The 57,671-nt window shown below is 30.0% G+C and carries 54 protein-coding genes (1 of these 54 running past the window's edge); 9 read left to right on the forward strand and 45 right to left on the reverse strand.

From position 1 onward, the window contains the following. Nucleotides 1-327: 327 nt before the first annotated feature. A complete protein-coding gene (locus RSA29_RS02905; protein WP_346942130.1) occupies nucleotides 328-1,842 on the forward strand; it encodes a bifunctional UDP-sugar hydrolase/5'-nucleotidase in 1,515 nt (504 codons plus the stop codon). 45 nt (nucleotides 1,843-1,887) lie between these two features. On the opposite strand, the gene RSA29_RS02910 is transcribed toward RSA29_RS02905, so the two are convergent. The 6 genes from RSA29_RS02910 to RSA29_RS02935 form a co-directional block, all read right to left on the reverse strand. Next, entirely contained in the window at nucleotides 1,888-2,448 is a 561-nt protein-coding gene (locus RSA29_RS02910) for a VTT domain-containing protein (protein WP_346942131.1), read from the reverse strand. A gap of 166 nt (nucleotides 2,449-2,614) precedes the next feature. Next, nucleotides 2,615-2,755 carry a hypothetical protein gene (locus tag RSA29_RS02915; protein WP_346944345.1) on the reverse strand — a complete coding sequence of 47 codons (141 nt, stop codon included), beginning with the start codon at nucleotides 2,753-2,755 and terminating at the stop codon, nucleotides 2,615-2,617. Nucleotides 2,756-2,853: 98 nt separating this feature from the next. After that, nucleotides 2,854-3,660 carry a phosphonate ABC transporter, permease protein PhnE gene (gene phnE / locus RSA29_RS02920; RefSeq protein ID WP_346932065.1) on the reverse strand — a complete coding sequence of 269 codons (807 nt, stop codon included), beginning with the start codon at nucleotides 3,658-3,660 and terminating at the stop codon, nucleotides 2,854-2,856. Nucleotide 3,661: 1 nt separating this feature from the next. Further along, the gene (phnE, locus tag RSA29_RS02925; RefSeq protein WP_346932064.1) at nucleotides 3,662-4,486 is read right to left on the reverse strand and encodes a phosphonate ABC transporter, permease protein PhnE; all 825 of its coding nucleotides are present in this window, start codon (nucleotides 4,484-4,486) and stop codon (nucleotides 3,662-3,664) included. 2 nt (nucleotides 4,487-4,488) lie between these two features. Further along, nucleotides 4,489-5,259: a phosphonate ABC transporter ATP-binding protein gene (phnC, locus tag RSA29_RS02930; protein WP_346932118.1), complete on the reverse strand. Its 771-nt coding sequence runs from the start codon at nucleotides 5,257-5,259 to the stop codon at nucleotides 4,489-4,491. Nucleotides 5,260-5,402: 143 nt separating this feature from the next. Continuing rightward, entirely contained in the window at nucleotides 5,403-6,416 is a 1,014-nt protein-coding gene (locus RSA29_RS02935; protein ID WP_346932063.1) for a PhnD/SsuA/transferrin family substrate-binding protein, read from the reverse strand. Between the two features lie 413 nt (nucleotides 6,417-6,829). Here RSA29_RS02935 and RSA29_RS02940 point away from each other — a divergent pair, with 413 nt between their 5' ends. Continuing rightward, complete coding sequence (locus tag RSA29_RS02940) at nucleotides 6,830-7,039, forward strand: cold shock domain-containing protein (RefSeq protein ID WP_346932062.1); 210 nt, start codon at nucleotides 6,830-6,832, stop codon at nucleotides 7,037-7,039. A gap of 75 nt (nucleotides 7,040-7,114) precedes the next feature. After that, nucleotides 7,115-7,876 (forward strand): 3'-5' exonuclease, encoded by a 762-nt coding sequence (locus RSA29_RS02945; RefSeq protein WP_346942132.1) that lies wholly within the window; start codon nucleotides 7,115-7,117, stop codon nucleotides 7,874-7,876. Nucleotides 7,877-7,939: 63 nt separating this feature from the next. Here RSA29_RS02945 and RSA29_RS02950 read toward each other — a convergent pair whose 3' ends face one another. From RSA29_RS02950 to RSA29_RS02965, 4 genes are all read right to left on the reverse strand, one after another. After that, nucleotides 7,940-9,151 carry a PucR family transcriptional regulator ligand-binding domain-containing protein gene (locus RSA29_RS02950; protein ID WP_346942133.1) on the reverse strand — a complete coding sequence of 404 codons (1,212 nt, stop codon included), beginning with the start codon at nucleotides 9,149-9,151 and terminating at the stop codon, nucleotides 7,940-7,942. Nucleotides 9,152-9,218: 67 nt separating this feature from the next. After that, nucleotides 9,219-10,487, reverse strand: a complete 1,269-nt coding sequence (codA, locus tag RSA29_RS02955; RefSeq protein WP_346942134.1) for a cytosine deaminase — start codon at nucleotides 10,485-10,487, stop codon at nucleotides 9,219-9,221. A 221-nt stretch (nucleotides 10,488-10,708) separates the two neighbouring features. Further along, nucleotides 10,709-11,542 (reverse strand): deoxyribonuclease IV, encoded by an 834-nt coding sequence (locus RSA29_RS02960; RefSeq protein WP_346942135.1) that lies wholly within the window; start codon nucleotides 11,540-11,542, stop codon nucleotides 10,709-10,711. A 167-nt stretch (nucleotides 11,543-11,709) separates the two neighbouring features. Beyond that, the gene (locus RSA29_RS02965) at nucleotides 11,710-12,525 is read right to left on the reverse strand and encodes a nitroreductase family protein (protein WP_346942136.1); all 816 of its coding nucleotides are present in this window, start codon (nucleotides 12,523-12,525) and stop codon (nucleotides 11,710-11,712) included. 330 nt (nucleotides 12,526-12,855) lie between these two features. On the opposite strand from RSA29_RS02965, the gene RSA29_RS02970 reads away from it, so the two are divergent. From RSA29_RS02970 to RSA29_RS02980, 3 genes are all read left to right on the forward strand, one after another. Next, entirely contained in the window at nucleotides 12,856-13,095 is a 240-nt protein-coding gene (locus tag RSA29_RS02970) for a hypothetical protein (protein ID WP_346942137.1), read from the forward strand. Between the two features lie 34 nt (nucleotides 13,096-13,129). Next, a complete protein-coding gene (locus RSA29_RS02975; protein WP_346942138.1) occupies nucleotides 13,130-13,801 on the forward strand; it encodes an NAD(P)/FAD-dependent oxidoreductase in 672 nt (223 codons plus the stop codon). A gap of 248 nt (nucleotides 13,802-14,049) precedes the next feature. Next, nucleotides 14,050-14,787 (forward strand): DUF554 domain-containing protein, encoded by a 738-nt coding sequence (locus RSA29_RS02980; protein WP_346942139.1) that lies wholly within the window; start codon nucleotides 14,050-14,052, stop codon nucleotides 14,785-14,787. Nucleotides 14,788-15,003: 216 nt separating this feature from the next. Here the strand turns inward: RSA29_RS02980 and ptsP are convergent, their stop codons facing one another. The 9 genes from ptsP to RSA29_RS03025 form a co-directional block, all read right to left on the reverse strand. After that, entirely contained in the window at nucleotides 15,004-16,620 is a 1,617-nt protein-coding gene (gene ptsP / locus RSA29_RS02985) for a phosphoenolpyruvate--protein phosphotransferase (RefSeq protein WP_346942140.1), read from the reverse strand. A gap of 126 nt (nucleotides 16,621-16,746) precedes the next feature. Next, nucleotides 16,747-17,007 carry an HPr family phosphocarrier protein gene (locus RSA29_RS02990; RefSeq protein WP_346942141.1) on the reverse strand — a complete coding sequence of 87 codons (261 nt, stop codon included), beginning with the start codon at nucleotides 17,005-17,007 and terminating at the stop codon, nucleotides 16,747-16,749. Beyond that, the gene (locus RSA29_RS02995; protein WP_346942142.1) at nucleotides 17,004-18,350 is read right to left on the reverse strand and encodes a 6-phospho-beta-glucosidase; all 1,347 of its coding nucleotides are present in this window, start codon (nucleotides 18,348-18,350) and stop codon (nucleotides 17,004-17,006) included. The genes RSA29_RS02990 and RSA29_RS02995 overlap by 4 nt, the downstream gene beginning before the upstream one ends. A gap of 56 nt (nucleotides 18,351-18,406) precedes the next feature. Continuing rightward, nucleotides 18,407-18,715: a PTS lactose/cellobiose transporter subunit IIA gene (locus tag RSA29_RS03000; protein WP_346942143.1), complete on the reverse strand. Its 309-nt coding sequence runs from the start codon at nucleotides 18,713-18,715 to the stop codon at nucleotides 18,407-18,409. Between the two features lie 41 nt (nucleotides 18,716-18,756). Further along, nucleotides 18,757-19,494 carry a chitin disaccharide deacetylase gene (gene chbG / locus RSA29_RS03005; protein WP_346942407.1) on the reverse strand — a complete coding sequence of 246 codons (738 nt, stop codon included), beginning with the start codon at nucleotides 19,492-19,494 and terminating at the stop codon, nucleotides 18,757-18,759. Nucleotides 19,495-19,654: 160 nt separating this feature from the next. Then, nucleotides 19,655-20,971 (reverse strand): PTS cellobiose transporter subunit IIC, encoded by a 1,317-nt coding sequence (gene celB, locus RSA29_RS03010; RefSeq protein ID WP_346942144.1) that lies wholly within the window; start codon nucleotides 20,969-20,971, stop codon nucleotides 19,655-19,657. A 72-nt stretch (nucleotides 20,972-21,043) separates the two neighbouring features. After that, the gene (locus RSA29_RS03015; protein ID WP_346932048.1) at nucleotides 21,044-21,355 is read right to left on the reverse strand and encodes a PTS sugar transporter subunit IIB; all 312 of its coding nucleotides are present in this window, start codon (nucleotides 21,353-21,355) and stop codon (nucleotides 21,044-21,046) included. 347 nt (nucleotides 21,356-21,702) lie between these two features. Next, the gene (locus tag RSA29_RS03020; RefSeq protein WP_346942145.1) at nucleotides 21,703-24,384 is read right to left on the reverse strand and encodes a sigma 54-interacting transcriptional regulator; all 2,682 of its coding nucleotides are present in this window, start codon (nucleotides 24,382-24,384) and stop codon (nucleotides 21,703-21,705) included. Between the two features lie 236 nt (nucleotides 24,385-24,620). Continuing rightward, entirely contained in the window at nucleotides 24,621-25,463 is an 843-nt protein-coding gene (locus RSA29_RS03025; RefSeq protein ID WP_346942146.1) for a metallophosphoesterase, read from the reverse strand. Nucleotides 25,464-25,695: 232 nt separating this feature from the next. Between RSA29_RS03025 and RSA29_RS03030 the strand changes: the two genes are divergently transcribed. Then, nucleotides 25,696-26,331: a carbohydrate-binding family 9-like protein gene (locus RSA29_RS03030; protein WP_346942147.1), complete on the forward strand. Its 636-nt coding sequence runs from the start codon at nucleotides 25,696-25,698 to the stop codon at nucleotides 26,329-26,331. A 238-nt stretch (nucleotides 26,332-26,569) separates the two neighbouring features. Here RSA29_RS03030 and RSA29_RS03035 read toward each other — a convergent pair whose 3' ends face one another. The 13 genes from RSA29_RS03035 to RSA29_RS03095 form a co-directional block, all read right to left on the reverse strand. Next, nucleotides 26,570-27,577, reverse strand: a complete 1,008-nt coding sequence (locus RSA29_RS03035) for a serine hydrolase domain-containing protein (protein ID WP_346942148.1) — start codon at nucleotides 27,575-27,577, stop codon at nucleotides 26,570-26,572. 80 nt (nucleotides 27,578-27,657) lie between these two features. Beyond that, complete coding sequence (locus RSA29_RS03040) at nucleotides 27,658-28,260, reverse strand: TetR family transcriptional regulator (protein ID WP_346942149.1); 603 nt, start codon at nucleotides 28,258-28,260, stop codon at nucleotides 27,658-27,660. A 547-nt stretch (nucleotides 28,261-28,807) separates the two neighbouring features. Beyond that, a complete protein-coding gene (locus RSA29_RS03045) occupies nucleotides 28,808-30,451 on the reverse strand; it encodes an ABC transporter ATP-binding protein (RefSeq protein WP_346942408.1) in 1,644 nt (547 codons plus the stop codon). A gap of 31 nt (nucleotides 30,452-30,482) precedes the next feature. Then, nucleotides 30,483-32,252, reverse strand: a complete 1,770-nt coding sequence (locus RSA29_RS03050) for an ABC transporter ATP-binding protein/permease (protein ID WP_346942150.1) — start codon at nucleotides 32,250-32,252, stop codon at nucleotides 30,483-30,485. Nucleotides 32,253-32,270: 18 nt separating this feature from the next. Further along, entirely contained in the window at nucleotides 32,271-32,585 is a 315-nt protein-coding gene (locus RSA29_RS03055; protein ID WP_346942151.1) for a hypothetical protein, read from the reverse strand. A gap of 217 nt (nucleotides 32,586-32,802) precedes the next feature. Next, complete coding sequence (locus RSA29_RS03060; protein WP_346942152.1) at nucleotides 32,803-33,183, reverse strand: YbaN family protein; 381 nt, start codon at nucleotides 33,181-33,183, stop codon at nucleotides 32,803-32,805. A gap of 258 nt (nucleotides 33,184-33,441) precedes the next feature. Further along, a complete protein-coding gene (locus RSA29_RS03065; protein ID WP_346942153.1) occupies nucleotides 33,442-35,253 on the reverse strand; it encodes an ABC transporter ATP-binding protein in 1,812 nt (603 codons plus the stop codon). After that, nucleotides 35,250-37,040 (reverse strand): ABC transporter ATP-binding protein, encoded by a 1,791-nt coding sequence (locus RSA29_RS03070; RefSeq protein WP_346942154.1) that lies wholly within the window; start codon nucleotides 37,038-37,040, stop codon nucleotides 35,250-35,252. Before RSA29_RS03070 ends, RSA29_RS03065 begins: the two co-directional genes overlap by 4 nt. Before the next feature lie 174 nt (nucleotides 37,041-37,214). Continuing rightward, nucleotides 37,215-37,592 carry a PH domain-containing protein gene (locus RSA29_RS03075; RefSeq protein WP_346932034.1) on the reverse strand — a complete coding sequence of 126 codons (378 nt, stop codon included), beginning with the start codon at nucleotides 37,590-37,592 and terminating at the stop codon, nucleotides 37,215-37,217. Nucleotides 37,593-37,747: 155 nt separating this feature from the next. Continuing rightward, nucleotides 37,748-38,461, reverse strand: a complete 714-nt coding sequence (locus RSA29_RS03080) for a GNAT family N-acetyltransferase (protein WP_346942155.1) — start codon at nucleotides 38,459-38,461, stop codon at nucleotides 37,748-37,750. A gap of 72 nt (nucleotides 38,462-38,533) precedes the next feature. After that, entirely contained in the window at nucleotides 38,534-39,310 is a 777-nt protein-coding gene (locus tag RSA29_RS03085) for a molecular chaperone DnaJ (RefSeq protein ID WP_346942156.1), read from the reverse strand. A gap of 191 nt (nucleotides 39,311-39,501) precedes the next feature. Beyond that, nucleotides 39,502-39,822, reverse strand: a complete 321-nt coding sequence (locus RSA29_RS03090; protein ID WP_346942409.1) for a CD3324 family protein — start codon at nucleotides 39,820-39,822, stop codon at nucleotides 39,502-39,504. Between the two features lie 45 nt (nucleotides 39,823-39,867). After that, the gene (locus RSA29_RS03095; protein ID WP_346942157.1) at nucleotides 39,868-39,990 is read right to left on the reverse strand and encodes a hypothetical protein; all 123 of its coding nucleotides are present in this window, start codon (nucleotides 39,988-39,990) and stop codon (nucleotides 39,868-39,870) included. Between the two features lie 251 nt (nucleotides 39,991-40,241). Between RSA29_RS03095 and greA the strand changes: the two genes are divergently transcribed. Then, nucleotides 40,242-40,706, forward strand: coding sequence for a transcription elongation factor GreA (gene greA / locus RSA29_RS03100; RefSeq protein ID WP_346932030.1), 465 nt, complete (start codon nucleotides 40,242-40,244; stop codon nucleotides 40,704-40,706). 136 nt (nucleotides 40,707-40,842) lie between these two features. Here greA and RSA29_RS03105 read toward each other — a convergent pair whose 3' ends face one another. The 7 genes from RSA29_RS03105 to hypB form a co-directional block, all read right to left on the reverse strand. Then, on the reverse strand, nucleotides 40,843-41,679 hold the full coding sequence (locus tag RSA29_RS03105; protein ID WP_346942158.1) for an ABC transporter ATP-binding protein: 837 nt from the start codon (nucleotides 41,677-41,679) through the stop codon (nucleotides 40,843-40,845). After that, nucleotides 41,679-42,761: an iron ABC transporter permease gene (locus tag RSA29_RS03110; RefSeq protein ID WP_346942159.1), complete on the reverse strand. Its 1,083-nt coding sequence runs from the start codon at nucleotides 42,759-42,761 to the stop codon at nucleotides 41,679-41,681. The genes RSA29_RS03105 and RSA29_RS03110 overlap by 1 nt, the downstream gene beginning before the upstream one ends. Next, on the reverse strand, nucleotides 42,761-43,783 hold the full coding sequence (locus RSA29_RS03115; RefSeq protein WP_346942160.1) for an ABC transporter substrate-binding protein: 1,023 nt from the start codon (nucleotides 43,781-43,783) through the stop codon (nucleotides 42,761-42,763). The genes RSA29_RS03110 and RSA29_RS03115 overlap by 1 nt, the downstream gene beginning before the upstream one ends. Before the next feature lie 96 nt (nucleotides 43,784-43,879). Next, nucleotides 43,880-44,221 (reverse strand): hydrogenase maturation nickel metallochaperone HypA, encoded by a 342-nt coding sequence (locus RSA29_RS03120; protein WP_346942161.1) that lies wholly within the window; start codon nucleotides 44,219-44,221, stop codon nucleotides 43,880-43,882. Nucleotides 44,222-44,270: 49 nt separating this feature from the next. Further along, nucleotides 44,271-45,209, reverse strand: coding sequence for a DUF5692 family protein (locus tag RSA29_RS03125; protein WP_346942162.1), 939 nt, complete (start codon nucleotides 45,207-45,209; stop codon nucleotides 44,271-44,273). An 85-nt stretch (nucleotides 45,210-45,294) separates the two neighbouring features. After that, nucleotides 45,295-47,979: an FAD-dependent oxidoreductase gene (locus tag RSA29_RS03130; protein WP_346942163.1), complete on the reverse strand. Its 2,685-nt coding sequence runs from the start codon at nucleotides 47,977-47,979 to the stop codon at nucleotides 45,295-45,297. A 139-nt stretch (nucleotides 47,980-48,118) separates the two neighbouring features. Further along, nucleotides 48,119-48,790, reverse strand: coding sequence for a hydrogenase nickel incorporation protein HypB (gene hypB, locus RSA29_RS03135; protein WP_346942164.1), 672 nt, complete (start codon nucleotides 48,788-48,790; stop codon nucleotides 48,119-48,121). Between the two features lie 282 nt (nucleotides 48,791-49,072). Here hypB and RSA29_RS03140 point away from each other — a divergent pair, with 282 nt between their 5' ends. Then, nucleotides 49,073-49,663 carry a TetR/AcrR family transcriptional regulator gene (locus RSA29_RS03140; RefSeq protein WP_346942165.1) on the forward strand — a complete coding sequence of 197 codons (591 nt, stop codon included), beginning with the start codon at nucleotides 49,073-49,075 and terminating at the stop codon, nucleotides 49,661-49,663. 109 nt (nucleotides 49,664-49,772) lie between these two features. Here the strand turns inward: RSA29_RS03140 and RSA29_RS03145 are convergent, their stop codons facing one another. From RSA29_RS03145 to RSA29_RS03170, 6 genes are all read right to left on the reverse strand, one after another. Further along, the gene (locus RSA29_RS03145; protein WP_346942166.1) at nucleotides 49,773-50,312 is read right to left on the reverse strand and encodes a fasciclin domain-containing protein; all 540 of its coding nucleotides are present in this window, start codon (nucleotides 50,310-50,312) and stop codon (nucleotides 49,773-49,775) included. Between the two features lie 279 nt (nucleotides 50,313-50,591). Then, complete coding sequence (locus tag RSA29_RS03150; protein ID WP_346942167.1) at nucleotides 50,592-51,461, reverse strand: hypothetical protein; 870 nt, start codon at nucleotides 51,459-51,461, stop codon at nucleotides 50,592-50,594. Between the two features lie 304 nt (nucleotides 51,462-51,765). Continuing rightward, nucleotides 51,766-54,504 carry an InlB B-repeat-containing protein gene (locus RSA29_RS03155; protein WP_346944346.1) on the reverse strand — a complete coding sequence of 913 codons (2,739 nt, stop codon included), beginning with the start codon at nucleotides 54,502-54,504 and terminating at the stop codon, nucleotides 51,766-51,768. 287 nt (nucleotides 54,505-54,791) lie between these two features. After that, entirely contained in the window at nucleotides 54,792-56,048 is a 1,257-nt protein-coding gene (locus tag RSA29_RS03160; protein ID WP_346942169.1) for a GHKL domain-containing protein, read from the reverse strand. 1 nt (nucleotide 56,049) lies between these two features. Further along, the gene (locus RSA29_RS03165; protein WP_346942170.1) at nucleotides 56,050-56,760 is read right to left on the reverse strand and encodes a LytTR family DNA-binding domain-containing protein; all 711 of its coding nucleotides are present in this window, start codon (nucleotides 56,758-56,760) and stop codon (nucleotides 56,050-56,052) included. A gap of 267 nt (nucleotides 56,761-57,027) precedes the next feature. Continuing rightward, nucleotides 57,028-57,671, reverse strand: partial view of an ABC transporter substrate-binding protein gene (locus RSA29_RS03170; RefSeq protein WP_346942171.1) — the 3' portion only. It continues 310 nt past the right edge of the window; the window shows 644 of its 954 coding nt (coding positions 311-954); its start codon lies off the right edge, out of view; it ends in the stop codon at nucleotides 57,028-57,030.

Consider the following 57,671-nt stretch of genomic DNA (forward strand, 5'->3'; position numbering starts at 1 on the left):
AACCTACGACCTTTGGGTTATGAGCCCAACGAGCTGCCAACTGCTCCACCCCGCGTTATTGTTTTTCTTGTTTCACTTCTTATTTAGAATAACACACTTAATAAATAATAGCAACATTTTTTAAAATATATTTAAATTTAAGTAAAATATATTTTAAAAACTCTTTCTACTTCTTCAAATTATTACATTTTTTTCATATTCATTGTCATACTATATTCATATCATTAATCTAAAAATACTTTTTATAATTTTTCTCTATTCTTTCTTTTTATATGTAAATACTAGATATGTTATAATTACTTATAAACTATATAATGAGGTGCTAAAATGAAAAAACTAAAGATTTACTTTACATCCGATTTACATGGATATATATATCCAACAGATTATAGAGATGATAGTGAAAAAAACATGGGACTATTAAATATTATTAATGAGTTTAATAAAGATGGAAATACCTTGATAATCGATGCTGGTGACACCATTCAAGGTTCACCTTTTACTAATTACCTTAGTAATACAGATTTCACCCAACATCCAATAGCTACTATTATGAATCAAGGTAAATATGATTATGTAACCCTTGGTAATCATGACTTTAACTATGGATATGACTATTTAAAGAAATATATTAATAATCTAGATGCTAAATGTTTATGTACAAATGTAGTTGATAAAACAAATGATATCCCTATACTTCCTTGTGATATTAAAACCTTGGAAAACGGTTTGAAAGTGGGAGTAATAGGTTTTACAACTGATTTTATAAATAGGTGGGAACGACCTTCCAATCTAGAAAACTTTACTGTATCAGATACATTTACTTCTATACACTCGCATTATGATAAAATAAAGAACCAATGTGACATTCTTATTGGTATTTATCATGGTGGATTTGAATATGATTTAGATTCACATAAAGAATTAAGCAAAACCAAAGAAAATATAGCTTATAAACTCTGTAAAGAATTTGACTTTGATATATTACTCACCGGTCATCAGCACATGGAAATTCATGGTCATTCTTTACACGGCACTTATATAGCTCAAACTCCACCTAACGGAACTAAATTCTTAGAATTAAATTTAGAGCTTAATGAAAATTTGAGCAAAAATATAAGTTCATCATTAAAGAAGGTATCTATTAATCCTAATAAAGAAATGTATAATAAATACCTTGATGTTGAAAATGATGTTAAACAGTGGCTTGATACTCCAGTAGGATTTTTAGATATAGAACTTCAACCTACTACCCATATTGATATGGCGTTAAATGGCTCATATCTAGCTAACTTTATAAACCAAATACAATTAGCTGAGAGTGGAGCGGACATTTCTGTCACATCATTTGCTAACTCTATAAAAGGTTTTAATAAAAATGTAACAGTGAGAGATATAACCTCTACCTACATGTTTCCAAATACCTTAAGCATTTTAGAGGTAAGTGGAAAGGTCCTTAAATTAGCTTTGGAAAGATCCGCCAGTTACTTCGATAAGAAAAATGGAGAATTCTGTGTATCTGATTTGTTTTTAAAACCTAAGGTTGAGCACTATAATTATGATTATTTTGCAAACTTAAACTACTCCTTTGATTTAACCAAAGAAGTAGGTAATCGTGTAACTTCTATGAAGTTCAAAGACAAGGAAATTACTGAAAATGATAAACTTACTCTTGCTATGAACAACTATAGAGCAACAGGTGCAGGTGGTTATGACTTCTATACTGATTGTAAAATTGTAAAAGAAGTATTAAATGAAATGCCTGATATTATAATAGACTACTTCAAAACTCATAAAAATGTAGTAGTTGATAGAAGTAAATATCTTAATGTGATTTATTAACTAGCAGTGTACACACCATTTTAAACAATGAGTAACATTTAAATGTTACTCATTGTTTTTATATTTGTTATTTATAAAGCTTATAATTAATATTAATGATATTAATGTAATTACAAGTCTAATCCAATTATCTTGTATATTAATAAAATCATAGCTAACTAAAGCTTCTAATGTAATAGATGGTATTTTCCCAACGAATGTGGCTATTGTAAAATAGATTATATTTATATTGCTTATTGAAGCACCTATCGTCACAAATCCTGACGGTATAAATGGTAATAACCTAGTTAAACCCACCAAATAACAACTTTCTACCCCTTCACTTTGTACCAACCTTTTCAAGTACCTATTGTTAATCGAAAATTTTTCAGCTCTCCTTTTAAAACCCTTTCTATATAACGAAAATGCTACTACTGCACCAATCGTTTCTCCCATCAATGATATGAAAAATCCATTTACAGTACCAAAGAAAATGATATTTGCCCCAGTTACGAATATAGACGGTAACACACCTACTATCCCTATAATCACATTTGCAAATAAACTTATGAATACAGCCATGTTACCATAATTACTCAATATGTTAATAAAATTTTCTACATTCATCCTATACTCCTATCCATTCTAAAACCCAATATCATAAATTTGTTTCTATATGAAGATAATTTATATGCTTAATACAGAAAATGGTTATACTATTCAATCACAACCATTAATATATCTCAATCATATCATAATCTCTCTAACTTAAGTAAATTGTATATTCTACAAACTAAAAATCACACCTAAATTCAAGGTAAAGTTCACACCGATAAATTACGATCAGTGTAAATCTACTTATGACTTTAGGTGTGATTCCTACAAATATTATATTTTCTTCATTCGGTGGAGTAAGTTCCACTACCCAAATCATAGATTTGGACCTTCTCGCTTTGCTCGCAAGGACACTCCGCCTCATATACATTCGGTGGAGTAAGTTCCACTACCCAAATCATAGATTTGGAGTGTCACTTATCCCCGCGCTAGTTTGTTTCTTATTTTAGTTGATGTTATTTCTACTGCTAATACAAGAATTATCAATCCACATAGTATTGCCCCAACTTCACTCCAATTAAAGGCGTTCATAGCAAATACTAGGGGTGCACCTATACCACCAGCTCCAACAAGCCCTAGTGTAGATGCATCTTTTATATTTATCTCAAATCTATATATAGCCGTCGATACAAAATCTGTAAATAGTTGTGGTAATATACCATATCTTATTTTTTCAAATGTATTGCATCCAGCCGCATCTAAGGATTCTAATATCTTAGTATCTAAATCCTCTATAGCTTCTATAAACATCTTAGATAACATCCCTATAGATACCACAGACATAGTAAGCACTCCGGCAAATGGACCAGGACCAGTTACACGTATGAACATTAATCCATAAACAAAAGACGGAAAAGTTCTTATTGCCGCTATTACAAATAATGTTATTGTACTTAACCACTTTGGAACTATGTTGCTAGATGCCATAAATGAAAGTGGCACTGCAAGTATTGTTCCAATTATTGTACCTAACAATGCTATAGCCGCTGTTTCAAGTAGTAGGTATGGCACCCCTGTTTTGAAATCAAATAGCATTTCCATATCAGGATGTAATATTCCTGATAATACATTTTTAGCTATTTCTACTCCATTATCTTTAACACCACTAAAAGCAACTGATTTAGCAGCCCACATTATTATAAGTATAACAAATACCGCAGTTAGGGCTTTATTAATCCACAGTTTTGGCTCTTTTTCTAATTGCTTATTTACCGTCAATTCCATATTACCCCAACCTTTCTCTTGCATATTTACTTAGATTTTCTATAATCACAACCGTTACAAATAACATGATAAGTATCATACCAACCTTATCATACTGTCTCCAACCTATTTTTTCATTTAATATAAGACCTATTCCACCTGCTCCAACATACCCAAGTATTGCTGCATAACGCACATTTATTTCTAAACTATATAAACAACTTGAAATATATGTTGGTAGAATTTGTGGCATTATAGCTGCTATAAAAGCTTTTAACTTTGTTGCTCCAACAGCTTCCATAGCCTCAAATGGTCCCATATCTACAGTTTCAATTTTTTCATATAACATTTTAACTACTAACCCAAATGTAAATATTGTTATTGCAACTGTTCCAGCAAAAGTCCCAAGTCCAAATACATAGGTTGCAATTAGGGCTAGCACTAGAGTTGGTAAAGTTCTTGTTACACTTAATATTAATCTAACTATAGTTAATACAATCTTTGATTTATTTATATTAACTGATGATACAATTGCAAAAGGTATTGCAATAAAACTACCAATCATTGAACCAAGTAGAGACATCTTTATAGTTTCTACCAGTGGTGGTAATGCACTTTTTGCAAAGCTAAGATCTGGTGGGAACATAGACTTTAATATTACAAAGAACTCGTTTCCTCTTTTTACTATCTTTGAAAAATCAAATCCTGTTATCTGTGCAGATATAAATATAGCTACAACTAATCCAATTATCACATAAGGTACTACCGATTTTGGTGGCTGAATTTCTCTACCATCCTTCAATACGATTTTCTCTGGTTTGAAAATATTTTTAATAGCTTGTACCATAATTAGTCCCCCATTAATTCATCAGCAGCTAATTCACGTCCATATATCTGCTTTAATATTTCTCCATCAACCTTGTTAGATGGTCCATCGTATACTATTTGTCCAGCTTTTATGCCAACTACTCTATCAGCATATTTTAATGCTAAATCTACATGATGTATGTTTATAAGAATTGATATATTCATTTCCTTATTAACTTTTTTAAAATCATCCATAACTTGAGCTGCTGTTATTGGGTCAAGGGCTGCAACTGGCTCATCAGCTAATATAACTTCAGGATTTTGTGCTAAAGTCCTTGCTAATGCAACACGTTGTTGCTGTCCTCCTGATAGTTGATCTGCTCTAACATAAGCCTTGTCCAATATCCCAACCTTATCTAAAGCCTCTAACGCAATGATTTTATCTTCCTTTGAGTATATGCCTAGTATAGATTTCCATAGTGGCATATCTGGAACTCTAGATGTTAATACATTTCTTATAACCGTTGTTCTAGTAACCAAGTTGAAAGATTGGAATACCATTCCTAATTTACGTCTAAATTTACGTAAATCTTTTCCTTTTAAATCCTTAACTTCTTGTCCATCTACAGTTAATACACCATCACTTATATCGTGCATCTTATTTATTGTTCTAAGTAATGTAGATTTCCCTGCCCCAGATAGACCTATTATTGCAACGAATTCTCCCTGCTCAATGTCCAGTGATACATTTTTTAACGCATGTAACCCATTTGGATATATTTTATTTACTTTATCAAATTTTATCAAAAGTATCCCTCCATGTTATATATTTCAAATAGTATTTTCTATATTTTATCTTAATTAAGTTTAGATAACTGCAATTACATTTACTGTATTCTACCTTGATATGAATAAAATGAGTTCATGTAAATCATGAACCCATTTTATTACTTTAATTATTTCTGCATAGATTTTATTAATTCTTGTGCAGCTCTTTCCCCATCATAGTTTTTATTATCTCCTATTTCATAACCAGTGTGGCTATATATAGATATAATTTTTTTACCTTCTGGAGTGTTTCCTATGTTAATAAAAGCTTTTTGTATAGCTTCTTTTAATTCTGGCGTCATACTCTTATCTTTAGTTACAGATATAGTATCATTATATATAGGTTCAGTTACCCCTATAACATTAGTCTCTTCCCAAACTGAAGCTTTTCTACCAAATGTAGTAGTCCAGTCCTTTTCATAATCACGACGAGCATCAGCATAAGTTACCATTACATCTATCTGACCACTAGCAAGTTGTGATAATGAAGTAGCATAGTTATCTAACGCTACTTTATTTGGTAAATCAGTTAAAGATATGCCATAATTTTCTTGTAACCATAAACTTGGATATATATATCCTGCTGGAGACGTTGTATTACTTGATATTCCCCAAGTAGCACTTTCTACGTCTTCTTTAGTTAACTTTTCTCCACCATTTATCTTAGCAGCTAATTCTTTACCTTTTTCAGTTGGACCAGCTATTACTAATGAACGATAGTAAGTTACTTTGTCTTCTGTCGCTTCTGTTGGAGCTGTATTCCAATCTGCAGCATTATCTGAATCATGACTTAATCCGCTACGAGTAGCTGTTAGTGCAACATCTACACCATCATCATATAAAACATAAGTTCCACCTGGTATAAATCCAACGTGAGCTGTTCCTGCTGATAATGTTTCTCCTACTGCTTCGAAACTAGTACCAACCTCAACCTTTATGTTTTTGAATTCAAATCCCTGAGCAGTTAACTCAGTCTTTAGCATTTCTGCTAACGGAGCTGTAGCTGTTCTTATTTCATCTGGATTTCTTGACGGTACAAAGTATACCACTAAATCCTCGTTAGCTGTATTCTTTGAACCACAACCAACTAATATTCCCATTGTTAAAAGTACAAGTGAAAGTAATGCAATTATTTTCTTCATGTGTATCTCCCTTTCTCAATGTAAAACTAATTACTCTTTTAATGTGCTACACTATATATCCTGTAGCCAAAAGTATTATACCATATTTTTTTTATTTTGTTTATTCAAATTTAATTTTTTTCTTATTTTGTTCAATATTTCTCACCCTCATTATACTATTATTGTTTATTATGTAATAAAATGGCGAAATAACATTTTTCACATACATTCTACCCCTGTTTTACTTCTTTTTACATTGATATTCTGATTTTATTCCCCACCCAAGAGTTATCTTATAATCCTAACTTGCAAATTTCATCTTATACACATATATCCTTACCGTATAACCTACAATCACATTTTTTTTAAATAATGCGTAAAAATATATAATAATACAAATACTATTATTCATAAATCTAAAGGAGGCTTTATTAATGTCTAGTAGAACAGGTATAATTAAATGGTATGATCAAGAAAAGGGATATGGATTTATTTCTTGCGATGAAGGGGATGACGTTTTCGTACATCACTCACAAATTAAAGAAAAAGGACCCAATAAAGATTTACACGAGGGTGAAAGTGTTACCTTTGATGTTGAAAAAGGTGATAAAGGTCCAATGGCTGTAAATATTCAAAAAATATAATATTGAAAAGGTTGTTTTAAGGTTGAATTCTTTATCCTAAGACAACCTATTTCTCTATCTTAGGAAGGTGATAAAATGAACTATATAATATTTGATTTAGAATTTAATCAGGCTTTACCCACTACTACTAATATTAGATCTAATACTAACCCTGCTCTCACCTTTGAGATTATCCAAATCGGAGCAATAAAGCTAAATAAAAATTTCGAGATTCTTTCCACATTTAACAATTTAATCAAGCCAACAATTCACAAAACTATACATCCATATGTTGAAAATCTTACCAAAATAAGCAATCAACAATTAGATTCATCTAAAAGCCTTCCTCAACTTTATCAAGACTTTATAAAGTTCATAGGTGAAGATGAGTCTATACTTGTTGTTTGGGGAAATACTGATATTAAAGAGCTTCTACGTAATTTAATATTTCATAACCTTCCAACTTCCTATATTCCTAAAAAATATATTGATATTCAAGGTTATGCTTCAAAATACCTCAAAACTCCAAAGGGAAGTAAAATCGGATTAGGAAATGCTGTTGAACTTTTAAATATTAAATTTCAAGGTGAGTTTCACGATGCCTTCAACGATGCATACTATACTTCTGAAGTTTTCAAGAAAATTTATAATGATAATATATCCCCTATAATATATACTCCTGGGCATTCTAATCGAATTCAAGTTGTTAAAGAAAAAGTTGATGTGGACGGATTAATTAATCAATTTAAAAAGATGTATAATAGAGAGATGTCCGAGGAAGAAAAAGCCATGATAAAACTTGCCTACACTATGGGTAAAACTAGACAGTTTATTGTTAATCCAGCAGATAATCTTTAAACCTTACACCTATATTATTTATATCAAGTAAACTACACAACCACTTAGATTTATCTGCTTTTATTACTCCTGTGATTTTAAATAGTTGGCTATCATTATACAATTCATTAATTCTACTCTACATATAGAACTATCTAAATCTATATTTAAGATGTTTTTTATTTTATTTAGTCTATAAACTAATGTATTTCTATGTATAAACACATTTTGAGATGTCTTTATTAAATTGCAATTATTAAATAGATACGCCTTTAATGTATCAATTAAATTTGTGCCATTTTTCCTATCATACTCTAATAGGTTTCCTAATACCTCATTGTAATATTTCTTAATCTCCTCTATGTTTTCTACTTCAAATAATAACCGGTAAATCCCCAAATTAGAGTACTCTATTATGTCTTCTTTTATAGAACCTCTTATCTGTAATCTCAATCCATTAATTGCTTCCTCATAACTTTTTTTCATATCATATATATCTCTATAGGCTCTCCCTATACACAAGTAAATATCTAATATTTTATATCTTTCTTTAAGAAGTTTATATACTACTTTTATATATTTATCACTATCATTGGATGCCCCACATTCCTCTTCGCTTATTAAACATATAATGTTATCTCCATGGATTAGTGATATTACGGATACATTATTTTCCCTACACATACTATTAATAGTCTCCTGCACATAATCCGAGTCAATCATTACATTTTTATATTTGTAATTAACATCAATTTTTTTTGTACCTATATTGAAAATTGATATAAACCATTTTGGTTTTATACTTATCTCATAGGACTTAACTATATTATATATATTTTCTCTAGTATATTCTTCTGAAAATAATAATTTCCCTAAAAAATCCTTTCCTTTTCTTTCTTCAAATTGCTTTTCCATTATAAAACTAGAAATTTCTCTAGTTACATCTATAAGCTTTATATTCCATGGCATTTGGAAAATTGGAAAGTCATTTTCATTAGCTACATCTATAATTTCACAAGAAACTTCTTTAATATAATCATTCCCTATAAGTATAACTAAACCCGCTAAATTTTTATGTATAGACTCCTTCAAAAGCCCTACTAAACTTTTATCATCAATGTTTCTGCCCATTCCTGTTATGAAAAGCAACTCTCCACCATGAACCCATTGTGCCACTGACTCCGTTTGACCCACATATGGCCACGATACATTTCTATCTAGCCCATTTATTCCAGCTACAAGTTCTATATTCTTAAACGAACTAAGTTCCATCAATTCTCTACATTTAATCATCATAAAACCCTTTCATAATAAAAAGTCATCTCTTAAATTGTGTCCCAAGAGATGACTTACCATTTATTCCTTATTTTAATATCATTGTGTCTGTTTCTATTTTCTCTGTTATACGCTTAAATAAAAACTCACCATCTCTTATTGAATATAAAACTGAAACTCTATCACATATAGCCTCAAACTCATTTTTAGCATTTAATACAATAAAATTAGCTGGTTTCCCTTCTTCTATACCATATTGATCTAGTATATTAAGAGTTCTAGCACCATTTATAGTTATAAGATCTAACGCATTATTTATTTCCTCAAAACTCATCATCTGGCATATGTGAAGTCCCGCATCAAGAATATTCATAAGATTACCTGATCCCAGTGGATACCATGGATCTGACATCGAATCCTGAGCAAAGCATACGTTTATTCCATTTTGAACCATTTCCTTAACCCTTGTTACCCCTCTTCTCTTGGGATATCCATCAAATCTGCCCTGTAGGTGTATATTCTCAGTTGGGCATGAAATAAAGTTTAACTTAGATTGTTTAAGTAATTTGAAAAGCTTATAAGTATATGCATTATTATATGAATGCATAGCACAAGTATGACTTGCAGTTACCCTACTACCAATCCCTTCCAAGTATGAATGTGCTGCTAAAACCTCTAAAAATCTTGATTGCTCATCATCAGTTTCATCACAATGAATATCTATCAATTTACCATATTTACAAGCAAGTTCTATGGCTTTTTTTACAGACTTGTCACCAAACTCTCTAGTATATTCAAAATGAGGAATTGCACCAACTACATCTGCCCCCATCTTAAGAGCTTCCTCAACTAGCTCATCTCCACCTCTATATGCATACATTCCCTCTTGCGGAAAAGCAATTATCTGCATGGTTAGTAACTCATTAAATTCTTCCTTTAGTTCTAGCATTGCTTTTAAAGATGTTAGATTAGGATCCGTAACGTCCACATGTGTCCTAATATTTTGTATTCCACTTAATATTTGCTTCTTCATAGCTTTTCTAGCTCGTTCCTTAACATCATCTTCCTTCAAGCTACCCTTAGTCTCTGACCATCTTTGAATTCCTTCAAATAATGTTCCCGTTGAATTACCTGCACCAGAATTATGTGCAGTATATACATAGTCTAAATGAATGTGTGGTTCAACGTATGGTGGAACTGTTAAATTCCCCTCAATATCAACTATTTCCAAATTTCTCATATCATATTTTTTATTAAGATGTGAACCAATCTCTACAAATATGCCATCTTCAACTAAAATATCACATAAATCTTCTTGCCCTTTTAATCTAACATTTGTAAAAAGCTTTGCAGTCATATCGTATATCCCCCTAAGTTATTTTATTTAGTACAATTTATATATAATAATTATTCTAAAAAAAATCATATCATAAGGGGTTTTATAAATCATTGTGAGTAAGATACAATATTAAACCTAGCTTATAGTATACATTGCCTAAAAATCCAAATGGAGAATTTATTCTTAATAAAAACTTCTACATCTTAATTTTCATTCAATAAAATTATTACCTTATGTTACTAGTCATTATACAAGCTTTTCAATATTTCTATTTCCTTACCATAGCCATCTAGTTCATTAGGTGTCTCAAGGAAAAATGGTAAATGACGCAACTTAGGATGGTTAATAATTCTTGTAATTGCCTCAATTCCTATGGATCCTTCTCCAATTTTTTCATGTCTATCTTTATGACTCTCAAAAGGATTTTTACTATCATTTAAGTGTATTGCATATAGTTTTTCTAGTCCTATAATTTTATCGAATTCCTCTAATACTTTATCTAAATCATTTACAATATCATATCCAGCATCATACACATGACATGTATCCATACATACTCCCATATGATCTTTAAGCTCTACTCTACTTATAATTTCTGCTATCTCTTCAAAATTTCTTCCTATTTCTGACCCCTTTCCAGCCATAGTTTCTAGTAATATCTTAGTTGTCTGCTCAGGTTTAATAACTTTATTAAGCATTTCTACAATATAATTAATCCCAACCTCAACACCTTGTTTAACATGGCTTCCTGGATGAAAGTTATACAAATTATTTGGTACATATTCCATCCTAACTAAATCATCTATCATCATATCCATAGCAAAATTTCTAGTACTTTCATCTGCAGACGCAGCATTTAATGTATAAGGTGCATGGGCTAAAATCTTTGCAAAGTTATTATTCCTCAAGATTTCTAAAAGGGCTTCAACATCCTTTACATCTATAGCTTTAGCTTTTCCACCTCTTGGATTACGAGTGAAAAATTGAAAAGTATTAGCACCAATTCCAAGTGCCTCTTTCCCCATATTTTCAAACCCTTTAGTTGTTGACAAATGACATCCTATGTTTAACATTATATCTCCTCCACTTTCCTAACTTTACTTTTGTATATGCATTCTAATTAAAATGCACAATTCAGAATAAGTGATAACCGCCTAAAAAACTATAGCGTTAATTAATAAATATATACTATTCACTTAAACCTCTAAATCTATAATTCCTAATTCTAAGTTTTTAATTTTTAATTTAACTTCACTACCCAAGATATTATATATTTATACTTAATATCTATCTTTGGATCTATAATTTTAAATTCTCCACTTAGTTTTTGTTCTTTGGCCGTTAAATGAAAATGACAAAGGGCAATACCCATATCAATCCTATTCATTTCTAATTTACCATCCATATAAAAATGGAATTCATTATTTTGCTTTAATACCTTCCAAGGTTGCTTATTCATAGCAGATGGTGCTAGCCTTAACATCTCTAAAACTTCATAATACTCCCCCGATGATTCCTTATTTAGTTTTGTGTGAAAATCATCATTGAAGAATATTTCCCCATAAGATTTGCGTTTGTTTGTGTTACTTCCAAACATTGTTGCCAAAAGCGATTTCCTTCCACCTTCATATCCTAGCGGTGATACAATAGGAAGAACTTCATTTTCTTTTATCTCCATAGCACTTGCAAAATTACCTTTGTTAAATGTCCCACCAAGCCATACGGTTCCAAGACCTAAAGATGTGCAATATAAAACTACTTTCTCAAAAACATACCCAAGGGCCTCAAAATTATAGTTTTCTTTCGCACATGCAGCAACTAAGTAATAATTAGCTCCCTTTATAACCCCATAAGTTCCAAGTTTTAATTCCTTATTAGCAGAATCACTTTCTATTAACCTAATCCTTATTTTTATATCAAAAGGATTTTCTATGTTACTTATATATTCTTCTACTTGTTTAAGTACTTCCGTTGATAATGATTTATTCTCATAGCTTCTTACTGAATGCCTTAACTTTATTACTTCATGTATTGGTTTATTAAATATATTATCCATATATACTCCTCTCCAAAACTTATTATTCTCATATAAGTATATGCAAATTCATTCCCAATTTAAGTACTATAATTATATCATTTAAATCAATAAAAAGCCGTACAATTTATTATACAGTTTTTATGGTATTGTATGATTGCTATAAATTTCAGTTGGTTTATTAATTATTGTTTCACTATTCCAACATAGTTTATAACTACATAAAGTATCTCCAAATTTTATTTAATACTATTTTCTAACTTCAATATTCAATTCTGTACCTCTTGTTACGGAATATTTTTTTATCTTGTTGTAAAGTATAAATATAATATTAAAACGGAGGTATTAATTATGAGTTGTGGATGTTCATCTATAAAAAAAGATGGTAAAGGTATCGTTGATTTAGTTAGAAGTAAAGGAAAGGCCGATTTTCCCCTTTCAATCCCTCATGAAATAGAGTGTAGCTGTGGTAAAACTTTTACTATGTCAAAGCTTGTTGATAACTGTCCTCATTGCCATATGACATATGGAGTTACTCCATGTTCTTCTAGCAACAAGGAAAATGTTGCTTCAGCAGATATAAACTATTAGTAATAGACCATTTATTAAAGAAGGAGATGTTAGGTTGAGTACTCATTTTGGAAATCTTCAAAAAGTAAAGGATGGTAAAAGGACCTTTGCCATAACCCCTGATATTCCTGGTGGTTTCACTACACCCGAAGCTTTAGAAAGAATAGCATTAGTTGCTAAAAAATATGGTGGTGTGATTAAATTAACCTCTGGTCAAAGAATACTCATTACTAATCTAAAGTCTGAAGATTTACCTTCTGTTTGGGAAGCTTTAAATATGAAGCCAGCAGTTCTTACACAAAACTCAGTTAAAAATGTAGAAATGTGTCCTGCTGGTTTTTGTAAAAGAAGCAAGGCTAATACTATTAGTACTGGAATGAGGCTGTATAATAAATATATGAGAATGGAGATGCCTTGTAGAACTAAAATAGGTGTGTCCGGTTGTAGAAATGCCTGTGGTAGTGTTTATAGCAAGGATATAGGTATAATAGCAGATATTACTGGTTTCAGAGTTACCGCTGGTGGTTCTTCTGGATATACCCCTAGAATTGCAAATGTAATTTCTATAGATTTAACCGAAGCTGAAGCTCTAGGTATTGTAGATAATATCTTTGATTTTTATAAATCTGAGGCTTTAATGGGCGAAAAACTAGGTGACTTTATAGATAGAATAAGTATCGATGAATTTATACATAAAGTCACTAATAAAAATAAAGTTAGCAGATAAAAAATTTATCTGCTAACTTTATTTTTATGAATATTATACGTTTTGTAGTAGTATAAATAATAAAATTTATACTATCATGTTCAAAATTATTATGGTAGAACTTATTAGTTGTATGTAATTTTTTAACTCAGATTCAATATTCTAGACTTAGTTGTCTTCAAGCCTTATAATAAATTAAGGTCATAAAACTTTAATTTTCCCATACAAATAAATAATTTAATAAAACTATACAGATAGGAGTTGCTAAGATGTTAGGTACAATTGTAAATAGTTTAGCCATTATTTTAGGGTCTATATTGGGTCTCCTAATAAAGGGTGGAATAAACGAAAAAATTAGTAATACCATAATGAAAGGATTAGCTTTATGTGTTCTTTACATAGGCATAAACGGTTCCCTTGAGGGTCAAAATACCCTCATAACTATAGTCTGCATGGCATTAGGTGGACTTATTGGTGAATTTTTCGACTTAGATAAACAACTAAATAATTTAGGTGAATTTATTGAAAATAAGGTTAATAAAAAATTCATCAAAAATAAAAAATCAGAAATTTCTCAGGATATATCTAATAAAACTATTAAAACAGTTTCCATTTCTCAAGGCTTTATATATTCAAGTTTAATATTTTGCGTTGGTGCTATGGCTGTGGTAGGTTCCCTTGAAAGTGGTCTACAAGGAAATCACTCTACACTTTTCGCCAAATCTATAATAGATGGTATTGCAGCTATTATATTTACAGCTAGTCTCGGCATCGGAGTTATTTTTTCAGCAGTATCAGTTTTTATATATCAAGGTGTTATAACTATATCAGCAGTAGTTTTATCAAATATCTTAAGTGCTACTGTAATAAGTTCTATGACTTCTATTGGTAGTCTTCTAATTATAGGACTAGCCCTTAACATGTTAGATGCTACTAAAATAAAAGTAGCTAACCTTCTACCTGCAGTATTTTTGCCTATTATATTTGGTATTGTGGGAATATTGTAAAGTATTAAACGAGATTTATTGAGTTTATGGTTTAATCTCTAACTCAATTTAGCCGAACTGCTACAATGTCTTATGAGTTTTCAGATTGCACTTATAAGACTATTCTCCCCTTAGACCTCCGATAGTTTTCTACAGCTCCACTATAATTTAAGTAATAAAAAATAGCCTCCATATCTAAAATGAGGGCTATTTTTTATTACTTAAAGTTCTTACTATTCACCAATTTACTATTATCTTTTTCGCTCCTGAAATTGAATATGGACTCATAGAAAACTCATTCAATCCATACTCTAGGAGTGTTGGAATTGCAGTTTCATCGCCTGCCATTTCACCACACATCCCACACCACTTTCCTTCATTATGAGCAGCCTCAATGGTAATTTTAATAAGTTTTAATACAGCTGGATGCATTGGATTGTACATGTAAGATATTTTTTCATTCATTCGGTCTGCCGCTAAAGTATATTGGATTAAATCATTAGTTCCTATGCTGAAAAAATCCACATATTTCGCAAACTCATCTGCCATCACTGCAGCCGCTGGTATCTCCACCATAATACCGACTTCTAACCCTTCATTAAACTTCTTTCCTTCTCCCCTTAACTCCTCCATGCATTCCTGTAAAATCCCTTTTGCATCTAGGAATTCATTTAAGGATGAAATCATAGGGAACATAACTTTTATATTTCCAAATGCTGAAGCCCTCAGAACTGCTCTCAACTGAACTTTAAAAATATCTACTCTATCTAAACATATGCGAATAGCCCTATATCCTAAGAACGGATTCTCTTCTTTAGTCATTGGTAAACTTACTAAATTTTTATCGCCACCTATATCTAATGTTCTAATTACTACAGGTTTCTCTTCCATTTTTTCTGCTACATATTTATATGCCTCAAACTGCTCTTCCTCTGAAGGCATGTCTCCTCTATCCATATATAAAAATTCTGTTCTAAAAAGTCCAATCCCTTCCCCACCATTTTCTAGAACTTGATGCACTTCCTCTGGTTGTCCAATATTTCCACACAATTTTATTTGTTTTCCAGACTTTGTTACTGCTTTTACATTTATAAGCTTTTTAAGTTCATTTTTTTCTTTTTCGAAATCCTGATTTTTTTCTTCATATACTCTTATAGTTTCTTCATCAGGATTTATTATAACCATACCTTTAACTCCATCAACTATGATTTTATCTCCATTCTTTACACTATGAGTAATATCGCCTAACCCTACTACTGCTGGTATTCCTAAAATCCTTGCCATAATAGCACTATGGGATGTTCTCCCACCTATATCAGTTAAGAAAGCTACCACCTTATTCTTATCTAATTGAGCTGTATCTGAAGGTGTTAAATCATGGGCTATTATAACTGTATTCTCCTTTATATTTCCTATATTATAAGACTTTTTTCCCAAGAGATTTTGTAATATTCTTTGCCCCACATCTTTTATGTCAATTCCCCTACTCTTCATATATTCATCATCCATAGCTTCAAATATATCTGTATACATCACTACTACATCTTCTAAGGCCTTTTCTGCATTTACTTTATTAGTCTCTATTCCACTATCCACTGCTCCAATAAATTCAGGATCATCAAGTAACATTAAGTGACTCTCAAAAATTTCACACCTATGATGACCTAATTCCCTCTCCGACTTTTCCTTAATTCTATTTAATTGCATCCGAGAAACTTCAACCGCTTCCCTTAATCTATTTTTCTCATCCTCTATTTTCTCTATTTTCTTCTCTTCAAAACTAAAATTTTCTTCCTGCTTAACAAACACTTCTCCTAATGCATATCCAGTTGATGCTTGTATTCCCTTTTTCATTATATTGCTCCCCTCTATAAATATAACCAGCCTTTATTATGCAATCATAAGTATTTATTTATGATTACCAATAACAGCTGATTATAATACAATTATAGGTAATTCATGTAGTTAGTAAAATTAAAGCTATTCTTCATAATTTGCTATTAATTCTTTAATTGCACTTATCGCTTCGCATTCATCTTCACCCTCTGCTAATATAGTTAACTCATCATTTTTTATTGCACACATAGATAAAACTGATATTATACTTTTTCCGTTGTAACTATTTTCGCCCTTTATGATATTTATCTTACTTTTATATTTTGTTGCTTCCTTTACAATTAATGCAGCAGGTCTTGCGTGAAGTCCAACTTCATTTTTTACAATTACACTATCTTGTTTCAATGTACTTCCTCCTTTTCTAAACCTCTACTTTCACTATGAAATTTAGGAAGATACTGTTCATGTGCTTCTAACATTTCATCAAGTATCTTTTTAGCTAATGTATCAGACGGAACTAATGGATTAATAGTCATTGCTAATAAGGCTTTATCATAACTTCCTTCTATTGCAGCTTCTACTGATAGAATCTCAAAGGTTTTAATCTGCTTTATAAGTCCTTGCGTAGCTATTGGTAATTCTCCTACTACACATGGCACAGGTCCATCTTTTGTAATTACACAGCTTATCTCAACAGCTGAGTCTTTTGGAATATCTGAAATTGCTCCATTATTTCTAGTATTAACTACTTGAATATCTTTTCTATCATTATAAATTGAATCAATCAATCTACAAGCTGCATCACTATAATAGGCTCCTCCACGTTTCTCAAGTTGTGGTGGCTTCACATCTAAATTTTGGTCCTTATAAATTTCAAACAATTCTTCTTCGACCTTTTTTACAACCTCCGCCCTTGTTCCCGAACTTTCTGCTTCCCTTAACTCATTATTTAACATCTCATCTGTCTTATAGTAGTATTTATGATATGGACAAGGTATTATCTTCAATGCCTTTATAAAATCCTTTTCCCAATCTAAATCTATTATATTTTTCATAGTCATGGAAACATCACTATGAAGTATAGTATCTATAACTTTTTCAGTAATTTTCACACCATCTAAATATACATTTAATCCATAAACCATATGGTTTAATCCTGCAAAATCTACACGTATACGTTTCGGTTCTACCTCCAAAGCTTTTGCAATATTCATTTCCATATGTATGGGCACATTACATAACCCTATAACCTTCTTAGTTTTTCCATATTTTAAAATAGCTTCTGTAACCATTCCTGCTGGATTAGTGAAATTTATAAGCCATGCATTTGGACATAGCTTTTTCATTTCTTCAGCAACCTCTAATATAACTGGAATAGTCCTGAGAGCCTTAAACAAACCACCTGCACCATTAGTTTCTTGGCCTATAACTTTATATTTTAGTGGAATTTTTTCATCTAAAATTCGTGCAGCTAGTCCCCCTACCCGAATTTGAGTCGTTACAAAATCAGCATCCTTTAATGCCTCTGCCCTATCTATCGTTGCATAAATCTTAATTGGTACTCCTGCTTTTTCAACCATTCTATTTGCTAATTCATAGACTATGTTTAATTTTTCTTTACCTTCTTCAATATCCACAAGCCAAATTTCACTTACTGGCAATGTATTATATCTTTTTATAAAGCCCTCTATTAATTCTGGTGTATAACTTGAACCACCACCTATGGTAACAATTTTAAGCCTTGTCATATATACACACTCCTCTATATATCTGCTACAGCTATTTATGAATAACTTAATTTTATTTAGTTTATTATATTCTCGTATAAATCAATGAATTCTACTGCCAAATCTTTTACAAGTATTGCACTCATCAAATGGTCTTGGGCATGTATCATTAATAAAGTTATATCTGCACCTTCTCCTGATATTTCTTTCTGTATTAGCTGAGTTTGAATTTTATGTGTATTATTTAATTCCCCCAATGCTTCCTTGATCATCTCCCTAGCTCTAGAAATATTTCCTTTTTTAGCTTCACCGATTGCTTGCATACTTAAACTTCTAGCATTTCCACCTGAAACTATTAATTGCATTATCACTTCTTGATTGTCCATACTTAACATCCCCTTTTATAATTTCACAGAGTAGAGCTCTACTATATATCCTTGTAACTAATTAGTTGAATATGTTGTGCTTTTATAAACTCTTTAATATCTGAACTTGTTAGTACAAAAAGTTCCTTTGTACGCTCTTTATAATATGAGCTCATATTATATAATTCATAATCAATGTAAGCTGGATGGCACATTATTTCTACACTTTCATAACCTCTAGTTTCACTTAAAAGCTCTTTTAAATAGTCAGTACTTATGTTCTTTCCATAAAACTTTTCACTAAAATATTCTGTAGTTTTAACACCATTGTCTTCACTGAACTTTCTATTATTTACATTCCTAACAGGTATAAAATATTCTTTTGATAATTCTAAAACTATAGGATTAATACCTTCAACGCCATGAACATGGTGATGACTATCAATATGACTTGGAGTTAATCCAAGTGAATAAAATCTTTCTATTTGACTTATAAATTCTCTTTTTATATCTTCAACTTTCCCATTCATAATAATGTCATTTATTTTTTTAAAATACCCATCTTCATTTATAAGTGAGGGCACATTGTTACTTATAGGTTTTCCTGCCGTTAGTACAAGATGAATTCCTACTCCAAGATTGGGATTGTCCTTAATTAAATTCAATGCATGGTCACACTCTGCCATATTAGTCATAAGTGTAGACGATGTTACTATTCCATTTTTATGAGCCTCTATTATTCCTAAATTTACACCTTTACTCAAACCTAAATCGTCAGCATTGATTATTAATTTGATAATTAACCTCTCCCCTCTGTATTAAATTCATATAATAAAATTGAGAGTAAAATAAATAACTTCTAAACTGTTTTTAGAAAAATCATAAACCCTATTTCAATCTAAAACTTTCCTTCAACTTTAATTATTCACTCTCAATTTTCTACTAAAAATACTACAAATATTACATATTTACATCAGTTTTTGCTGAAGTAATAGCAATTTGACTTTCTTCTTGTACACATTTTTTGTCCCATGCACGGAAGAAAGGATAATATATAAGCATTGCTATTCCAAAGTTAAATAATTGAAGAAGAGCCCCTGATATTTTTCCACCGGTTGCAAGCCATCCCCCAATAATCGGTGGTGTAGCCCAGTGTACTAGTATTCCTACTGGTTTTGCTACAATTCCCCACTGCATAGCGAAGTAAGTAGTTATAACCAATACTAATGGTACTAGTAAGAATGGTATTATAAGTAATGCATTCATTACAATTGGCATACCAAATATAACTGGCTCATTAATATTAAATAATGAACTACCTATAACAGTTTTACCAAAGGTTTTACCTTGCTTACTTTTAGATTTCACTAACATTAAAATAACTAATGCTAAGGTAGCTCCTGATCCACCGATATAAACCCAGGAATCAAAGAATTGTTTGCTAATTATTTCAGTTACTGGACTACCTACTTTATATAGATTTAAGTTTGTTTCCATATAACTTAACCATATTGGCTCCATTAATCCACCAACTATGATTGCTCCATGAAGTCCACATACCCATAATAAATGAATTAAAAATACGATAAGTAATGTTGCACCTAAACTTGTTCCTAAGTGGCTAAGCGGTATTTGTATTAATTTAGTGATGAGTGCGTGTAAATTTCCATACGGCGTTATACTACATAACCAATGAATAAGGAACATAGTAAAAATACATACTATCCCTGGAATTAACGCTGCGAATGATTTTGCAACTCCAGGTGGCACTGTTTCTGGCATCTTTACAACTATATTTTTTTGTATAATACGTCTATATATTTCCGTTGATATAAATGCAACTATAATTCCAACAAAAACGCCTCCAGGTCCCATATGCCCAAAAGAAACTCCCCAGCCTCCAGCATTTTGTGGTGTTACGGTAAAGAAACATGCTAGAGCTATAACTGCAGCAGGCAATGGTTCAACCTTGTAGCTTTGAGCTAGATAATACGAAATACCAATACATACTACTAAAGAAAATATCCAGAAAGTAGCGTGAGCTGGTGCTGCTAAATAAGCGCCTTGGAAGTTTTCTCCAAAAGTGCTTGCTAACCATTTAGGCCACGCTCCATTAGGTAAAGGTATGTTACATAAAATCAGAAATATGGAACCAGCAATTAAAAGTGGAATACCTAAAACCATTCCATCTCTCATTGCTTGCATATGTCTTTGAGCACCAATTTTAGATGCAACTGGCATAAGTCTTTTTTCAAGAAATGCTAATATACTATTCACATTAATACCCCCTTGTATTTGATAATACTAATAATAAATCATGGTAATTGTCATCTTTAAAATATGCTAATTTTACTGCTGCACTTCAATTAATCTTATCGCTTGTTCAAGTACACCTTTCCCATTAATCCGTCCATAATCTATCATGTTAATTACATCAACAGGTATGTGTTTTTCTTGTCCTAATTTTCTTAAGTCATTAAGTTTAAATCTAATTTGAGGTCCTAATAATAAAACATCTGCATTTTCTAGATTATCTATTACTTGTGCTTCCCCAACGGCCCATATTTTTGCCTCTACACCCATTTGCTTTGCTGCTTCTTGCATTTTTTTCACTAACAAACTTGTAGACATCCCAGCTGAGCAACATAATAAAATATTCATTTTGCCCCTCCCTTCACCTTTTTAATTTCTATATCTATATACTTAGCAATACCCATGCCAAAACACTAGATTTCTAATTTTAAATTCTCTCATAACAAAGAAAACAACTCCCATTTGGAGTATAAACCTCCCTTTGAAGTTGTTAATAGTAAACTATAGTTCTTATTGATATAATTTAAAAATATTTTCACTCTATTTAATTTATTTCTTATAAAACACACTATATTATTTTTACTATTTAATTTCTTTTGGTTTCATTCATAGTGTTTTAAGAAAATATTTAGTGTTTCAATATTTTAATTCTCTAAAATGCCATTTTAAAACACTATACAATTACTGTTTTATCCTTAAATTTCTTCAAATTGCATTTTCCTTTTCTTCATTATATTCATAATATAGCAGACCTCATCATCCATTATATTTATCTTGTATTTTTCCTCTATAAAGAATAGTGAATTCTTGACTATATAATATAACCCTTTATTATTATCAATATAATGATTTTTATCTCTATATTCTATAATTTTTTCTCCGGATTTTAATCTATCTATCATACAGCTAATATGAAGAGTAATACCAATCAAATCTTCAACAGATATTTTTCCTTTTATGCTTTTCTCAATTCTAGAAATTAGTTGTTTTACATCCTCAAAAACTTTTTCACCATCAACATTTTCTAGATGAGATTTTAAAGTTTTCCCCATTGTATAATAAGTACTTTGGATATCTATTATTTTTTGTATATCACTAATGCCATCCATACCTATAACTTGTTCTAATTTAAATTGGGGTATATCCACATTAACAGCAAAGTGAGAGACTATTGCAATGACTTCTTTTTCTCTATTTAATGAATTTATTCTGCTTTCAATATTTTTTTTATTAATCAAGTCAATTGGAATAATTTCAAATATGCTTTGATCCATCTTCAAGTTATCTAAAAGTAATTTTTTAATCGCTATTGCACTTCCTTTTCCAGTCATGCATATTGTTAATATTGCCATTGTTTTTTCTTTATTTTCCTCTATAAACTCATTTTCAACAAAGGGTGTTATATCACAACATTCCTTGTATATATCTTCTATTTTATACCCCAAGGATGCTTTTCTAGTTGCTTCAATAACATGCAGAGTACTAACTAAAGAAATTACCTTAACAGGTATTTTGAATTCCTTTTCTATTATTTGACCAAATGTAGTTAATGACCCCATATCCGTTAAAAAAATATATCCAGCCTTCCTACTATCTTTCCCCACATAATCCCTTACTTTATCTAATGTATTATTTGCACTTAAATCCAGTGGTGCATCAAATGCTACAGCATATTCTATCCCTAAAAGAGTATTCGCAGTTTGAACCATAGATGAAGCCGTACTATTTCCATGGGCTATAACTACTACCCCTGGATTGTTAATTTCATTTTCAATTGCTTTACAATCTAACACAAAAAACATAGCTAAAAATCCCGCCTCATCCTCTGGCAATTTTATATCTAAGTTTTTTTCTATTATCTCAAGGCAATCCACCGCTACATCAAATTCATCTCTATATAAATTTTTAACTTTTTTAATTTGGGGATTAATTATTGGTTTGTTTTTTTTAACTCTATCTATAAGAGTTTTTATATGAAATGTTAATCCAAAGTACACTTTTTTACTAAATATTTTGTTTAACTTTAATTCACTATACTTTAAAATTTCTTCCACAACATGGACAATATGTGGATCTATTAAATTTCCAATATTAGATACATCTATATTACTATTTACTCTATTTATATATTGAGTGAAATATCTATGAATATCTTCTTCCATTATTTTTTCAAAGGATATATCATCAATGCCCTTATCCTTTAATTGATTAACCTTTTCATCTATTATTTCGTATATATTTTTTTCCTTATTCTCAAAATTAAATATAACTTCTTGGCCTTCATTGTTAAACACATAATATTTATTATCTATACCAATAATATTATTCCATATTTGTCTGTGTTCATTTTCCTTGTATAAACCCTCTCTAACATACACAGGCAAATCACAACTATTTATTTTTACTTGCTGCTTTTTATTACTTAAAAAATCAGAATAGGCCTTAGCGCAAGAAAGTTGTATATCAGTCTTAAGTTGTCCAACATTATTTTTACAATCATAACTAAAAAGTGCTCTTAAAGAATTAATAGACACTAAAATGTTCCTATTAAGCCTATGGGATTCCTCCGTGAAAAAAGTTCTTATTAAATTAAATCTTTCCTTGAATCCTCGCTCTTTTAAGCTTGGTATCTTTATAATCATAGGAATTCTTCTGGTAAATGTTTTCAAAAGACTAGAATCAGGATTTTCTGTGGTAGCTGAAATAAATATTACATCCGCCCTTCTTTCCTTTTCACTTTCTCCAAGTCTTCTAAATATACCCTTGTCCATAACTGTAAAAAGCATTTCTTGTCCTTCAGATGGTAATCTATGAACCTCATCTAAAAATAATATTCCGCCATGTGATTTTTCTATTAACCCCTGTCTATCATTATCAGCTCCAGTATATGCACCCTTTTTTACACCAAATAGCTGGCTTAACAGAAGTTGTGGATTATTACAATAATCTGCACAATTAAAAATTGTGAATGGAGAATCTGGTTTGATTTTTTCAACATCTATAGCATATCTGTACATCAACTCTGCAAACATTGATTTTCCAACCCCTGTTTCGCCTAATATTAATGTATGCATACCTTTAGGTGGATATAATATAGCAGCCTTAGCATGCTCCATCGCTACTGATAAACTATTATTCTCACTTAAATATCTATCAAATATACATTCATCATTGTACTGGTGCTCTTGGTGACTAACAGTAAATAATACAGGTCTACCACTACTTTTTCTAACTTTACCCTCAGCACATAATTTATTTAAGTCACTACTTACATTTGCTCTGGTAAGACCTAATAGTTCTGCCAAATAATTTGCACTAATTCCATCTTGGTAACATGCATTCTTTAAATTCTCATATACAATATCAATTCTCTTCATCCCCACACCCCTATATTCTAAATAGTATGACGAAATTTAAACACATTATTTTACTTTTTTACATAAATATAGATTTATTATAATATAGTTCTTTACAATATACAACAATGGTTCTAATGTCATCAGATGTTAATAAAAACACCCCTTAAGTATTCCTATTAATACTCCTAATGATGCTATACCGCTAAAAAAGCACTAATCCAGTAAAGATTAGTGCTTTTAATTACTATAATAATTTATCTAATAGTAAACAGTGATATTTGTGGAATATTAAATAACCTGAAAGGCACCTTTGTATTTCCAATTCCACTATTAACATATAATTTCGTTTCTCTTTCATTATTAAGTTCATAAAATCCTTTATTATATTTTTCTGATAGAACATTTTTCTTTAATGCCCCATAAAAAGGAATATATACTTGTCCACCATGGCTATGACCACTTAAAGCCAAGTCAATTGGGTAATCCTTATACTCATCAATTAAATCTGGTTCATGTAAAAGTAATAAATTTATATCATCTTCATTAATCTCTTTAACTGTTTCCACTGAATCGTGATACCCCATTAAATAATCATCTCCGCCAAGAATATTTATATTTCTACCTTCTAATTCAATACTTATACTCTCATTTTCTAAAACCTGAAACCCAGCTTCATTCATTATATCTTCATAGTATCTTACAGCTCCACCACCATAATCACGATTTCCATAAACAGCATACTTTCCAGTGCTGCATTCTATTTTCCCAAGTATACCTGATATATCTGATATATTATTATACATTGATGCATTGTCCATTAAATCCCCTGTAAAAACCACTATATCAGCTTCTAATTTATTTATTTTATTTACTACCTTTTCTAGCTGATCTAAACTATAATATTCTCCTAAGTGAGTATCTGTAAATTGAACTACTTTAAGCTCTCTACCTATATTCTCATTATTACTTTTATCTCTACTCACTTCCACCTTATGCTTTTTTACAATTAATAAATTTCTCTCTATAAAAGTTGTATATATAACTAAAAAACCTATTATTAGCACACTCCATAGAATTATTTTCTTTAGTATTTTCATTATTATCATCATCCTTTAGTTTTGTCTAAAAATATTATACTATCGAAATGACTTTAATTTATTACATTAATATTACAATCCTAAAGTATTAATTACTAATAGAAAAACTCTAACCTATATATGTCTATAAGCTAAAGTTTATTCCTAATTTATTTCTTTATCTTGTACATTCTAAACTCGTCAATCATATACTAAAACTAATCATCTATAAATAAATTTAGGAGTGAACTAATTGAAGTATTATGTGAAAAAAGTAAAGAAGTATACTAGCCATATTTGGGACAAAATAGATGGAATCGTAATTGATAAATTTCCTTGGGATAAAACTGGATACAAGCCCTGTACCGTAGTAAAACTATTCTACACTAATAATGCTTTGCATATAAGATTTATATCACAAGAAGCCGTAGTTAGAGTTGAATCTACTAAATTTAATGATAATGTTTATGAAGATAGTGCGGTGGAATTTTTCTTTATGCCTGAACCTACAAAAGATGACCGTTACTTTAATTTTGAAATCAATGCTGCAGGTGTTTTATTACTTCAACTTGATTCTAAAACCTATGATAGAGCCTATATTAATGATGTTGATTTAAGCATATTTAATATTAAAACGGATGTAACTCACGATAACTATAAATGCTTTTCTAACTCAATCCCATGGAAAGTAGAATATGAAATCCCCTTCTCATTTATAAAAACTTACTTTAAAGATTTCAAAGTATATCCTGGCTATACCATGAAAGGTAACTTTTACAAAACTGGTTCTAAAACCTTAATCCCTCATTATGGTGTTTGGAATTACATAGATACTCCATCACCATCATTTCATAAACCTGAATTCTTTGGCAATATAATTTTTGAATAATTAATATTCTTATAACTTAAATTTGTTCAGGTGATTAAAATTTTAAAAAGATGTTTTCATCCGAAAATATTGAAAAGAAAAAGTTCTGAAACTAAAATTTATATAGAATTATTACTCCGTATAAAAAGCACTAATCTGTCTAAGCTTAGTGCTTTGCTTTTAGTTATAATATCTTTAATTAATTGAACCTAGATGTTACTATTAATATCCTCAACCTAACTTAATGATATTTGTCATACTAGAATATTATCTTATTGATGTAACTTAACTTGGTTAATGTTAATTTCTCATATATACATCTCTCCATATATTGTGTTATTAAAACACCTGGAACACAATTTTTAACACTCCTAATATCATTACATAAGACTATTATGGTTATATCACCATTATTATAATGTGATATTTGAGAAGAAAAACTATTTGGCACAGAACCTCCGTGACCAAATCCTTTGCCACCTGCTAGTTCTGTTATCATACATCCATATCCATACCTCATAAGTTTATTTTTCGCACTTATTTCTTTCATCTTTTCTACTAAATCTTTTCTAACAATTTCTCCCCCATTGAAGGCTAATATAAATTTTTTCAAATCTCCTGTTGTAGATATAATATCACCACATCCGAAGAATGCACTGTGATGAAAAATTCCTTGTGCTTTTCCCTTTTTATATCCAATAGCTCTTTCTTTATTTGACCTTGATAAGAATTCACTGTCATTCATATTTAATGGAACTAATATATTATTCTCTATATATTCTTCAAATTTAATCTTACTAATATTCTCTATAATTAATGCTAAAATTAAATAGCCAGTATTGCTATATGAAAGTTTCTTACCTACCTCAAAATCTCTTTTCATACTACAAATATCTTTCGCAATAATTAAAGGATCATTTTCATTATACAAATTAAATTTTTTATTACACATAACATAGTTTTTTAATCCTGAAGTATGATTTAACAAATTAACTATTTTTATATCTGTATCTAATCCTTTAATATTTAAATACTTAGATGCGGAATCATTTATATCTAACTTTTTTTCTTCATATAACTTCATTATAGCTACTGCAGTAAACATTTTTGAAATTGAACCTATCATAAATCTAGTATTACTAGCATTATTAATTTTATTTAATTCATCTCCTAATCCAAACCCACTATTAATTATAGTTTCTTCACCTTTTGTTACAAGAATGCTACCACTAAATTTATTAAATTCTTCTTTTATCCACTTGTCCATATTAAACACCCCTCATCAAAAAGACACTTATGTCGTTAATATAATTATAGCGACATAAGTGTCTTTTTGCAATGATTATTTTATTTAAGTTCCTTATCTAATATGTATTTAAGCAAATCTAATTGTTGCTCTATATTTATTTTTTTATTACCTAAGGATACCGTTATAGTATTTATACCTTCGAATACAACAATTACAAAATTACCTATTCTATCCACATCTACATCCTTTGAAAATTCTTTTAAATTAATACCTTCTTGTATTATCCCTTTTATATAAGTTACACCTAAATCATATCTTTCATTAATGAACTTCCTACGTTCTTCATCTCTCCATGCAGATATAGAATATTCATATGCAATTGGTGCTATTCCATCTTGTATATTATTACAATAATCTTTAACATTTTCTATATATGCTTCAATTTTCCCCCAACAATTTTCTTGCTTATTTAATGGTTTCTTTAAATCTTGCTTAATAATTGTATCTTCTAAAACTCTAATAAAAATCTCTTCTTTATTAGAAAAATACATATATAGTGATCCAGTACTCACACCAGCACTTTCTCTTATATCCTTCATCGTAGTCTGCTCATAACCTTTTATTCTAAAAACCTTAATAGCACCATCTATAATCTTATTTACTTGTTCTTGCCTTTTGTCATCTGATATTTTGGGACACATTACTTTATTCCCTCCTTTACCTAAAATATATAATGTTCATTGTTTCTACATAAAAAAGAAATGCATATTAAGTTTATATACACATTTTTTATTACTACCTTGTACTTTCTCTTATTATTTGTTTAATCAACTTAATATATAACCCTATTTTCTTTGCACCATTTCATTATTATCTGTACTACTAAATCTTTTGCTATTATTATAACCTAAGGAACTATTTTCTTAAACAACAAAAATTAACACTAAAAATTACCCTAAGATTTCATGGTGCTGCGAAGTTCGATTTTCAAAACCAACTACTTACTTATGACCAATGATACTAAATACATATCTGATACTAACTTTTCGACATAATCAAATTGTGTAATTAATTCCCCTAATCTGTTAACTTAACTCTTCTATTTATGCTAATAAAAAATAAAATTACCTTCTAAATAAAATAAATCCACAACAGAAATTAATGTAGTGGATTTATTTATGGAAGCTATTAATAATAATTATATCCTAGATTGAGTTGAATATTTTTATTATACATATCCCTTTTATATTAATTAAATTTAAGAGTGCTATTTTTCACATAAACTTTTTTATCACATATTGATGTACTTGATTTCCTGTGCGATACCATTATAATTGTTTTATTATTTGATTCCGCTTTTATGCTTTTTAATATTTGTGCTTCATTTAATGTATCTAAATTACTTGTAGGTTCATCAAGTATTAAAACTTGTGGATTATGTAAAAATGCTCTTGCTATACCCACTCTTTGCTTTTCTCCTGATGAAAGATTTGACCCTATTTCACCAACATTAGTTTCATATCCCTTAGGCAGTGTTTCTATAAAATCATGTATCGATGCTTTTTTGCAAGCATATATTACTTCTTCACGAGTTGCGTTGTTTTTACCTATTTTTAAGTTATTTTCAATAGTATCGTTAAATAAGAAGGTTTCTTGACTTACTAATGATTGAGCCCTTCTTAATGCTTTTGTTGGAATAGTTTTTATGTTTTTATTATCTATTTCAACACTTCCTTTTTCTACATCCCAAAACCTCATCATAAGTTTTAAAAGTGTACTCTTTCCACATCCACTTTCTCCTATTATCGCAACCTTATCACCAATTTTGATATTTAAATTAATGTCTTTAAGTAATACTTCTTCCCTACCTTCATACTTGAATTCTAAATTATCTATATTAGTTTCATTCATCTCTAAATTATAATTTCCAGCTACTTCTTCAACAGCAGGAACTTCATCTAGTATATCGAATAGTCTTTGTGCACAAGCAAATGTATGCATTAAATTATTTGATAAATTACTTAATGCTACAGTAGGCCCAAATGAACTAGACAGTAGCACTAATGCTACTATCACTTCTCCTAAGTTTATAGTTTGAGCTTTAAATAACTCAACACCAACATAAAGTGTTATAAGTATTGCAAGCATTATAGTTATATCTGTTAAAGCCCTTATTAAACCTTCATGACCCTTTATAACTTTCATTTTTTCATTTAGTTTATCACTATTTTTATTTATTGAATCTAGTCTATTATCGCCTTGACCGAACAATAATATTTCTTTTATACCTCTTAATGAATCAAGTAAAAAACTATTAGTTTTCCCAAATTCATTTCTATAATCAAATCCTGCTTCACTTCCTAGCTTAGAAGATAAAACTGGTATTATGTATCCCACTATTACATAAAAAACTAATCCTATAAACCCAAAATAAGGATTTATGCTATATAGAACTATGGCTATTATTGATGATGTAATTATAGCTATAGCTATTGGTGCTATTGTATGAGCATAAAAAACTTCAAGTAATTCTATATCACTAGTTATAACAGATATTAAATTTCCTTTTTCTTTGCTTTCAAGCTTTGCAGGTGCTAATTTTCTTAAAGCTTTATATACCTTATCTCTAAGTATAGCAAGTATTTTAAATGCTATGTAATGACCTGAGTATTGTTCTATATATCTTAATATTCCTCGAATCACTCCACACACTATTATTATTTTCACTACAGTTTTATAGGTATACCCCATATTAATACCTATAACATCTCCTATGGCAACTGCTCCGAATGTAGTTATTGCTATAGCTACTAAAAATCCTAACACTCCAAAAGTTATTGTTATAAGCATTACTGGTAATAGTGGCTTTAGTATTTTTATTAGCCTAAGCATTATTTTACTACCTGATAATCTTATTTTTTCATTATTCACTTACAGCCACCTCCTTAATTACACCTTCTTTATATATATTCTCCAAGTCTTCCTGTTTGTTATATAAATTTGCATATACTGAATTGTTATTCATTAACTTCTTATGATTTCCACTTTCGACTATATATCCTTTATCTAACACATATATCTTATCTGAATCTTTTATGTTAGCTAATCTATGGGATATAACTACCACAGTTTTTTCTTTTGATAGTTCATATATTGTTTCAAGTATTGAATCTTCACTTTCAACATCAACATTTGATGTTGCTTCATCAAATATATAAACTTCTGGATTTGTAAGCACCATTCTCGCTAAAGCCAACCTTTGCTTTTGTCCGCCGGATAAAAATGATCCATTTTCTCCAACTGGAGTTTTTAATTTTTTATCAAGTCCATTTACAAAATCATAAAGATTTGCTATTTGAAGTGCATTATATAATTCTTCTTTTGTTGCATCTTCTTTTCCTATTCTTAAGTTTTCCTCTATTGTAGTGTTAAATATATAAGAGCTCTGACTTATAAAACTTACTTTTTTTCTTAATTCATCAAATGGTATATCATTTAAGTTAACTCCATTTAAAGAAATTTCTCCTTTATCAACCTGATTTAACTTTAAAAGCAAATTAGTTATTGTGCTTTTCCCACAACCACTTTCTCCAACTAAAGCAACTATTGATTTATTTTCTATTTCAAGATTTATATTATGTAAAACTTTTCTTTCTTTCTCATAGCTAAAGTCAACATTTTTTATAGATATAGATATATCCTTTAATTTTTCTTTTTTTATGTATGATAACTTTTTTTCTTCTTTAATTTCAGTATCAAGTAAATCAAAAATTTTATCAGCAGCCGCTAATCCATTCATAGCTACATGGAAAAATGATCCAAGAAGTCTCATTGGTATAAAGAACTCTGATGATAATAATATTATTACTACTGTGGCCCCTATTGTAATATTGCCTTTATAAAATTCATTAACAGCTATTAGTATACCTATTGCTGCTCCACCAAATGCTATTAGGTCCATTATTGTTATAGAATTTAATTGCATTGATAAAACCTTCATTGTTATTTTCCTAAAATTTTCAGCTTCTTGATTCATTTCATCATTTTTTTCTTCATCTAAATCAAATATCTTTAAAGTTGTAAGACCTTGAATATTTTCTAAAAACGAATCCCCTAAATTAGTATAAATTCCCCAATATTTACTTAAAAGCCTTTTGGCAAATTTCATAACTGAAGCTATTGATATAGGTATCAATGGAACACATATTAAAAGTACTACTCCAGCCTTAATGCTTATTGGCGCTATAACTGCAAATAATGTAATTGGGGCTAGTAGGCTATAGAATAATTGAGGTAAATACCTACCAAAATAAATTTCAAGTGCCTCAACCCCATCTACAGATATTTGGACAATTGATGATGTTGATATTGTGTCATTATAATTTACACCTAATTTTAATAATTTTTTATAAATACTTTCTCTTATGGATGTTCTTACCTTTGCTGATGAATGATAAGAAAATCTTCCTGACATATAATTACACGTGAATCTTATTAATATTAATGTACCTAAATAAAGTGTATAAATTCCCATCTTGAAATTCAAATCATTATTGTATAATTTATCTACTATACTTCCAACAAATAAAACTATGCCTATATTGCAAATTATTGATATCCAGTTCATTAGAACTGTAAGATATACATATTTTTTAGATTCTTTACTAAGTGAAAGTAACCTCTTATTTACCATAATATTTCCTCCTATTTATTAATTGATTATATGATATGCAAGTGCACTCGCAAAACATATAACAGATGCTATATGTAACCATTTATATTTCTTTCTAAATTTATTAGTTCCAGATAATATTATTAATAAACTAGCTACACCCTCCAAAATTATTGTAAACTCTCTCTCCCTAATGTAGTCTGTTATTGAATATATAACCATGGATAATGCTCCTAATGTACCAAATATAATATGTAAATTTAGACTTAATTTATTATCAACAAATTTTAAGTATTTAAATAAATATGTTACTATTGCTAATAAAAATAATATTGACCCTAATCTATGTAGCATTTATATATCTCCTTTCATATATTAATATTCATGGTTTACTTTTTAGCTATGATTAACATTATTAATACATATCTACAAATTTTTCATTAAAACATTTTCATACTATCTCAACTTAAACATCTTCAAAAATAACTAAAGTAATCTCCTCAGATATTTGAGCTACTATTTATTTTCATATACCTTATGTCATATTACTATGTTTGTATTTAGTTATTTTTTATTCCTCTGGTTTTATTGTTATTACCCTAAACATAATGTAATAATATTTAAAACATATTAATGCAATTAAAAATAACCTAATATGTAAACTCTCTAATATCACTATAGGAAACACTAACATAATATCTGCAAATAATAATATAGTTTTCTTTTGTTTCATAGTCATAGCTCTTTTATTTACAAAGCTTTCTAAATGATTTTTATAAATTTTTGTTGATTTAAACCATATGTCAAACTTATCAGAACCTTTTACAAAGCAACAGGATGCTAATAGTAAAAATGGTGTGGTAGGGAGTATTGGAAGAATTACACCTATAGCTCCTAAACTAAATGATAATAATCCTACTATTATATATATAAACTTTTTAAAGTTATTCACTCTTATTACCTCCTTTTCCCTTATTACTATAATTAATTTATCACAACTGATAATCATTTTCAATAGATTTTTAAATTTAATTGATATCTATTTTCATTTGCATCAATAAAAAAAAGCCGTATATAATACGACTTTTCATAAATTAAGATGATAAAACCAAGGCTTCTCCCTCCATCATTACTGTATATTCTTATTTTATTTACTACACCATTCTACCTTTTCCCTCGTAATCCCTTACTTATCTACAACTCAAACAAATCATCTATAATACCACTTGCTTTGTGCTTCATACATATCTGCATATTTTCCATTTCTAATGATTAACTCATCATGGCTTCCTATTTCATCAATTTTCCCATTATCCATAACTACTATTCTATCAGCTATTTTAGCTGATCCTAATCTATGAGTTACTATTATAGCTGTCTTTCCATGTGCCATATTAGCGAACTTCTTATAAACTTTAGCTTCATTAGCTGGGTCTATAGCTGCCGTTGGTTCATCGAGGACTATCATATTATGATTTCTGTAAAATCCTCTAGCAATAGCTATTTTCTGCCACTGTCCGCCTGATAAATCGATTCCATCAAATTCACGTGAAAGCATAGTTTCATACCCATACTTAAACTGATCTTCTCTAACCTCTAAATCTGATTTTAAGGCGGCTTCCTGAATAACAATGCTTTTATGCTTATAATTTTTGTCGTGGCCACTTTTTAATGAACTTATTTCAATATTTTCTCCAAGTGTCATTTGATATCTTTGATATTTTTGAAACACTGCTGAGATATTTTCATATATAGATTCAGGTGAAATTTCAGATGTATCTTGTCCTCCAATTAATGTCCTTCCTTCAGTTGCAATATATATCCCCATCATAATCTTAACCAAAGTAGTTTTTCCAGCTCCATTCTCTCCAACTATAGCAATAGTTTCTCCAGCTTTAACCTCTAAATTAACATTTGATAGAGACGCTTTATTTGTTCCTTGGTAATTAAAAGAAACATTATCTAAACATATATTAGGTACGCCCTCAATAATCACATCTTTTCCATTTCTTTCAGGTATATCTAAAAATCTTATGAAATTTTTAATACTTCCTAGACTGCTAGTAACTTTACCCAGTCTTACGCATATTATTTCTTCCATTACACTAAACATAAATTCTATAGATGAGAATACCGCTGCAAACGCTCCAACAGATATATCACCATTTAGAAGAGATTTAAAAAGCAGATATAGAACTCCCATATATCCTAAAAGAGTTATCAATTTCATTCCCAACTCCAAAAGTTCTACTTTTTTTGCCGCTTTCCATGCTTCTTTATTAAGCAACTTTAATGACTCTGTATACAAATTCTTGAAATATCCAAATGATCCTAAAATTCTAGTTTCCTTATAATACTCTCTATCCACTATACATCTCTCATAATACTCATATTCTCTTCTTATTGGTGCCACCGCATCTGCTAAATCAGTAAAAACTTTTACTCTAACAACCTGAGTTAATACTGTAGGAATAAATATTATTACCAATGATACAGCAAGAATTGGATTCAACTTATAAAGATAACCTCCAATAAATATAAAATAAGGTAGATATAGAGTAACTATACTTGTTAATATAGATAGTAATTCCGCACTATTTTTAATACCTTCCTTTGCTCTTTTTATATCATCTAAATATTCCGTGTTTTCAAACACTATAAGATCTAGCTTTCCCGCCTTATCATTGATCTTTTTTCCTAGCTCTCTAATAATCATATTCTCTTTACTCGTAAGCATAAAGTTATCAATTCCATTTAAAATTTGATTTAATATCAAAGCTAGTCCCAACGCCATTGCCATTAATAGTGTATTTTTTAATATTCCACTACTATTTGCTAAGAGCGTTACGCTATCAAAAAATCTCTGGGTCATTAGCATTCTAAACCCATGAGATATTCCATGTAAAAGTCCAATCAAATTACTCACAATGAAATAAATAGGGCACGTTGCAAAAGCCATAGGAGTTATTTTAATTATTATATTGCAAAATGAAATACTCTCTTTCTTCTTATCATTCATCATAAATACCAACTCCTTTGGCTTTTATACATGTCTGCATAAACTCCATTAATCTCCATAAGCTTTTCATGTGAGCCTTTTTCTATGATAGTTCCATCTTCAACTACAAATATTTCATTAGCAATTCTTGTTGAACCTAACCTATGACTTATAAAGATTGTTGTTCCGCCCTTACTTATTTCTTCAAACTTCTCATAAATATTACTTTCACTTATCGGATCAAGGGCTGCTGTAGGTTCGTCCAAAATTCTAAGAGTTGCTCTACTAACAATAGATCTTGCCATTCCTATCCTTTGCCACTGTCCTCCTGATAAATCTACTCCATGACTTTTAATTTTTCCAAGATGTGTTTCCACTCCATCAGTTAAATTTTCTGATACCCTATTTAAATCCATAATACGCATAGAAGATCTAATATTTTTTTCCTGCTTATCATCACTCATACTATTGACATCGCCTAATGCAATATTATCTTTAAAAGAAACATAGTACTTAGCAAAATCTTGATAAACTACTGAAGAAATAGCTTTCAATTCACTTTGTTTATATTCTCTAATACTCTTTCCATTTATTAAAATCTCTCCATCAAATTCCTCATATAGTCCTGTTATGAGCTTTGTTATAGTAGTCTTTCCAGCTCCATTAACTCCTACGAAAGCATAATGTCCACCTTCATCTATAACGAATGATAGGTTTTTTAATATATAACTCTCTGTTCCTGGATACCTAAAAAATACATTTTTAAATTCTAATGTTTTGAGCCTGATTTTTTTCATTGAAGGCTTATCTAACGCACCCTCTTTTTCTTCTAACTGAAAGAATTCTGCTAAGTCTTTTATATACTCCTTATTTTTTGAAAACAGACTAACATAATATGAAAATTGCCAAGACATCATTTGGATGAGTTCAAAAACTCCATTTGTAATAGAAATAAATAGTCCAAGACTTAACATCTCCATCTCTAGTGGCTTTAGTAAAATCATTACTATAGTTATAGAAATGATTGTTGTTAATATACTTCTAGCCCTCGATCTTATATAACACTTTAAATCTGTTTTATACTCAATCTTTCTCGCAATTTCATATTGTTCTTCCCATTTTCTATTAACCTCATCAGTATAACCAAAAAGTGTTCTTTCCTCTGCACTTTCTCTACCAGTTAGAATCTCTTCTAAATACTCAAATTTCCTTTTATATTTAGATACTTTTCTATCTGAATCATAGCTATCTTCTCCATTCTTTAATGATATTTTAAATAAAGGTACTGAAATTATAAAAATAACTGCTGCAGCCCACCAAACATGGATAGTAAGTACTAATAATAATCCTCCGATTCTAATTAACATAGCTACTATTGATAAAAAGTCTTTATAAGCATTTTTACACTGTAATTCTGGTTCCTTTGCAACTCTTGAAATTAAATCCCAGGTTTCATTATTTTCTATATGATTATACTTTAACTTAGCCCTTTTTTCTGTAATATTAACCCTAAATGTTTCCCTAAGTCTCATCTCTAATTTCATATCAATAAATTTGATAAGGTTCTGTGATACCCAAGAATATGTTATAAGTAAAACTAATAAGATTAATGGTGTAAATATGTCATTAAAATTCATCTTTTTAGACACTATCGCTATAGCAGTATCTAAAAACTTTGCTACTGATATCATCTTCAATATTGGTACTACGCCTTCTAAAACTTTTTGTATTCCCATTAAAGATGCATATAGCGGAGCAAACTTAAAGGGAATTTTAAATATACCAACTGTACTATATATACTCTTATCCATTCAATTGCCATATCCTTTCCCTTTATATTTTAGTTAAATTCATCTTGTTAAAATTTTACTATATACTAGCTTTCACCTATATATCCAAAACAGTTCTGTATAGAAGTTGAACAAAAAACACTAACCTACTAAAAGGTTAGTGCTTTCGCTATAATTAACATTAATTATAAAATCTTATCTACTACAGTATTCTGCAAGTATTCCTTGTACTTCATAAATATTGCAACTGCTGCTAAATTTCTTTTCTATTGGCATGGCCATTCCTGAAACAAATATTTTAAGTTCTGCATCCAAATCAAAATGTCCTGATGTTTCTACCTTAAAGTTAGTAATTGCCCTATAAGGTACTGAATGATATTCTACCTTCTTACCAGTTACACCTTGTATATCTATAATTATTAATCTTTTATTTGTAAAGATAATCATATCCCTTATTAACTTATATGCCTTTTCTATTTGTTCACTAGGACCCAACAAATTGGAATAATCCTGTCTAACTTTATTAATATCCATTTCTGCTGCATTTCCTAATATTCCACTAAATAATCCCACCATTATCACTCCTTTTATAAATTAATTTCATTATATCCTATTCTATGGTAAAAATAAAATGCGATTTTATAAAACATATAATTTATATAGCTTTCTTCTAATTTATATATTTTACAATATCCCTATTTATGTCCTTTATTTTTTTGAAGCTAATTCTACTTAAAAAACCACCAAACCTTATCCTTTGAAATTTCAAAACCCAACTTTTTTTGTAAACTAATTGAAGCTACATTCCCTACCTTAACCTGTCCATATGGATACCTACCATTTAATAATCCTTGATTAGTAGCTGTAGCTTGAAGCGCAGCTCCTATTCCTAATCCTTTATATTCAGGTAACACCTCTAATATTCCTATAGAACCCTCTTCATGAGTTCCTACAAATCCACATAATTGCTCTCCAATAAATGCACCAAACATAGTCTTAGTATATATTCTCTCAAGAATATATTCTTCATTTGCTAAATCTAGACTAGAATAATTTTCTATAACTTGTTTAATATTATCCACCTGAAGTACTCTAATATCCGCTTTACACTTTGGTATTTCTATAATATTTTTCTTTGTATAAGCAACATTGTAACAAATCATTTCATCTTTAAAATTAAATCTTTTAACAATTAAATCATGATAAAATTCTTGATGAGAAACCATCATTAATGTATCCTCTGGAATCTTATTAATTATCAATTGTGCAGTTTCTATATCTTTTGCAGACATCATATATATGTCTGATATGTTATCCTTAAGTAGCACACCTCTATTATTCCCAAATATGATTTCAGCGCTACCTCGCCTTATAATTTCTAGCATATCCACATGTAATAAGTAATCTTCCCAAAGTATTTCAATCCCCATATTTATACTCACATCCAATCACCTATATTATAAAGTATATTGGTTATGATTGGGAATACTTTTATATCAACTATATTTTCTACTTCAAAAAACAAATTTCTTTAGTTTATCATTTAATCTTCCTAGTGTTCTTGGCACCATTTTTAAAATATAAGGTAAAAAGAATGATGCTATTACTACTACAATAGCAAAAATCAAAATTTTATAGTCCGCAGTATGTCCAATGTTAATTTGATATAAATGTATAGCCCCTATAGATATACCTCCAACTATCATAACCTTAGATGCTAACCATGAAACTATGTTTATTATCTGACATAGTAATATTATTAGTGATAATATTACTATTAGGGGTATTGCTAATATTTTTATTGGCAACATAAATAGATTATATGTATTCCCTGCAACACGTCTTTTACTTTTTTTACTTGAATTCTGTTTTCTACTTCTTTCTCTAATTTTATCCTTATGCTGCTCTTTTGAATCTTCGTTTTTTATACTAAATTTCCCACGACTACCACTATTTCTAGTTTTACTTGTTTTGCTTTTGGACTTATTTTTAGCTAAGGAACTTCTCCTTTTATTGTTAACTCTATTTTGCTTTTCTATCTCCTGTTCTATTTCATATGGCTTTCCAACTACTGTTTCATTTCTATTCACTTCTGTATTTTTTATAACATTTTCGTTTTCTTTTATTCTACTTAAAGCTTCATATGCTTCATCAAAGAGTTTCAAAAATAATTTAAGTCTCTTTTCATCAGTTATTTCTGACGTAATCCTTTTAACTTGTTTTTCATATGCTTCTTTAATTTGTTTTTTTGATGCATTTTTTTCCACATCAAGTATTTTATAATAATCCATAATTTATTATCTCCATTTATATTTTCTTTTGTTAATAGCCCTATTATATCAAATTGATTTATAAATACAAATTTAAAGTATTCGTAACTGTTTTTCTAAATTTAAAAAGCATTTTATTATCAATTTAAAATTGACAATAAAACGCTCTACCATGCTTAATAATATTAATACCCCTATACCTAATCGTAGGTTTAAGCACTCACCTTCGGAATACTTTTTTTCTCATTGCTTATAATTCTTCTTATACTCTGTTCTGAAAGAAAGTATTCCCGTGCTAGTTCTGCAGCTTTAAGTCCATGTATATACTTTTTTAAAATTTCCCCATTTCTTTTCTTAAAGCTATTTCTTGCTCCATTTTTTTCACCCCACGATTTTTCATTTTCTATTTTCCTCGGAATATATAAATATTCCCCATCTATATATTGTTGAATTAATTCTATTATCTCTTCTGGTAACACCTTCTGTGCTTTAACATATTTCACGCCTTTGCGCCTCCTTAATTTTTCTAAAATTAAGACAAAGACCCATGAAAAAGTAAGCTTATGTATTATGGAGGCCTATTTCTTATTACAGCTAATAACTAGATTAGGCTCCAAGCAAAGTTTAGCCGTCTCAATCATTCTGGTCTTTGCTTGAAGCTTATCATGTTTACTACAATTAAGGTTACTATAAGATTTCATAAACCATCACCCCTTATTATACTTTTTAGTCTTATAGACTAAAATACTAATCGAATTAATATAATCCCTGCATTAATTGTAAACTATACCCACTTGAATGACAAGGACATAAAAAGTTACTTAGCTATAGATTTATTTTAATTATACCCAAAACCTATACTCTCACAAACAAAGATGTATAATTATCTTTTATTTTTCAATATATATTATATAATATTATGGTAATACATTTTAGGGGAGGTTTAGTTTTTATGAATAATGCACTAACTGAAGAAAACATAAAAAAATTAAGAGAAGAATTGGATTATAGACTCACTGTAAAGAGAGCTGAAATAGCAAAGGAAAAATTAGTAGCTGCTGCCCATGGAGATAGGTCAGAGAATGCAGAATATAAAGAAGCTTGCAGAAACTATAGAGAAAATGATAATAGAATTCAATATTTAATGACTATGATTTCAACATCTACTATAATAGATGATACTAATTTAGATAAATCAATATTAGGAATTAATAGTAAGGCTAAAATTAAATTTGTAGATGATGACTTTGAAGATACTATAACATTAGTAACTACAATGGATATGGATCCTGAAAATATGATTCTTAGCATAGAATCTGATTTAGGAAAAGCATTATCTGGCAAAAAGGTTGGAGATATCGTAGAAGTTACTGCTCCTGGAGAAAATTATACTGTAGAAGTATTAGAAATTTTATAAATATCTCTACACATAATACCTTTATTCAATTACTAAAACCATAAATATATAACCACTACTTACTAACCTCTAATAAGCAGTGGTTATATTGGTAATATAATTGTAATTTTTCTTATACCCTTTATTGAACCCCTTTTTAATGAGTATGCACACCTGTAAATCCATCTTCATGTATATGATCAATTCCGAGTCCCTTGATATGTTCATGGGTGTACATAAACGATACCTGTAGTTTGTTATTTATAGGATTAATCCCTACATATGCATTTACACCAAACACCGCCTTTAACATTTCAGAATTTATCACTTCCTCTACAGTTCCAAATTCTTTTATCTTTCCATCTTTCATTACAACTAAATAATCACAATACATAGCTGCTAGATTCATATCATGTATAGCTGCTAAAGTAGTTATATTAAGATTTTTAACTAAATCCATAAGTTGTATCTGATAGCCTATATCTAAATGATTTGTTGGTTCATCTAATATTAAAAAATTAGTATCTTGAACTAATGCCCTTGCTATTAAAGTTCTTTGTTTTTCTCCCCCTGATAATTCAGAAAAGTTCCTTTCACTAAAACTTTCTAATCCTACCTTTTTCAGCATCTCTTTAACCATTTGCAAATCTGCTTTAGAGTAGTCCTCAAAAACTGATTTATATGGGTATCTTCCCATCTTCACTATTTGTTCAACGGTAAAATCAAAATGAGTGTTACTTTCTTGTGCTAAAACCGCGATTTCTTTTGCACAATCCTTATCCTTCATTTTAGCTAATTCTTTATTATCTATTAATATACTTCCACTGGATGGTTTATACAGTCTGTATATATTTTTAAGTAATGTGGATTTTCCACTTCCATTAGGCCCTATCACGCCTACAAATGAACCTTTTGGAATATCAATGGATATATCTTTTAATATTTCTTTTCTATCTATACTAAATCTTAGATTTTTAACTTGAACTTTAAACATTAATCTTTTCCTCCAAATGAATAGTTTTTCTTTGAAATTAAGTATAAGAAGAACGGTCCTCCAACTAATGAAGTTATTATTCCTATAGGTATTTCTATTGGCGGGAAAAGCCCTCTAGCTAAAATATCTGATGCTATTAAAAATATGGCTCCTATTAATGATGAGAGTGCTATAAGTTTTTTATGATCACTGCCCGCTATTGTTCTGCATATATGCGGCACTACAAGACCTATAAATCCTATGGCCCCGGTTATAGCAACTAATGCTGATGTAAGTAATGTAGCTAATATTAAAATAATGAACTTTATCAGTTTTACATTTATTCCAAGTATTATTGCACTATCATCCCCAAGAAGCAATACATCTAGTGATTTAGACATTATTACTGCTACTATCATAACTATAACTAACATAATAAATGGGAATAATAAAACCTCCCACTTGGCTCCACCTAAACTACCTACTGTCCAAAACAGAGCACTCTTTGCTTGATTTGAATTCTCCGCTGAATATATAAGCAAGTTAGTAAGTGATGAAAATATTGTTGATATTGCCATCCCTGATAATACCAGTCTTGTTGTAGATGTTGTTTTACCCATTTGAGTACCTATAGCAAAAACCAATATTCCTGATATAAGAGAACCTACAAAGGCCCCTGTTGTTATACTATTTATCCCAATTGATGACATACCACCTAAAACTATAACAGCAACAGCACCACAAGATGCTCCTGATGATATACCTAATATGTATGGTTCAGCTATTGGGTTTTTAGTAACACATTGCATAAGCACTCCACAAAGTGCAAGTCCTGCTCCGCATATAGCTCCAAGCAAAACTCTTGGAAATCTTATTTCCCATATGATATTTTGTGTCATTACACTAAAGGAATCACTATACACTGCTCCATTTGTCAATTTACTAAGTAGTACTTTATAGACTTCTCCAGGTTTAATATATGTACTACCTATAGCTATTGCTGTAATTATTGTCGCTAACAATATTAGACTTAACACTATCATCCAAAATAAAAAACCTTTCTTTCTAGAAAGGCTTCTTTTATTTTTAAAATTCCCTTGCATTACTTACTTTCTCCAAATAAGTATCCATGCACTGCCTGGATAAGCTTAGGATTTCTAACACCTGGAGATAAATCAGCTAATCCCACAACATATATTTTATTGTTTTTTATAGCATCCACATCTTTAAGTGCAGGATGAGTTTTCAAAAAATCTATTTTATCTTGTACTGGACTACCTGCCATATAATCGGTTACTAATATAACTTCTGGATTCTCAGCTACTACACTCTCCCACGATACATTTATGTATGGCTTAGTTGCATTTTTAGCAAATACATTATTTCCACCTGCAAGGTCTATTAAATTGTTTGCAAGACCAGATCCAACTATCATCGCATTATTTTCACCAGAATCATATACCATCATCTTCACTCTATCTTCATCTTTTACCCTTGAAACTTTATTCGTTACAACTTCTATATCTTTTTTCATTTTATCTATTACTTCTTTAGCTTTACCTTGTACTCCAAATATTTTCCCTAATAACTCAAAATCTTCATAAACAGTTTCCACGGTAGCATCTGCCTCATAAGACTTAGCCATAAACGGAGTTATGTCTTTTGATATAAGTTCACTTGCCCCTCCTGTGGTTTGCTCACTTATAGATGAATCCCATCCACTTACAAAGTCTGCACCTGTGGCTATAAACCCTTCTTTAGATATTGAATGTCCTTCTCCAACTTTAAGCACTGGTATTTTGTTATATGCTTCTTCAAATTCCGGTAATATAGGATTATCTAAAAGCGCTGTTCCCACCATCATGTCCTGCAACTCTAACGCCAATAACATCTCTGTCATAAATTGAGATAATGTAACTGCCTTTTGTCTTGCCGATTCTACTGTTACATCATAATCTTTAGCCCCATCTGAATATAGAAATTTTACCGTTTCAAAATTACCTACTTGAACTTCAGCATTAGGTTTTTCAATCTTATTCTTTTCATTATTAGAGCAGCCTGCTAAACCTACTGCTAGTCCAGCTATAGTCAATGTTATTATAAACCGTTTTAATTTATTATTCATTCATATTCCACCTTTAGTTCATATTATTTTATCCCTGTTATAAGGGTGAGCCATAGTGTATGGTTAGTACCACTCTGCCTCACCCTCCTTTTTAATTTAACAAGCTATGATTTCCTTAATCATAAACTCTTTCCCACATAATAACTCCCAGCTTTCACTTCCACACCCTGGACATGTACTTTCATTTTCGATAATGTTAAAAACTTTATGGCACCCCTTGCAAATACCATTACCTGGCATTATTTCAATTTTTAACTTTGTATCTTTAAGTAAAGTACCATCAACTGCAGCTGGATAGCATTGCTCTATATACCTTGGAATCATAGATGAAAGCTCGCCTATTTGTAATATCAATGTATCTATTTTAGTCAACTGCTGCTCTATAGCAATCTTTTCGACTGTCTTAACAACCTCAAATACAACACTTAACTCATGCAAATTAATCACCTACACTTTGTTTTTTACTTCTCATATTTTATCTGAATTACTATCTTTTATTCTCTGCTATAATTTCTTTATATGCTTTTGTGTCAGTATAAATTTCACCTTTAATTGGATTAAGCTTATTTTTAAATATTTTTCTAAATTGATAAATAACAACCACTACATTTGCAATTAATGATAATAAACTAACTATAAAAAATGCTGTAGGATTATGAGTAGTTGCAACTGGTGCTAATTTATCTGCAAAGGTCGGTACTGTTAAAACAAACATAGCCCAAAACGCAAGGGTATGTGCTCTATGCTGTAGCCATGCACCCTTTTTGATGAAGAATGCTGGTATTGTGCATGAAAGTAGTAATGCTAACCCACAATAGAAAGAATGATCTGCAATACAATTATAGGTATATGCAAAATTCCATAAATCATAAGCTATTATCCATATCCATATCATATCTGGCCATATCATGTCCTTTGTTTTATCTCTAGACACATAAATTCCAACCCATCCGCAGATAGCGATAATATTAAGTATCCCAGCAATACCATTCATTATATTCCATGAACCTGACATCACCCAAAGATTATTTATAACTGCGCCTTCCCATGCACCATATGAAAAACATTGGAAATCTCGAAGAACAGCCTCAAATATATTCACCGCTAAAATTAATGGTGGAAACCATAATACCCACTTCTTCTTAGCAAGTGCTGGAATATATCTAATAGCCATAAATCCAATACACCCCGCTAACGCTGAATAAGTTTTTACCCAGTTAAACCAATTTCCAGTCCCATATTCATTTCCTATTGCTGCTGTTGTTGGCCATACAAAAATAGTCAACACTACTGGAACTATTACAAAAAGTATTATCCCAGCCCATTTTTTAGAACGTGCAAGCTCATTAAATGCCATTAATGCAAATAATATAAAAATCCAAATGCCCCAACCTTGAAAACTTACTGATTCATATAAAATATTCATATTCTTCCCCCTAAAAATATAATTTTTTCTTAAATCCTTTATATATTTAGAATTATCCCATTAAATCATATTCCCCAAATAAGATTTACTTTACAAATAACTTTTTAAACTTTCTAGCTGCGATTACACCTTTACGCTTGATTGTATTTTTAATAACTTTCACTTTAAGTTCTTTAAGTGTTAGACCATGTGCGTTATATTTTCTGTAAAGTGTAATAGCGTCGAACTTACATCTAGTTGTACATGCACCGCAACCTATACATTCATATTCATCTGTAGTCGTAGCACCACATCCAAGACAACGTTCTGTTTCAGCCTTCATTTGCTCTTCCGTAAATGTAGGACGTAAATCTTTAAATGTTTCTTTTGATTTAGCTCCTTCCACATGAGCTATTTTCTGTCTTTTAATATGATCATAGCCTTCTAGTGTTAAGTTTGCTTTATCAAATTCATGATATGCTCTTCTATCACGACCGATAATTAAGCTTTGTCCAGGATGAACATAACGATGAATTGATATTGCTCCTTCTTTACCTAGCGCAATTGCATCTATAGCAAATTTAGGACCTGTCAAAGCGTCTCCACCTGCGAATACATCTAGTTCTCCTGTTTGCAATGTAAATGAATCTGCTTTAATTGTCTTGTTAGGATTTAATTCTATTTTACTAGCTTCTAATAAATTACCCCAATCCATTCCTTGACCTACGGAAATCAGAACATGGTTTGCCTCAACAATCTTAGTTTCATTTTCGTCAAACACAGGATTAAACCTTCCATTTTCATCAAAAACAGAAATACATTTCTTAAACTCAACACCAACAACATGACCATTTTCTGTAACAATACTCTTTGGTCCCCAAGAATTATTAACCCTAATATCTTCGGCTAATGCTTCTTCAATCTCTTCTTCAAGAGCCGGCATTTCTTCACGGCTTTCAAGACAGAACATATCAACAGTTGAAGCACCAACTCGTGTAGCTGTTCTTGCAACGTCTATTGCAACATTACCACCACCAATTACAATTGTATTTCCTTCAAGCTTTATGTCATTTCCTAAGTTTACTTCGCGTAAGAAATCAACACCTGTAACAACACCTTCTGCATCTTCATTTGCTATACCAAGGTTTCTGCCTGCTTGAGCACCAATTGCAAGATAGAATGCTTCATATCCTTGACCTCTTAACTCTTTAAGACTTACATCTTTACCAACTTCAACACTAGTTCTAAATTCTACACCTAATTCTCTTAAAATATCTATTTCTGCATTTATTACATCTTTTTCTAATCTATATGATGGTATTCCAAGTGTTAGCATACCCCCAAGTACTTTTTGTTTTTCAAACACTGTTACCTTATAACCATCAAGAGCCAAGTAGAAAGCACAAGAAAGTCCTGAAGGCCCAGCACCTATAATAGCAATTTTCTTACCATACTCATGTCTTAATTTAGGTACATATCGAATATCTTTATTTAAGTCTTGCTCTGCAATGAATTTCTTGATTTCATCCACAGCAACTGCTTCATCAATTTCCCCTCTAGTACATGCAGATTCACATTTTCTTGGACATATACGTCCGCATACTGCTGGGAACGGATTTTCATTTTTTATAAGTTCAAGTGCCTCTTTATATCTTCCTTGAGATGCTAACTTAATATAACCTTGAACTGATATATGTGCTGGACAATTTGTTTTACAAGGACTTGTACCCGTTTCAACAACATTTTCTCTGTTGATACGATGATCAACATTCCATTTATCCTCGCCCCATTCTGTGTTGTGGGCAAAATCCACTCTCTTCTTCTGTTCAATTGGTGTTTTAGTGCATAATTTTTGTCCTAATTTTAATGCATTAACTGGACAAACCTGAACACATTCTCCGCAGGCAACACATTTATCTTTATCAACTTTTGAAACATAGTTTGAACGTATCATATCATTATTTCTGAACATTCCAGCAATTCTTGTTGCGTAACAAGAACAACCACAACAATTACAAATAGCATGAGTTTTTCCTGGACCATCTGCATTAGGCATTTGATGCATCAAACCATTTTCTTCAGCTTTCTTAATAATTGCAAAAGCTTCTTCACGGGTAATTTCTCGTCCTCTACCTGTACGAATATAATATTCAGCAGCATGTCCTAGCTGGATACACATATCTTCCTTTAAATGACCACAGCCTTCTCCCATAGCCTCTCTTGACGTACGACAAGAACAATCTGAAACTGAAAAAATAGTATTATCATTAAGATATTTTGAAACTTCTTCATATGACGCTCTTCTTGTTTCACCTTCAATAGCTGTCTCTATAGGAATAACACGCATAGGACCTGTTCCTAGAGGAAAAACACCTGCTGTTATAGGCGCTTTTTTTCTTCCATATGACTCAAACGCCTCTCCAATTTGCTTGAAATTTTTTATTTCTTCTCTATCAGGATGGTTAACTATGGTTTCCATGTGACCCGGAACCCAAATTTCAAGCCAGTATTTATCCACTCCATCTTCTTCTTCAATGAAGCAAACACCGTTATAAACTAAGTCCCATAGTATCCTTTTTGTATCCTCTAAGGATTTACCACACTTAGCAGAAATTTCTTCTACTGTCTTATGTTTACGTAACTCAAGGAAAAGTCCTACTTCTGCCATCTCATCTGTAACTACCGGCTCAAGAATTTTATATTCCGGATGTTCTGGCTTAATTTCTGATTTTGAACCAGACTTTTTCATACTTATATGATTAGCAAGATCAAGCACCTTCTGATTTACCATATATATATTACCCCCCAATAAATTTTACTATAATCCTATTTTTTATTTCTATTTTTATACCTGTTTTTTATTTATATTTATATTTATATTTATATTTATATTTATATTTTTAATTCTCGCTCTGGTTTAAATTCTATTTTTATACTTCATTCCAATTCTTAACTTCAGCACGTATCCAATCAGCCCACTCATCAATTCCCTCGCCCTTTTTAGCAGAGATTGGTATAACTTTGATATTTGGATTCAATTTTTTCACACGCTCTTTTACTGCCTCTAAATCAAAATCAAAATAATCCATTGCATCCATCTTATTAATTAGTAAAACATCTACAATTGAAAACATTAAAGGATATTTCAGAGGTTTGTCATCCCCCTCAGGTATGCTTAATATCATAGCATTTTTTGATGCCCCAGTATCGAATTCTGCTGGACACACTAAATTACCCACATTTTCTAAAATAGCAAAATCAATTCCTTCTGTTCCCATTCCTAAAAGACCCTGTCTTGTCATATCTGCATCAAGATGACACATCCCACCTGTGTGCAATTGGATTACTTTTGTACCCGTCTTTGCAACAGCATGAGCATCTACATCTGAATCAATATCAGCCTCCAAAATCCCAATGTTCATTTCATTTTTTAAAGCTTCAATTGTTCTTAAAACCGTTGTTGTTTTGCCAGAACCTGGTGATGACATTAAATTCAATAAAAAGGTCTTGTCTTTTTTTAATTCTTCCCTTAGTAAATCCGCTTGTCGGTCATTGTCTTCAAAAATACTTTGCTTAATTTCAAGAATTTTGTATGTTTCCATATTAACTCTACCTCCATTTGATTTTAAATTTCATCTTTTTCTTTTTTAATCATTTATAATCTTAACTGAAAGATCACATTATAAAATCCATAATGTGGAAAACCCATTTAACTCAATACAATTCATAGAATTACATTCACCGAATTACATTATGTTAATAATATAACATAATATTCTTAAAATTGTAAACATATTCATAAGTTGTTATCATTTTTTTTTTATGATATACTTTAACAAAATATAAAATACTATTTAAGATTGAACATTAGAGGAATTATAATTATGAATCAATTGACTGAAAGACAAAAACAAGCTATCTCCACAAAACTTAGAATCACACAGATATCAACGGACCTTTTTAAAAAGAAGGGCTTTGAAAATGTAAAAATTCAAGAAATTTGTGATGAAGCTGAAATTTCGACAGGCGCTTTTTACCATCATTTTAAATCTAAAAATGAAATAATCAATATAGGTTATGAACAAATCGATTTATTATTAAAAGAACGATTTTATTCAAAAACCTTTAATTCAAATATAGAAAAACTTATATACTTATTCTATGAGGGTTGTGATTTATTACAAGATTTTGGATGGATGTTTGTAAGTGATGTTTATAAAAGCCTTCTATCTACAGATAGAAAATATACTTTTAAATCAGATCGTTTTGTTACCATTGAAATTAAATCTGCTATAGAGTTAGCTATAAAAACTAATGAACTTCAATCTGATGTATCTTCTGATGTTTTAACTAAAACTCTTTTAAGAACCTCAAGGGGAGTTATTTTTGATTGGTGCCTTCATCAAGGAAGTTATGATTTAAAAACTAACATAATTTTTGACTTAAATTTAATACTTGCTAACTATAAAAAGTAGTATGAAAAATCCACCATATTAATTTATGGTGGATTTTATTTGTGCAGGCCAATCATAACCTTTATTCACAAAATCTAATTTTTTCATTGTCACTTGTGTATTATATTCTCTATGGCATCATCACAGTATCTATCACATGTATTATTCCATTTTTAGCCATAATATCGGTAATTATAACTTTAGCTCCATCAATAAATACTTCATTGTCCTTAACCATTATTTTAGCTTTAGCTCCATTTACCATTTCAATTTCCTTACCATTTAATTTTACTACATCTGCAGCCGTAATTTTATTTGGAGTAACATGATAAGTTAGAATATTTGCAAGAACTTCCTTGTTTTCTGGTTTTAGAAGTTCATCAATTTTACTTACTGGAAGCTTTGCAAATGCATCATCGGTAGGTGCAAATACTGTAAATGGACCCTCCCCTTTAAGGGTATCTACCAATCCAGCAGCTTTTAAAGCAGTTACCAAAGTTTGAAATCTACCATCACTTACAGCTATATCAACTATATCCTTGGAATTATCATTCTGTTGAGTTGCTGATAAACTTATGCCTTCCGAATCCGCAAAACAAGTTGATGGATACATTTGAATAAACGATAACATCATCATTAAAGTTAAAAAAATACTAATCTTCTTTTTCATTGTAAAGCTCCTTTGCTATTTATTATTTTATATTTTTTCCACAATTTTAATATACCCATATGTTTATCATAATATTTATCATTTCAAATTTAATAAATGTTAATAAAAAAATCCTTTAATTAGAATAATCTAATTAAAGGATTTATATAAATGCTTAATATATCTATATATCTTTACTTTAGCTGTTGCTATCTCTATATAATTCTAAGCTCATCACTTTTTTTATTGATTGAACTCAATATTTCATAAACTCTGTACGTCATATTATGATCAAAGGTACTAATTGCTAATTACATCACTTTTAAAGGAAGTATCAACATCAATTTTCCCTCTTCTAAAACTAACGTCACCTTTTCCTGTATGCAATTGCCATGTGTGCCAAAATACATATGGTATTATCATTATAGCATTTGCTAACCCCCAATAGAATAGTACTTGTGGATTATACCAAGACGATGCGTCCATTAATGAAGGTATAACACTTGGGAAGCAAGCTCTAAATAAAAGATAAAAAGCCAATGTATAAACACGAGAAGTAATATATAATTCAGGACGTTTCTTTATTATAGGATATAATTCAGCTGCGAACAGAATACAACATGTACCTGCAAAGCCTATTGGTGATTCTGCGAAAACAAAACAAGCATTCCAAGTTGTATAAAGAAAATTCCATGCTACAGTAGTATATCCAACTATATCACTTGGTTTCTCATCTGTAACTTTCCAAAACTTTGGTGCATAAGGTATAGTAATACACAATAAGAATCCACAAAGTGCATTATAATAATTCCCTAAAGTAACATCCTTTATTGTAGCTTCCATAATATTCAAGAAGAGTATTACGTAAAAAAACCATATAACATTCTTCTTTTGAATAGATTCCCATACCTTCCCCTTCTTTTTCTCATAGTTTGCTATTCTACAAAGATTAAAAAATATAATTGGAAGTAATATGCTTAAAGTCTTAGCCCATCTAAACCATCCTACTACCCCTCCACTAATTATCCATAACGGAAATGTAAATAACGCCCCAATCCAAAATATGTTTGCGAATTTTGGATATTTCCTCATAACATCAATTAGAAATAATAAGAAAATTATGAATCCACCCATTGAAAGTACATACTGCCACCATGGCAAACTTACCATAAAAAAACCCCCACTCATAATTATTTCATTGAATTATACCATATTATATTCAATATTTTCAAATATTTTACACATAATAGGATATTTTATCTCAGTGTCATACTAATATATACAATAGTTTAGTAAAACCTTAGACGTCTAAGCCTTAATTTCAAACAAAAGCTATCATCAATGGTCACCTTTTAATTACCAATATTTATAAATAGGTGAGGAAATACAAAAACAAATGATAATTATACAAAAATAACCTATAGTATAGACTCTTGTTTGAGTGTCTACACTATAGGTATTAATTTACTTCAATCTACATATTTATATCTTTATCCTTTTTATCCTTTGATTTTCTTCTCATTAAAGTAGCTCCTGTTAACATAATTGCTCCACCTAATGCAGCTAAATCATTAGCTGATATAAGTGAACCAGTTTGTGGTAATACAGGTTCTTGTAAACTGGATTTTTGTTTTTCCATTACTGCAAAGGTAGAAAAGTGTGATGTATCATAGCTAAACTCCATTGTTGTTTTATCGAAACTTCCTCCTAATTCTATCCATTGCTTCTCTTTCTCATCATAGTAATACATAGAAAGATTATCTGTATCTACATTTTTTAAATCATCACTTGTAAGCTTTATGCTTATTCTAACCTTTTGGTTATTAGCAAATTCATGTATATCTTTAATTAATTTATCTTTGCTATCAAATAATTGCAAGTTAAAATCAATTATGTTTCCAACTGGACTTATATCACTTGGTAATTTTTCAATTAGTGGTTTTTTGCTAATTTCGTCTTTAATCTTTTGTACCGTCTTAAGATAATCTACACCTTCTAAATCAGATATATTTACCACATTAGCTGGTATAATTAAATTTGCCACCTCAGTATTTACTACTATAGTATTTTTTCCACTAGTTAAATATCCAATTAAACTTTTGACTTCCTTAGTGTTTGAATCTATATCTATTACTGGCATAACATAAGTTATCCCAGTGGTATAACTTGCTGTAACTACTAAATCCTCAGTAATATTATCAAATGACTTGTCCCAAGCAGAGAATTTATATCCTATTCTTATTGGATTTTTAGGAGCTTTCGCTGCTTTTCCATAATCTATGCTCTGAGGTATTCCTATTACTGTTCCATCATAATCTTTAAATGTTACTGTATACTGATTTATTTCATACTTAGCAGTTACAGTTAAATCGTCACTAATATTATCAAAAGTTTTGTCCCATCCTACAAACTTATAGCCTACTCTTGTTGGTGATTTTGGTGATGTTGCAGCCTTTCCGTAATCTATTTTTTGTTGATTTCCTATTACTGTTCCATCATAATCCTTAAATGTTACTGTATACGTATTTATTTCATACTTAGCAGTTACTGTTAAATCACCTGTAATATTATTAAAATCTTTATCCCAACCTATAAACGTGTAGCCTACTCTTGTTGGTGATTTTGGCGCTATTGCATCACTTCCATAATCTATGTTCTGTGGCATTCCTATTGTTGTTCCATCATAATCTTTAAATGTTGCTGTATATTTATTTATTTCATACTTAGCAGTTACTGTTAAATCACTGCTAATATTATTAAAATCTTTATCCCAACCTATAAATGTGTAGCCTACTCTTGTTGGTGATTTTGGCGCTGTTGCAGCACTTCCATAATTTATTGTCTGTGACGTTTCTATTACCGTTCCATCATAATCTTTAAATGTTACTGTATAGTTATTAACTCCATACATTGCAGTTACTGTTAAATCACCTACAATATTATTGAAAGCTTTATCCCACCCCACAAAGGTGTACCCTACTCTTGTTGGTGATTTTGGCGCTGTTGCAGCACTTCCATAATTTATTGTCTGTGACGTTTCTATTACCGTTCCATCATAATCTTTAAATGTTACTGTATAGTTATTAACTCCATACATTGCAGTTACTGTTAAATCACCTGCAATATTATCAAAAGCTTTATCCCAACCTACAAAATGATAGCCTAATCTTGCTGGCTCGGTTGGTGCTACTGCAGACTTTCCATACTCTATAGTTTGTGGCGTACCTATTATTGTTCCATCATAATCCTTAAATGTTACTATTCCTGACTTTCCTGGCTCCGGTAGTGCCGCATTAATATCTGGATTCAAGCTATTCTTAAAATCCAAAGAAACAGATGCACCTGGTGCAATATCTCCAATAGCAAAAGTCATAGCTATCCATGCATCCGCTGTTGTCTCTGCTACAATATCACTATTGTAACAATCTAAACTATATGGATTCGTTGTCCTAGTTACCGAAGCCCTTGCTCTTGAATCCCATGCCATATATATAAATGGTTCATTTGTCACCCCACCCTTTGCGATAACCATAGCCATCTCATCTTTCGGTGGATTTTTAACGACAGAATTTTTAGTGTCATGTGTACCTTTAGTTTCCCTATCTTGGTCCGGGTCAACAGATCTGAGATACCTTGCATCGTAAATAGTCACGTCACTAAGATTACGATAGGTCACATCAACATTAAAATATTTATCATTCACATCAAAAGATACAACCTGTGTTATTTCCAATTTACCATCATTAGTTATACCTACTGTTGTAGCTGAAAGAGTATTTCCACTAGAAGTGTCACTTGTAGAAATATTCGTTATTCCCAATACATCTTTTCTTTCAGCAACTTGTGCTGTTGTAATTACTCCTTTGTCATCTTTATAGCCAACTACATAAGATTCATATGGGTCACCAGGCAGGAAAAAATCTCCTGTGTTTGATGGCATTCCCACATTAAAACCATCTCCATCTGCTCTCATTCCTAGCTGACTGGTTGTACTAAAACCAGATGGTGCATTACCTGCTGTTCCAAATGATCCATGTTTATTAACTCCAACCTCTATGAAGTTCCCCCCTAAAAACACGTCATTCCCATTACTTACATGACGAACTCCCGGTAATGTTTCTCCATATGCTTTTATAACTCCAAAATTTGAACCTAAAATCAAACTAGTCGTTAAAACCATTGCTACTGTCTTTTTGAATACACTTTTATTCATACTTTTCCCCTTTCTTAACTCCCCCAAATAATTACATATACCCATTTCAAAGTATAAATATCACGTTTTTTCACTTTAATCATCAAATACCTAAAAAGTTACCATACCTTTGAATATAAATAATTTTATTTTTCTTAGATTAAAATATGTTTTGATAACCGATATTTTTAGTTATAATTAAACAAAAAAAACTCTTTCATGATTATTTTAACATCACAAAAAGAGTTTCTGTATGCAAGTTTCGCCTTTCAACCGTAAGTTTCGTCTTACAACCACAATTATACCTATTATATCTTATCTTTTTCTACAGATAAAATCGCTATTAATTCAAATATATTTCCTTCTTTGTTTATTTTGTAATACCCGTTATGTTTTTTACATATTGATTCTATACTTAATAATCCATAGCCTTCACCATGTATTCCCATATCTTTGTTAAAATTATTCTTACATTTAATCACAAAACTCTCTTTATACATATCTCCAGTTAAATCTATAAACCTATCTCCATTTAATATACATGTTGCATTTACAGCATTTTCTAAAATATTCCCCATTATATTTGTTAAATTTCCTGCTGAAATATTAATATTATTTTCAATATTAATCCTACAACTACATTTAACACCACTTTTCTGTGCTCGCGAAAAATAATATGCTATATTTGCATTAATTACATCATTTTCACAATATCTTTTTAAATTAATATCCTTTATATTTACAACGTAATTTTCAATAAGTTCTAAAATCAGATCATTTTTTTCTCCATTTGCTAATGTTGAAACTGTTGATAACATATGCTTAAAATCATGCTTTTGTATTTTTAAACAATGCTCTTTATAATTTAACTCCTCATAATAATGAAGATGCATATTTATAATCTTGTCATATGTAGCTATTTCCTGTGATAAAATAGCATTTTTACGAAGAATTCCATCTAAGCTTTTTATAGCAACGCTAATACCCACTAGTACTATAATAACTAAACCTATCACAAAAAATTCTATTGCTACTTCTTTTTTAAAAATTTCAGAATAAATTACATATATAAAGAAAAACATAACAGATGGTGTAATCCAAAATGCTCCACTTTTACCTTCGAAGCTTTTCAATAATCTTCTAATAGGGAGTCTAACATACTTATAACTAATATATACCGTAATACTGTTTAAAGTTATTACTACTATACCTAAATTTATTGATGTTATATATTCATCTCCAATGATTGTCCTTAAAAGTACTATTGCTGAACTCATTATAAATGTTGAAATACACAACACTATCATGAATACAATTATAGATTGATATTTATTGTTTTTTGTAATGTATATAATTAATGGTAAATATAACAACCAAGTAATTATATGTTTATAGCTATTATTATAATTACATAAATTTAAAATCAGCATGTATTTAACCACCACTGGAAATATAAGTAACATAAATGCATATATTTTATTTATTTCTTTATATTTTTTTGCATCCAAATAAAATAAACTATGGGTAATATTTATTAATAAATTAATCGTTAAAAAAATTATCAAATCAAATTAACCCTCCTATAAAATCTATATACTTGTCCCTTACATTGCCTTTCATTGCTCTGCTTATGGGTAATTCACTACCATCATCTAGAATTAAATATGAATCCTGTATTTCTTTTATATAATTTGGATTTACAAAATAGCTTTTATGTACTCTAATATATTCAAAATCTAGTGCTTTTAAAAAATCATCTAGTTTTGTTTTGCACTTCATTATTTCATTATTTGCTTTTATGTATATGTACTTGTCCCTACTTTCGCCCCAAATTATATCTTCTTGATAAATTTTATGCACCCCATCTACTGTCTTAATAAAAATTATATGTCCCTTTTGTTCTTTTAATTTAACCTCACACTTTTCCATAATGTGCTTTACCTTTTCATATGTTAGTGGTTTTATAGAATAATATAACGCATCAACTTCATAACCTTCTAACGCAAAATCTCCAATACTTGAAACTAATATTATAATAGTTTTATTATCATTTTTCCTAATTTTCTTTGCAATATCAATACCATTTTTTCCTGGCATAACAATATCTAAAAATATGATATCATATCTGCACTTTTGTAAATTTTCTAATAAATCTTCACCATCATTACAAAATGTCATAGTAAATTCTTGTTTAATATCATCTAAATATTTTTTAATATTATATTCAAGATTAACCCTCTCATTAATTTTATCATCGCAAATTAAAACCTTTAGCATTTCCCCACCTATTTCCCCGTAATATTGCAGTTTAAATACTTATCACTCAAAATCGTAAATTATTTATTAATGATATTCATCTATAAATATTTCTCAAAATTCTATTATAATATATCTTTATTGCAATCCCTATCTATACTATATTTTTTATACTAATTATATACCACACCTATCTATTTATAAATATAAAACTGTAATAAAATTCTTGATTTTATTACAGTTTAGGAATTCAAATTATTTTATTTTAAAAGTTTCTATTTATCAGTCTTAAATAACAGCTTGAATCTCATCTAACATTTTATTTGTAGAGATGAATCCACCATCACTTAAGTACCATGAATTAGTATCTAAATAAATTATTTTCCCATTTTTAGCTACAGGACTATTATTTACTAGCTCATTATTTAAAATTTCTTTAGCTGGCTTTTCATTTTTGTTATTTGATATAACTGATTTATCAATTACAAACATATAGTCTACCTCTTGACTTGCAACATATTCAAAGGATACATCTTGTCCATGATTAGACGTTTTAATATTTCCATCTGTATTTTTGAATCCAAGGTTGTTATATATTAATCCAAATCTTGACTCTGATCCAAACACACTTAAATTACCTTCACTTACCATTAAAGTTGTTGCTTTATAATTTTTTTCAACTATTTTTTTGTTAATTCTTTCAATCTTAGCATTTATTTTAGACAGTTCTTCCTCTACCATAGTTTCTTTATCAAATATATTCCCTAATATCTCCATATTCTTCGTGAATGACTCCATATATTTCCCATCTTCTTTACTTAAGGATATAGTTGGAGCAATTTCACTAAGCTTATCATAAAAACTATGCTGTCTTCCATTTATTATAATTAGCTCTGGTTGAATTTCATTAATTTTTTCTAAATTTGGCTCTT

The organism is Clostridium sp., assembly GCF_036660475.1.
In the GTDB taxonomy this organism is placed as follows: domain Bacteria; phylum Bacillota; class Clostridia; order Clostridiales; family Clostridiaceae; genus Clostridium_J.

What these genes read in the sequence shown, in the direction of transcription:
- RSA29_RS02905 (WP_346942130.1), top strand. Translation starts at nt 328, where the DNA reads ATGAAAAAACTAAAGATTTACTTTACATCCGATTTACATGGATATATA.
- RSA29_RS02910 (WP_346942131.1), bottom strand. Translation starts at nt 2,448, where the DNA reads ATGAATGTAGAAAATTTTATTAACATATTGAGTAATTATGGTAACATG.
- RSA29_RS02915 (WP_346944345.1), bottom strand. Translation starts at nt 2,755, where the DNA reads ATGATTTGGGTAGTGGAACTTACTCCACCGAATGAAGAAAATATAATA.
- phnE (WP_346932065.1), bottom strand. Translation starts at nt 3,660, where the DNA reads ATGGAATTGACGGTAAATAAGCAATTAGAAAAAGAGCCAAAACTGTGG.
- phnE (WP_346932064.1), bottom strand. Translation starts at nt 4,486, where the DNA reads ATGGTACAAGCTATTAAAAATATTTTCAAACCAGAGAAAATCGTATTG.
- RSA29_RS02935 (WP_346932063.1), bottom strand. Translation starts at nt 6,416, where the DNA reads ATGAAGAAAATAATTGCATTACTTTCACTTGTACTTTTAACAATGGGA.
- RSA29_RS02940 (WP_346932062.1), top strand. Translation starts at nt 6,830, where the DNA reads ATGTCTAGTAGAACAGGTATAATTAAATGGTATGATCAAGAAAAGGGA.
- RSA29_RS02945 (WP_346942132.1), top strand. Translation starts at nt 7,115, where the DNA reads ATGAACTATATAATATTTGATTTAGAATTTAATCAGGCTTTACCCACT.
- RSA29_RS02950 (WP_346942133.1), bottom strand. Translation starts at nt 9,151, where the DNA reads ATGATGATTAAATGTAGAGAATTGATGGAACTTAGTTCGTTTAAGAAT.
- codA (WP_346942134.1), bottom strand. Translation starts at nt 10,487, where the DNA reads ATGACTGCAAAGCTTTTTACAAATGTTAGATTAAAAGGGCAAGAAGAT.
- RSA29_RS02960 (WP_346942135.1), bottom strand. Translation starts at nt 11,542, where the DNA reads ATGTTAAACATAGGATGTCATTTGTCAACAACTAAAGGGTTTGAAAAT.
- RSA29_RS02965 (WP_346942136.1), bottom strand. Translation starts at nt 12,525, where the DNA reads ATGGATAATATATTTAATAAACCAATACATGAAGTAATAAAGTTAAGG.
- RSA29_RS02970 (WP_346942137.1), top strand. Translation starts at nt 12,856, where the DNA reads ATGAGTTGTGGATGTTCATCTATAAAAAAAGATGGTAAAGGTATCGTT.
- RSA29_RS02980 (WP_346942139.1), top strand. Translation starts at nt 14,050, where the DNA reads ATGTTAGGTACAATTGTAAATAGTTTAGCCATTATTTTAGGGTCTATA.
- ptsP (WP_346942140.1), bottom strand. Translation starts at nt 16,620, where the DNA reads ATGAAAAAGGGAATACAAGCATCAACTGGATATGCATTAGGAGAAGTG.
- RSA29_RS02995 (WP_346942142.1), bottom strand. Translation starts at nt 18,350, where the DNA reads ATGACAAGGCTTAAAATTGTTACCATAGGTGGTGGTTCAAGTTATACA.
- RSA29_RS03000 (WP_346942143.1), bottom strand. Translation starts at nt 18,715, where the DNA reads ATGGACAATCAAGAAGTGATAATGCAATTAATAGTTTCAGGTGGAAAT.
- RSA29_RS03015 (WP_346932048.1), bottom strand. Translation starts at nt 21,355, where the DNA reads ATGAATATTTTATTATGTTGCTCAGCTGGGATGTCTACAAGTTTGTTA.
- RSA29_RS03020 (WP_346942145.1), bottom strand. Translation starts at nt 24,384, where the DNA reads ATGAAGAGAATTGATATTGTATATGAGAATTTAAAGAATGCATGTTAC.
- RSA29_RS03025 (WP_346942146.1), bottom strand. Translation starts at nt 25,463, where the DNA reads ATGAAAATACTAAAGAAAATAATTCTATGGAGTGTGCTAATAATAGGT.
- RSA29_RS03035 (WP_346942148.1), bottom strand. Translation starts at nt 27,577, where the DNA reads ATGGACAAGTGGATAAAAGAAGAATTTAATAAATTTAGTGGTAGCATT.
- RSA29_RS03040 (WP_346942149.1), bottom strand. Translation starts at nt 28,260, where the DNA reads ATGTGTCCCAAAATATCAGATGACAAAAGGCAAGAACAAGTAAATAAG.
- RSA29_RS03045 (WP_346942408.1), bottom strand. Translation starts at nt 30,451, where the DNA reads ATGCTTAGGCTAATAAAAATACTAAAGCCACTATTACCAGTAATGCTT.
- RSA29_RS03050 (WP_346942150.1), bottom strand. Translation starts at nt 32,252, where the DNA reads ATGGTAAATAAGAGGTTACTTTCACTTAGTAAAGAATCTAAAAAATAT.
- RSA29_RS03055 (WP_346942151.1), bottom strand. Translation starts at nt 32,585, where the DNA reads ATGCTACATAGATTAGGGTCAATATTATTTTTATTAGCAATAGTAACA.
- RSA29_RS03065 (WP_346942153.1), bottom strand. Translation starts at nt 35,253, where the DNA reads ATGATGAATGATAAGAAGAAAGAGAGTATTTCATTTTGCAATATAATA.
- RSA29_RS03070 (WP_346942154.1), bottom strand. Translation starts at nt 37,040, where the DNA reads ATGGATAAGAGTATATATAGTACAGTTGGTATATTTAAAATTCCCTTT.
- RSA29_RS03085 (WP_346942156.1), bottom strand. Translation starts at nt 39,310, where the DNA reads ATGGATTATTATAAAATACTTGATGTGGAAAAAAATGCATCAAAAAAA.
- RSA29_RS03095 (WP_346942157.1), bottom strand. Translation starts at nt 39,990, where the DNA reads ATGAAATCTTATAGTAACCTTAATTGTAGTAAACATGATAAGCTTCAA.
- greA (WP_346932030.1), top strand. Translation starts at nt 40,242, where the DNA reads ATGAATAATGCACTAACTGAAGAAAACATAAAAAAATTAAGAGAAGAA.
- RSA29_RS03105 (WP_346942158.1), bottom strand. Translation starts at nt 41,679, where the DNA reads ATGTTTAAAGTTCAAGTTAAAAATCTAAGATTTAGTATAGATAGAAAA.
- RSA29_RS03110 (WP_346942159.1), bottom strand. Translation starts at nt 42,761, where the DNA reads ATGCAAGGGAATTTTAAAAATAAAAGAAGCCTTTCTAGAAAGAAAGGT.
- RSA29_RS03115 (WP_346942160.1), bottom strand. Translation starts at nt 43,783, where the DNA reads ATGAATAATAAATTAAAACGGTTTATAATAACATTGACTATAGCTGGA.
- RSA29_RS03125 (WP_346942162.1), bottom strand. Translation starts at nt 45,209, where the DNA reads ATGAATATTTTATATGAATCAGTAAGTTTTCAAGGTTGGGGCATTTGG.
- RSA29_RS03130 (WP_346942163.1), bottom strand. Translation starts at nt 47,979, where the DNA reads ATGGTAAATCAGAAGGTGCTTGATCTTGCTAATCATATAAGTATGAAA.
- hypB (WP_346942164.1), bottom strand. Translation starts at nt 48,790, where the DNA reads ATGGAAACATACAAAATTCTTGAAATTAAGCAAAGTATTTTTGAAGAC.
- RSA29_RS03140 (WP_346942165.1), top strand. Translation starts at nt 49,073, where the DNA reads ATGAATCAATTGACTGAAAGACAAAAACAAGCTATCTCCACAAAACTT.
- RSA29_RS03145 (WP_346942166.1), bottom strand. Translation starts at nt 50,312, where the DNA reads ATGAAAAAGAAGATTAGTATTTTTTTAACTTTAATGATGATGTTATCG.
- RSA29_RS03150 (WP_346942167.1), bottom strand. Translation starts at nt 51,461, where the DNA reads ATGGTAAGTTTGCCATGGTGGCAGTATGTACTTTCAATGGGTGGATTC.
- RSA29_RS03155 (WP_346944346.1), bottom strand. Translation starts at nt 54,504, where the DNA reads ATGAATAAAAGTGTATTCAAAAAGACAGTAGCAATGGTTTTAACGACT.
- RSA29_RS03165 (WP_346942170.1), bottom strand. Translation starts at nt 56,760, where the DNA reads ATGCTAAAGGTTTTAATTTGCGATGATAAAATTAATGAGAGGGTTAAT.